Here is a 56,987-nt window from a genome sequence, read left to right as displayed (position 1 = left end):
CAGCCAACCCATACAACGAGCTGAAGGAGAAGCACCAGGTCGCTTTATACCTTCTGAGCAAATCTCCCAGGATCTGGGCGTCTCGTTTCCAGTCGACATTTAACAGATAGCAGGATCGCTGAATGAAACAAAAGTATCTGTCTGAAATTATCTACCAGATTTTCGCCCTGATCATTGTCGTGATTGTGGTACATGCCGTGTATGTGGCCGTTATCAGGCCTAATGCGGAGATCATTCAGCAACAGCAGACCATGATGCAGGAAGCCGATGAGAATTATGTGCCGGAGCGTTCTATCTATATTGTCATGAAGGACTTTGAGCAGGAAACCTGCATCATTCTGTTCCTCTGGGCGTTGTCCATCGTTGGTATGAAAACACTGCGCACAATGAGGGAGCGTTCGTTGCTTGATCGCGAGCTCTTGCAGGTCTCGGATGGCACCAGTATTTTGCCGGAAGACGCCAGGCAATATGCCAGGCCGGTTCAGGCTCTGCCAGAGAAGGAACGCGCCTACCTGTTACCGCGTGCCTTGCTGGCAGGTTTGCATCGATTCGGTACTACACGCAACGTGCAGGATGTGGCAGCCACTGTCCGTGATGTCTGTGACAGCGAATCGGAGCGGCTGGAAAGCGAGCTGGCAATTGTCCGTTATATCGCGTGGGCGATACCGTCAATCGGCTTCCTGGGCACAGTGCGCGGCATTGGTACGGCCCTGGGTCAGGCACATCAGGCGGTGACCGGCGATATTCTGGGTGTTACGGTCAGTCTTGGTGTGGCGTTTAACTCAACCTTTGTGGCCTTGCTGACCAGTATCATGTTGATGTTTGTTCTGCACCAATTATCATTGATCCAGGACCGTCTGGTGTTGGATACACAAACATACTGCGATAATCATCTGGTGAATTTTCTGCAGGTACCCGGCAAGGCTCCGACGCGCACCTTGCCTGACAACGGAGTTGCGGAGCCAGCATGAGTGCTGTTCTGGAATTGAACGATCAGGCACTGAGTCTGTATCAGGACGGTCAATTGCTGGCCAGCAGTCCGGGTTACGTGCTCAGTATTGGCAAACAGCCCCAATTTGGTGTGCAGGCGGCCAGTCAAAGTCGCCTGCATCCGGTCAGCACCAATAACGAGTTCTGGAACCGTTTGAGCATGTCGCCTCTGTCCAGGCCGGTGGCCAATTTTCGGCATTACGCGGATATGGCGCATGCGCATTTGCTGCAATTGGGCGAACTGGCTGACTATGAGGGGCCAGTGGTGCTGGCGGTGCCCGGTAACTTCAATCGCGAGCAATTAGCCATTCTGAGTGGCATTGTGCGACACAGTCCCTTTACAGTCAGTGCAATGCTGGACAGCGGTATCGCCGCCGCTGCCGGGTCCAACGCTCAGGCTGATTATCTGGTCTATCTTGACCTGCAACTGCATCAGGCTGTGTTCACTGTTATGCGCAAAGAAGGTCAGCGACTGGTGCGACAGCAGGTATTGCAGACCCAGAGTGCCGGCTGGGATGCCATGAGCAATGCGCTGGTGCAGACAGTGAATGATGAGTTCATTTCCCAATGCCGTTTCAACCCGCAGCACAGCGCGCAATGGGAGCAGCAGCTGTTCAACGAACTGCCGCAATGGCTGAGTACTCTTGCCGCGGGCGCGCATGAAATTGTAGTAGAAATAGAGACCGATAAATCGACTCATAAAGCGAGTGTGTCGGCTACCGATTTGCGGGAAAGCATAAGTCCTGCGCTGGATAAATTGAGCCAGCAACTGCTGCAGTTTTCAGATGTCGATGCGAGCGACGTTCCGCTGTTGATTTCCTCACGCTCTGCCTCCATTCCGGGGCTGGTGCAGCACTTCGGACAGCAAAAACAGATAGTCAGTGGTGAGCAGCTGGCACACAGCTGTGTGCAATTGCTTAATGACTTGCCTGGCAATGAAACGGCCGTGCCATATCTGACCAGCGTCAACCTGCGTACAAGGGAGCAGGCGACAAAAAACGAACCTCAGCCTGCGGCGGCAACACATCTGTTGGTAGATGGTTCTGCCTGGCCATTGAATAATCAACCGGTATTCAGCCAGCAGGAGTTGACAGAGCTGCTGCAAAAACATCGGCTTGGTGAGCTTATAAATCACCAGGGCCGGCAATTACAATTGATCAGAGTGCATCATGGCGTCGGCTAAAAAAAAACGCGGTGGATTCAATCCACTGAGCCTGGCATTTCTTGACGTGATGTCCTGCGGCTTTGGTGCCGTGGTGCTGCTGTTTCTTATTCTTGACCATACTGCCACGGAAGCCCGCCAGGAAGCCGACCCCAATATGACTGCTGAAGTGCGTCTGCTGGAAGAAGACATCGCCGAAGGTGAAGAGAACCTGTTTCGAATTCGAAATACGCTCAACGAAGTAAGTCTGGAGGTTGTAGAGGCGCAGGGGCTGGCAGAGCGTATACAAAGTGAGATCGATGATTTTATGTCGCAGCTCGCCGCGCTTGAAGGCAATTCAATGGCAACCGAGGAAAGTCTGGAAGCGCTGCGAGCTGATATCCGCGCCATGGAAGAAGAGTTGTTGCGCCTGCAGGCCAGTGCCGAGGAAGAACGCGGACAGAGTAGCCGACAGTTTCTGGGTGACGGTGACAGACAGTATCTGTCAGGCATGTTATTGGGCGGTAATCGCATCGTCATATTATTGGATAGTTCAGCCAGTATGCTGGACGATACGCTGGTCAACGTCATACGCACACGCAACATGCCGGACCGGGTCAAAAAAGAGGCGCCCAAGTGGCAGCGGGCAGTGCGAATCGTGGAGTGGATAAGCAGTCAATTGCCAGTGATCAGCCAGTATCAGGTGCTGGCGTTTGATGAGACGGTGCGTCCTGTGCTGGAGGGTACTGAGGGAATGTGGCTGGAAGTTGCCGACCAGGATCAATTGAACGAAGTCATTCTGGCGGTGCAGGATGTTGTGCCTGGCGGCGGTAACAACCTGCAGGCTGCGTTTCAGGCGATTGCGGGCATGAACCCGCCGCCGGATAACGTTTACCTGATTACCGACAGCCTGCCCACACAAAGCAACCGACCGAGCAACGCGACGACGATCACGCCGCGCCAGCGCTTGAATCTCTACGCCGAAGCCATTGAAAGTTTGCCCCGCAATATTCCGGTCAATACGATATTGCTGCCAATGGAAGGCGACCCGGCAGCGGCTGCTGCATTCTGGCAGTTGGGACAGATCAGTCGGGGTTCTTTCATCACACCGTCACGGGACTGGCCATGAGCAGACGCAGAAAACGCGAAGAAGACAGCTCCAGTATCGCCTTTCTGGATGTGATTTCCTGTGGTTTCGGGGCCATTATCCTGTTGCTGATGATTACTGAAAATTCGGCGCCGGTCAGTCTCGAGTTTACCGCAGTGCAGCGGGATCAGCCGATCGCCGAGCTGCAACAGACGCTGTTTGAGATCCGGGGCGAAACCGAAATTGCAAACCGCGACCTCAATGCCCGGCGGGAACAGTTGTCTGCTTATCGCGACCGTATTGCCCGCCTTGAGCGCGAGATGTCCAATATTCAGGGGCGTTTCGAAACCTCAAGCCAGCTGGCCGAGGAAGTCAGTGAGGAAGAAAACCGACTGGCCATTGCCCGCCAGTCGCTGACCGCTGAAATGCAGCGCTTGCTGGGCCAGGATTTCACGCGCAGCAACAATGTGATTGGTGGTATTCCGGTGGATAGCGAATATATTATTTTCCTTATCGACACCTCGGGTAGTATGTTTTACAACGCCTGGCCTCGGGTGCTGGACATGATCAGTGAGGTGCTGGATGTTTATCCGGAGGTTCGGGGCATACAGGTCATGAATGATATGGGTGACTATATGTTCCCGGCCTACCGTGGTCAGTGGATCCCGGATACCCCGGCGCGTCGCCAGGCCATTATCTCGACCTTGCGTAATTGGTCTCCATTCAGTAACAGCAGTCCTGTTGAAGGCATTACGCGCGCGATCAGCACTTTCTACCAGCCGGGCCAGAAAGTGAGTATTTATGTCTTTGGCGATGACTTTCAGCCTGGCGGATCGATTACCCGGGTGGTGGAAACGGTGGATAGAATCAATCAGGCCGGCTCAGACGGTAGCCGACTGGTACGTATTCACGCCGTCGGATTTCCGGTATTGTTTGACCTGGACCCGCGTTATCATGAAAGCGTCTATCGCTTTGCTACCCTGATGCGCGAATTGGCAGAGCGAAACGGCGGCAGTTTTGTCGGCCTCAATTCCTATCAGTAACTGCAGGAGTGCGTGGTGATCAACAGCATTAAATCCTTCCGACTACTGGTACTGCTGGCGCTGGTCAGCCTGACGGCCTGCGCGGCAAGCACCGTTGAGGTGCAGGGCAGCTATCCGAGCCCCAATGTGCCACCGCTGCCGCTAACGCTGGGTGTGTACTACAGTGATGACCTGCGCAACTATATCTACACCGAATTGTCTGATACTGGTAAGGAAGAATATCTGGTTGCAGCCGGTAATACTCATATGGAGCTGTTTAACACAGTGTTGCCCGCGATGTTTTCGCAGGTCGTGGTGCTGAATAACCCCACGGAAGCGGGTGCCAGGGGAGTGGATGCTGTGTTTATGCCGCAGATTGATGAGTTTCAGCTGGGCATGCCGCAGAAAACCCGTCTGGATGCTTATGAGGTATGGATAAAGTACAACATGCGTATGACCGGCGCGGATGGATCTTATGTGGCGGACTGGGTAATGACCGCTTATGGTAAATCGACGCAGGGTAATTTTACGTCGGCAGAGCGCGGTATTAATGATGCGGCAGTAGCGGCCTTGCGGGATCTGGCTTCAAATTTTTCAATCAGTTTTCGGGCAGTGCCTGATATCCGGGACTGGTTAAGCAGACAACAACTCCAGCTATCAGGCAATTGAAACAGGAGTCAGCATGAAGATCAAAAACAAGTGTCTGACGCTGGCCAGGCAACGTTTCTGGCCCGGTCTTTGGCTCGTTTTGCTGGCCGCGCTGTCGGCTTGCACCAGCACCACGATTGATGAATTCCGTCAGGCGGAAACCGGCCTGAACACAGGAGAAACGGTTGTTATTCTGGGTCGCCGTCAGGGCGCAGGGTACGAGACAGCCGCCGATTTTGTGCAGTGTGTTGGTGATCGCATGGCACGCGGGCGTGATGGGCTGAACGTGGTGCCGGAGCAGCAGTTCGTGGATGCGCTGTTTCCCTGGTTTGAGCCGCGCACGGCACCGCTGCGAAGTGACGACCTGCAGCAATTGATGGCGCAACCCATGGTCAGTGACAAGATGAATGAGTTCGGGGTGCGATATATCGTTTGGCTGGATGGCCAGACGGAGACATCCAATCGCATGGGTTCAATTTCCTGCACTGTAGGCCCGGGTGGCGGTGGTTGCTTCGGCTTTGGCTCCTGGGAAGATGACTCCAGTTTTGAGGCCCGGGTATGGGATGTTTCGTCCAATCTGGCGGTAGGCACAATCAGCGCCGATGCCAGCGGTCAGTCTTATATGCCCGCCGTATTTGTGCCCATTCCGCTGATAGCCCGTGTTGAGGCCAATGCCTGCAATAGTCTGGCCGATCAGCTCAAGCAGTTTGTGCAAGGCGGTTGATATGATCCTGCAGTGGGGCGGCAACTACATCCGGCTGACAGTGCTGGCGGGCATTCTGTTGGCCACTGGTCTGCAGGCCTGTGCCGTGAATCCTGCCACCGGGCAGAGTAATCTTGTACTGATGAGCGAGCGGCGCGAGCTGGAGATTGGCCAGGAGGAACATGAGAAGGTGCTCGCCTCCATGCGTATCATGGAAGACGAAGCGCTCAATGCCTATGTGAACGAAGTCGGGCAACGCGTGGCGAGGACCAGTCATCGCCCTGATCTGAGTTATACCTTCACCGTTATCGACAGTCCCGAGATTAACGCTTTTGCCCTGCCGGGTGGTTATGTCTACATCAACCGCGGTCTGCTTTTATACCTGAAATCTGAAGATGAGTTGGCGGCGGTGCTTGCGCACGAGGTGGGGCATATTACCGCACGCCATGCAATCCAGCAGCAGGCCCGTGGCCGTCTCGGCAGCGCCGCCGCAACGGTGGGTGGTGTGGTAGCTGCCGTTGCGACGGGCAGCGGTTATATCGGCTCTGAGCTGGCGCAGATTGGCTCTATCTGGGCGGCAGCCGGAGTCAGTGGTTTTGGCCGGGAGAATGAGCTGGAAGCCGACAGTCTGGGTGCTCAGTATTTATACAATGCTGGCTATAACCCGCGAGCCATGATCGATGTGCTGAGCGTGCTGAAAAGTCAGGAGGATTTCAATGTCCGCGTGGCGCAGCGTCAACCGAGCTATCACGGTCTGTTTACCACGCACCCGCGTAACGATGTTCGCTTGCAGCAGGCCGTTTCGCAGGCTGGAAATCTGTCGGCCGACCAGATGCGTGAGACTGATCCGCTGATCTTCCGTCAGCACATCGACGGCTTGCCATTTGGAGAGAATGTCACCAGCACCGGGGACCGTAACCGCTATTATCAGGACCTGCTTAGTTACACCATGGTGTTTCCGGATGCCTGGTCGATCCGTGAGACTCCCACAACTGTGACGGCCAGCGCGCCAGAAGGCAGTGCATCAATTCGCGTCGAAGCGCAGCGGCTACAGGAAAACAAAGAGCCTCGCTTGTATATCCGCGAGAATCTGGGCATCGCTGATTTGCAGCAGTCCGAAGCATTGTCACAGTATCGACTGATCGGGTACACGGGCACCCATACCAATGATGCTGGCAACCATGAGCGCGTAGCAGCCATCTATCTGGGGCCACGTGTCTTTGTATTCCGGGCGGAGATTCCCGACCCTGAAGCCGTGCAGGATCTGGATCGACTGCTGCTGTCGTCCATCCGCACTTTCAGAGCCATCCAGATGAACGAGCGCTCCGGCAGCAGTAGCCTGCGCGTGCGCTACGTGCAGGTCACCGAAGGTTTTGACTGGCGTGCCCTGGCAGCTCGAAGCCCGATCCCCCAGTACCCGGAAGAAACACTGCGCCTGCTGAACGGCTACTACCCGATCGGTAATCCGCAGCCGGGCGAGTGGATCAAAATTCTGCAGTAACGCTGGGGACGGAGGCGGTCTACGTCCCCAGCGCTCTGGGGACGTAGACCGCCTCCGTCCCCAGCGTTACTATCAAGGAGCAACCATGAAGAATAAAAAGAGTCTACTGGCGCTTGTTGCAGCCGCTGCTATCGGTATGTCGCTATTGACCGTGCTCAGTATAAGCTCTGCTCAGAACGTACAGTCCTCGGGTGTGATAGAAACCCGCAGCCACGTCTTTACACCGGTGGCTGATGGCATCTACTTCATCACGGCGACTGGCGCGGTGAACCTCACCAGCCAGTCCATGCTTATCGAAGGCTTGCATGACCTGCTGGTTGTGGATTCCCATGTGTCGCCTAATGCAGGTCTGGCCTTGCTGGACTCGATCAAGGCGGTCAGCAATAAGCCGGTTCGTTACCTGATCAACACGCATTACCACTTTGATCACGCTCACGGTAATCAAGTGTTTCCGCGTGATGTTGAGATAATCGGCTCGCAGTATACCCGCGAGAAATTGAACGGTGAGTTGGGTAATGTGTTGGAAGAATCGACGTTTATCAGCTTCACGCAGGGAGTCCCGGTGCAAATAGAGCGTCTTCGTGCGCAGCTTGAGCAGTCCAATGATGTACACGAGCGGGCGTCAATCCAGGGACAGATTGCCATGCACGAAGCCCACCTGAATTCAGTGGCGCAGATCGAGCCCACTCCGCCAAATATAACCGTCAGTGATACCATGACAATCTACCAGGATGTTGTTGGCGGCGGTCGGGAAATACAACTCATCCATACAGGCAGAGGTCACACCGGAGGTGACGTGGTTGTGTTTCTGCCGCACGAAAAAATCCTCTATGCCGGCGACCTGGTAGGCCAGAATCTGATTTACATGGGTGACGCTTACGCAAACGAATGGGCAGATGTGCTGGAGCGAATCAAAGCCCTGGATTTTGACATCCTGCTGTCAGGCCACGGTCCTCTGGTTGAGAGCCGCGAACGTATAGATGCCTTCCAGGCTTATCTGCGCGACCTGTGGGCCAAAACCGCCGAGCTAAAGCGCAGTGGTCTAAGCGCAGAGGATGCCGCCCAGCAGATCGACATGACCAACCACAGCGCAAACTACCCACAAATCCGTGCAGCAGGTGCCGACGTCAGAGCGATCAGGCGTATCTATAACCTGATCGAGTGAGGCGCTGGGGACGGAGGCGGTTACCCTGGGGACAGAGACCGCCTCCGTCCCCAGGGTAACCGCCTCCGTCCCCAGCGCCTCAGCCGGCCACCGGCTTAACCAGCAGCTCATGACCTTTCAGCATCCCATGCCAGTAAAGTGCCGGCAGCATGCTCTTTTTCATGTGCCAGGCCATCGACGTCGGTTTGGTGCCATCCAGCATCCATACCGGTAATGTTGGCATCAGCTTGCCGCCATAGGCGAACTCTGCAAGAACGATCTTGCCGCGCTCCACGGTCAGCGGGCAGGAACCGTATCCATCATAGTGATATTGCTGCGGCTGACCCTTGATGTCTGCCACGATGTTGGCGGCAACCACAGGCACCTGCTTACGCACCGCGGCGGCCGTTTTAGCGTTGCTGGTATTGGCGGCATCACCCAGCCCCCAGATGTTTGTGAATTTCTTGTGTTGCAACGTGCCGGGATCCACGTCAATCCAGCCCCCTTCATCAGCCAACGGGCTGTTGCGAATAAAATCTGGCGCGGTTTGTGGTGGACAGACGTGCAACATATCAAAGTCTGTCTCTACAGTTTGTACATTGCCGTCAGCATCTGTAGTCTCAAACCAGGCTAATTTTTTATCGCCATCCACTTTTACCAGTTTATGAGAGAAATGCAGTTCAGCTTGATACTTATCCATATAGGATTGCAATGCAGGTACATAGTCCTTGACGCCGAATAACACGGCTCCGGCGTTGTAGAAGGAGATGTCCACATTGTCAATCAGACCATGTCTGAACCAGTGATCACCGGCCAGGTAAAGCGCTTTCTGTGGTGCGCCGGCACATTTGATCGGCATCGGTGGTTGTGTGAATACCGCCTTGCCTGACGTCATCCCGCTAATCAATTTCCATGTATAAGGCGCCAGGTCTGCTCTATAATTTGAAGTGACACCGTTGCGGCCCAGTGTTTCAGGCAGGCCTTCAATTGCATCCCAGTTCAATTTAATACCCGGGCAAACAATCAGGCGTTTGTATGCAACACGCGAGCCGTCGTTCAGAACAACTGCATTGTCTTCCGGTTCGAAAGACTCAACAGCCAGAGATATCCACTTGACGCCTTTGGGAATCAGTGACGCCATTGGGCGTTTGACTTCTTCGGCATCGAAAACACCACCACCAATCATGGTGAAACCTGGTTGGTAGTAGTGTGTTTCTGCAGGATCGATTAGCGCGATACGTAGCCGACGTTCGCGACTGAGAAGGCTTGATGCAACCGAAATTCCGGATGCGCCAGCACCTACTATTACCACATCATACTGGGTTTCCTGATAGCTCATAACCTGTGCCTCATTAATTGGATCTTTTTGCTTTTTTGTCGAATCTGATATGCCAGAAATCTCTGCAATTACATGTGCAAATTTTTCTTTGAAACTACTGAAGTCAAAACCGGCTTTGCTGGCCTCTTCTATGACAGCGTTACTGCTGGCGCCATTGCTGATCCTCATTAGTGACCACAAAGTGCAGGAGCGCAGACCCGAGCGGCAATAGGCGAGCACAGGCTTGGCTGCGCCGCTCCACGCTTTGGTGAATTCGCGCACATCGGCAGAACAGATCGTATCGTGTACAACTGGCACGTATAGGACGTCTATACCATTGGCATTCGCCGCGTTTTCGATCATGTCCAGCGGGTATTGCTGACCTTCCTCCGCATCCGGACGATTGCAGATAATCGTGCGAAATCCTGCGTCAGCCACGTTTGTCAAATCTTCCGGGCTCAACTGTTCAGTTACTGAAAATTCATCCGTCATTTTTTTAATGTTCATGGGTACCTCCGCGGTATAAACAATGATCTTTTAAAGGGCGTTGATTGGCACTTTCAGATAGATCATGTTGTTATCTTCTGCTGGCGGGAAATGCCCGGCCCGCATATTGACCTGCAATGAGGGCAGGATCAGAACCGGCATATCGAGTGTGGCGTCGCGTGCTTCACGCATGGCAACAAACTCATCTTCAGTAATGCCGTCATGCACATGAATATTCTGCGCACGCTCATCTTCGACGGTCGTTTCATACTCAACTTCGCGACCGTCAGGCTGATAGTCGTGGCACATGAAAAGACGGGTATCACCCGGCAGACTCAACACTTTTTTGATAGAGCGATACAACGTGCGGGCATCGCCGCCGGGGAAGTCAGCGCGCGCCGTACCACCGTCAGGCATAAACAGAGTGTCGCCAACAAATGCGGCATCACCAATTACATGAGTCATGCAGGCCGGTGTGTGACCGGGCGTGTGAATAGCTTTGCATTGCAGGGCGCCGACCTGATAAGCCTCACCGTCCTCAAAAAGGTGGTCAAACTGAGAGCCATCACGGGCGAACTCAGTGCCGGCATTGAACACCTTGCCAAACACATTCTGCACAGTGGTGATATGCGCACCGATGGCCAATTTTCCGCCCAGCTTCTCCTGGATATAAGGAGCTGCTGAAAGGTGATCGGCATGAACATGAGTCTCGATCAGCCAAACCAGATTCAGCTTGTGTTTCTGGATATGTTCGATGATCTCATTGGCCGAGGTATAGCTGATCCTGCCCGAGTTGTAGTCCAGATTCAGTACCGAATCAATGACGGCGCAGTCATTGGAAGTGGGGTCCTTGACCACGTACGAGAAAGTGAATGTTTGCTGGTCGTAGAATGTAAAAACTTCTGGTTTGAGCGTACTGTTCATAGCGATATCCCCTCTGTATTATTCGTAAGTGAGTGTTGTGGTTTTGCCAGAAAAAATACGGTACACAAAAAACGTGTAGGCAATGATCGCTGGCAGGACGATAGCTGTTCCCCAGAAGGTAAACAGCAGTGAATCAGTGCTGGAAGCGGATTCCCAGATAGTCATCTTGCCGATAATGATGTCCGGCAAAATACTGTATGCCAGTCCCAGCCCGGCCAGCAGGCATAGCGCGATCAGGCCACCAAACAGCAGCCACTCTTTACCGGGTTGGCGCAGCGCACGCTGATCAAACAGCAGCCACAGCAGGCTGGTATAAAGCGCAGTGCTGAGCAATGGAATAGGCAGTAATTTAAGCCCGTCAGGAAAGGTAAACCATTTGGCAGCAATAGCCTGGCTGACCAGGGGAGTTGCTATGGAGACCAGCAGTAACGCAAAGCCCATTGGTAGAATTGCTCTCTGTGCCCAGACCAATGCTCTGTCAAACAGTGCGCCTTCGGTTTTGATCAGTAGCCAGGCCGCACCCAGCAGTATGTATAACGCGGGCAAGGTGACTGCGATCAACACCGAAAACAGGTAGTTCAGTCCACCATGCCCCAGGCCGGTGATGTAGGTACCGAGCATCCAGCCCTGAGCTGACGCGGTGATCAGCGAACCGGTCGAAAAAATCGCGTTCCACATACGCTTGCGATGGGACACCGCCTTGGCACGAAAATCAAAGGCGATTCCGCGAAGTATCAATCCCATCAACATTAGCGTGACGGGAATATACATTGTTGTGAGTATCTGGCCGTGCGCCTGCGGAAAGGCAATCAGCAAAATGCCTATGCCAAGCACAATCCAGGTTTCGTTGGCGTCCCAGAATGGACCGATGGAGGCTATCATCAGATCTTTGTCGTGCTCATTGGCCAGCGGCAGTAACAAGCCAATGCCCAGGTCATATCCGTCCAGAATCACGTAGATCAACAAGGCCAGCCCCATGGCGCTGGCAAAAAATAAAGGTAACCAGAAATCCAGGTCCATATGCTTATCCTCGTGCCGCCGCGATCGGTTGAGTGGATTGACCCGGCACTTGATTCATTGCCATCAGTGACGCAGCCGGTTTGGTAGCCATGTATCGAAGTGTGGCGATGTAAGAAATCAGGATGAATACATACAGTGCCATGTAACCCGTGAACGTGCTTAGCATGATGCCACTGGAATGATCCGCCACCACTTCGGCGCTGGTCAGCAGGCCCTGAACTATCCAGGGCTGCCGGCCGATTTCGGTGACATACCAGCCTGCCAGTACGGCAACCCATCCCGAGAAAGTCATCCAGGATGCGGCACGCAACAGCCAGACACCCGGCTTTTGTTTGCGGCGGAACAATTGCCATCCGGACCACCAGGCGACCAGGATCATCAACATGCCGATGCCGACCATGACACGGAAGGACCAGAATACGATGGCAACCGGAGGGTGTTCGCCTTCGAACTCATTTAAGCCGCGGATTTCGCCGTTGATGTCATGCGTCAGTATCAGACTGGCAGCATATGGGATTTCAAGCGCGAATCGCGTCGTGCGGGTTTCTTCATCAGGGAAGCCAAAGAGAGTGAAGCCAACTCCGCTGTGCGTTTCCCAGACGCCTTCGATAGCTGCCACTTTTGCTGGCTGATGCTCAAAGGTATTAAGTCCGTGAAGATCGCCAACAAAAACCTGCAGTGGCGCGAATATCATGGCGATCACCGTCATGGCCTTGAATACTTTGGCAGTTGCCGGACCGTCAACCTTCATGCGCATGCGCCAGGCGCTGATGCCCAACACCAGAAAGGCGGCGGTTAGCATGGAAGCGATTAACATGTGTGCCAGGCGATAGGGGAATGAAGGATTGAAGATGATTGCCAGCCAGCTGTCGACATAAAAGACACCGTCTTCGATTACGTAACCAGTAGGTGTCTGCATCCAGGAATTCAGGCTCAGAATCCAGAATGCCGACAGCGTGGTGCCTATTGCGACCAGCGAGCAGGCGAGCAGATGAACTTTATTGGAAACGCGATTTTTTCCAAACAGCATGACGCCCAGAAACGTGGCTTCCAGGAAAAACGCGGTGAGCACTTCATAGCCGAGCAGCGGGCCGGATATGTTCCCGGTTCTTTCCATGAACCCTGGCCAATTGGTGCCAAACTGAAAGCTCATGGTGATGCCTGATACAACGCCGATGGCAAAGGACAGAGCAAAAATTTTTACCCAGAAGTGATAGGCGTTTTCCCAGTGTGTGTCGCCCGTCATGGTGTAGCGCAGGCGGAAAAACAACAAGATCCAGCCCAGTCCGATAGTGATGGACGGGAACAGGATATGAAAGCTGATATTGGCAGCAAACTGAGCGCGGGCAAGAATGAAGGGATCAATGTCAAACATACGGCTCACCTGTTGATTAGCATGATCCCTGCATATGGTTGCCGGAAAAAAGGGGCAGTCAGTGTACCTGCCCCATGAGGGCTTCCTTACAGGGACTACGTGTGCAAACCACGACTACAGACAAGCAGGTGCTGGTGGATAAGTCTGTAATCACAATTCTCTGTCCTGGCTATTGCAGCAGCCGTGCCAAGACTTGAGGCGCTTTTGATGAAAATCGGGAAGTGATTGGTTTTATTGGCATTAATTGGATTTTTCCGGTCTTGTCAGGATGGCTGGCTTACTTATGACTGGCGAATAATTGCCATAAGTGACAGAATTAATGCCAATCTTGGCATTGGATGATATCAATGACTCTCATTGCAACGGACGTACAAACAGACCTGGCTGCCATGCTGGATGGTTTCGATGTGCCCGCCATCCTGGTCAGCGCGGATTATCAGATTCTGGCGACTAACCACCACTATCGCGACAGTTTCGGTGAAATCGATTATCGGCAGGCGCCGCGCTGCTACAGGGTTTCTCATGGATACGATGTTCCCTGCGACCAGGCTGGCGAGAGTTGCCCCTTGAATGCAGCCCGTGTATCCGGGGCCAAAGAACGCGTACTGCACATCCATCAGACGCCTCGCGGTCGCGAGCATGTTGATGTGGAGATGCTGCCTATCAAAGCAGCTGACGGCAGCCTAAAATATTTCGTCGAATTACTGAAACCGGTTCCCGTCGCCAGCGCAGAAATAAGCACAGCTGATATGGTGGGTAGCAGTCCGGCCTTTAATGCCATGTTGGAAAATATCACGCGGGTAGGACCGACTGACGCGTCTGTGCTGCTGCTGGGTGAGTCCGGGACAGGCAAGGAGCTGGCGGCCATGGCTATTCATCGCGCCAGCGCCCGCAGCCAGTCGGCCATGGTGACGCTGGAGTGCTCTGGTTTAACTGAAACCCTGTTCGAGAGTGAATTGTTCGGCCATGTGAAGGGTGCTTTTACAGGCGCCACGTTTAATTCGCCCGGCCTGGTTGAGGCGGCTGACGGTGGCACGCTGTTTCTGGATGAGATAGGAGATGTGCCGCTGGATATGCAGGTCAAACTGTTGCGCCTGATCGAAACCGGCACCTATCGTCCGGTTGGTAGTCGCGAAATAAAGCGGGCTGATTTCCGGTTGGTTTGTGCGACTCACAAAGATATTTTTCAGATGGTGTGCGACGGACGGTTCCGTCAGGATCTGTACTACCGGATCAATGTATTTCCCATCCACATGCCATCATTACATGAGCGCAGTGCCGATATACCGGTGCTGGCCAATTCCATACTGCGTAAGCTGGATGGAACTGGCCGATGTTTACTCACTGACTCGGCCATTAAAGTGCTGCAAAAGCATCGCTACGTCGGCAATATCCGCGAGCTGCGCAACATTCTGGCGCGCGCTCTGGTGCTGGCCAACACGCATGTGATTGATGGCAAAGTTGTTCGCAGCTGTCTGGCAGTTGATCGCCGCTCGGTTCCGGAGTCTGACGACCTTCCGGACCTGAAAACCAATGAGTCGCTATACCTGGATCGTGTGCTCACGGCCTGCCAGGGAGACAAAGAAAAAGCAGCGGCAATTGCCGGAATCAGCGTCCGTTCCCTGTATCGAAAGCTGGAAATGAATTGATGGACAATTTTATGGTTCAAAAGTCCGATAGACGCAATGTCTGCCCTGGTCGTGACGATTGAATCCGGGCAGGCTGCCAAACGTACCATCGTTGGTTGAGGTTTCAAAAACCCCGCACAAGCTGTACACATCAGCTCGTATTAACTGATACTCAAACGGTAAATCGGTTTGCGGGTCACGCCACTGAAGGCGTGGCAGGTGGTTACTGAGCTCCTGTAGTGAAACAGGCAGCCGTCCTTGCTGGTTGCGAAATGAGTGCAGGTGTTCGATGATGGCATTCAGGTGTTCAATGCGCTGCTGATCGTGGCGCGTCTTTACGTCTTCCGGGTCAGGCTCTGGCCAGACAGAAAGAGCCAGCAGGCTCATCACGCCAGCCAGCAGCAGGAATACAATGCCTGTCAGAATGCGTGAGATCATTAGCTTGCCTCGTTGATACAGGACAACTATAACATGAGCAGGTTCAGCAAAGTGCGTTATACGAGTCGACTTCGCGAGTTGCAGATTGAGCTGGTCAAGCTGCAGCGGCATTTTATCGAAAGCGATGACAAAATTCTGATTATTTTTGAGGGCCGTGATGCGGCAGGCAAAGACGGCGTCATCAAACGGATTACAGAGCATCTTAGTCCGCGTGAAACGCGTGTGGTGGCGCTGGGAAAACCCTCTAACCGTGAACAGAGCGCGTGGTACTTTCAGCGGTATACTGCGCATTTGCCGGTCGCCGGGGAGCTGGTGCTGTTCAATCGCAGTTGGTACAACCGGGCCGGCGTCGAGCGTGTCATGGGGTTCTGTACCGATGCTGAGTACGAAGAGTTTATGGGGTCAGTGGTCGAGTTTGAGGACATGCTGGTGCGATCAGGCCTGAAGATGCTGAAGTACTATCTGGATATCAGTCGTGATGAGCAGGAAATACGGCTTGCTGCGCGAAAAACAAACCCGCTCAAACAATGGAAGATCAGCCCCATTGATGCCCAGGCGCTTAAATACTGGGAGGCGTATTCTCAAGCGCGGGATGAGATGCTGAGTCGAACGCACACCGTGGCGTCACCATGGGCCATAGTGCATGCCAACGACAAGCGCCATACTCGAATCAATATCATCAATGATATTCTTACTCGACTGCGTTACCGGGGTAAAAGCGAATCGCTGCCGATACCGGACACCCGCTATATCATGCCCTATCAACTTGATGAGCCCGCCAGCAACCGGCTGGCACCCTGACCGAACGGGAAGTCATGCACTTCAGAGAAGCTCCGAGATTCGCCCCGCCAGTTCAATATCTTTATGGGTCACGCCGCCCGCGTCATGCGTTTGCAACTGTATTCGCACGGTGTTGTAGACGTTGGACCACTCAGGATGGTGATTCAATTTCTTCTGGATCAAGAATCTTGCTCATGTCCGCCTCCTGTTTGTTGGCAGGCTTGGGTCATTCATTGGAATAGCACCACCCGGCGCTGTGTTCGACTGTAATCCGCCCATTAACTTTAATCCATCTTTATTAATGTCAAAAAAATCAGCAATAGACAAAACCGTCAACTATACTTTTTCTACCTGAACGCAAACATACAAGGAGTCGTGAAGTGCGTGTTTTATCTGATAGTGAAGTTGATTTTGTTTCTGGAGGAATCACTGTGCCTTCGAATGTGGCACTGCGGTCAAATCCGGATTATCCGGCACCGACCATTGATATTGGATGCGCTGAGGTCGCGTTTGCCGCATCCATGGTTGTGTCGGCAGCCAGTCTTTTTGGAGGCGCCCCCGGCAGGATAGCTGGCGGAGTATTCGGCATGGTGGCTGCACGGGCTTCCTACTGTGCAAGTCAGGGTTCATAGAAGTATGGTTGTGCTGCAAAGATATTTTCAGCTTTCCGGCTTAGGCCGGAAAGTTGCCGTGTCTGAGAGCCACCACATTGTGTTTTTGATAGCGGCCCTTAGCTGTTTGATACTGAGTTTTCTGAGCGCTATGGTGATCAGTCAGTCCGATTCGGCCGCAACCATCCTATACTTACGTATATCAATTCTGGCGTTATTGTTGACGCCACAATTCTACGTGGATTTCGTCGGAACGAGCGATGATGTCCCTGATACGGTTCGTCTATCCAAAGCAGGGTGGTTACTGGATCTGATGCAGGCAGGTGTACTTTTACTTGCGATATCTATGGTGTTTCCATGAGCAGACGGAAACCCACGTCAACCGCTGGTTTGGTGCTTTCCTGAGCGGAACGCACCCAGAAAGTGATGTTTTGCTGATGGCTGCGCCAGGATCCGCCCCTTACCACACCGATGCGGCAGGTCGTCAGTTGCCGACCGCCGCGATTACGTTGTAGCACCTCGTCCTGACCGTGGTAACAGCCAATGGTCCATTCGGCCACATTGCCGTGCATGTCGTAGAGTCCGAAGGCATTGGGCGCAAATTGACCGCTGGGTAAGCTGGCGTCACTGTCTGAATGAGTGCTGCAATCCAGGCAGTGTGCGGCGTCAGGGTCCGGCTGGTTGCCCCAGCTGTATTGCGCGCCAAAACCCATGCCGGCGCGAGCGGCATATTCCCATTCCTCTTCGGTGGGCAGGCGGAAGGTGCGACCGGTTTTATTACTTAGCCAGATGGCATATTCCATCGCCTCAAACCAGCTGATTTCGGTGACAGGGAACATGGCCAGGTCGCCGGTATTCTTGAATAACACGCTGCTCATGGCGGCAGGGCTGGCCCGGTCAGCCAGGAAATGCTCGAACTCAGCGTAACGAATCTCATACTGCGTCATGGCAAAGCCCTCAACGCATACTTCACCGGGCAGAATGCCGCGGTCATTCATCAGCATGGTGCCGGTTTCAACGCATCCGGCTGGTATTTCAACCAGGGGAGGTATCAGCTCGGGATTGTCGACATAAACACCGGGTAATTGATCTGCAATGGCGATGCCGAACACAGACACGGAGAGTGCGCAGGTCAGAATCCGGTTATATGTCTTGAATGTTTTAAGCATCGACTTCAAGGTGGCCAGGCGCTAGTGTCATGAACGTGAGTGTGCAGTTTAAACACCTATCCCCGAACAGGCCAGCAAGTTAGCCCCAGCAGACAGGCAATCAGTCGATATATGGAAGCGGTGCTTGTTGCGGTGACTTGACTGGGTTACTGTTTACACCACCCCGATGAGCCAGATGGACTCCGCTATGAAAACTGATTTCCGTTGTCTGATGACCCTGCTGACTTTGTCAGCCATGCTGATTGCCTGTTCGGACGCCCCCGGCGAACCTGATACCGCCAATACGGCAGACTCCGCGATTCGCGTAGATCTGGCAGAACAGCCGGCCAGCCAGGCTGCACAGCGGTCTCAAGACGCATCGGAAGCGGCTTCTACTCTGGAGACGGAGATACTGCTGGGTAGTGCAGTGAAGCGCCTTTGCTCCTCAGTTCTGGTAAGCGGGCGCACGCAACAGCATGTTATGGAAAACGAACTGAATAATCCGGCACTGGCGCAGGTGACGTTTACCTTTGACAATGACCTGGTGACCGCTATCGGTGGCGACCAGAGTGTCAGTGCCCTTTACCGCGACCAGATTGGCTGTACTCTGCTGAAGAATACCTCAGCAGATGTTCTGCGTGCGCAATTCAACCCGGATTTATTCCCTGCAAGGCCGGTTCTGCCCGATGCGGAGTGGCCGCTGGGTAATCAGGTCACATTGCCTGACAGTATTCCCGGCGTTGACCTGCAGGCCATCAATCAAGCGGTGGATCTGGCTTTTGAGGACATGGAGCCTGACCAGAACATCGACACCCGCGCGGTGTTGGTTATTCACAAAGGTCGCATCATCGCCGAAAAGTATGCGGAACCTTTTCACGCGGATATGCCGCAGCTCGGCTGGTCAATGACTAAAACAGTCACAGCTGCGCTAACAGGCATTCTTGCCGGCGATGGCCTGGCGCATATTGATATGCCCGCCAACGTGGCGGAATGGCGGGCAAACGGGGATGAGCGGCGCGCTATTACCCTGGAACAGTTGCTACGCATGTCCAGTGGTCTGCAATATTCTGAGGTATACACCGCGGGTTCCATGTCCGATGTCATTTTGATGCTCTATACAACCGGGGACACGGCAGGCTTCAGTATTGACAAGCCTCTGGAGTACGACCCAGGTAGCACGTTTTATTATTCCAGTGGTACAACCAACATAATCTCCCGTCTTAACAGACAATTGTTCAATAACTTCCAGTCTTATTTTAATTTTCCACAAGAGCGACTGTTTGGCAAACTTGGAATGAATTCCGCTGTTATGGAAGCGGATGCAAGCGGCACATTTGTTGGTTCGTCTTACATGTATGCGACACCGCGCGACTGGGCGAAGATTGGATTATTGTTCATGCAGGATGGAGTCTGGAACGGTGAGCGTATTCTGCCTGAGGGTTGGGTCGAGTACAGTTTGACGCCTGCCGGCTCGGCGACGCGCGGACAGTATGGCATGCAGATCTGGCTGAATGCTGGTGCAGCCGGCAACTCCCAGGACAGACCGCTGCCCAATCTGCCGACCAACGCATACTACCTGTCGGGGTTCGAAGGGCAGAATATCGTGATGCTGCCAGATCAGGAGTTAATCGTATTGCGAATGGGTGTTACCACGCGCGGACCCCGACCGATCTGGGCTTTGACTGAAGCGGTCATGAATGCGGTGTCAGATTAGTGTTTGCGCTGGCAGCGTGCAGCATAAAAGTCTGCCGGAAATAGTCAGGGTCTTTGATCAACACACCGGCCTTGTTCTGATGTTGGCTGGCGTATTGCTGGCGTGAGACCCAAAAGCGAAGAGCGGCCAGTTGTAACACATAAGGCCAGGCTGATTTTTCTTCCTCGGTGAATGGGCGTAATGTCGCGTATGCCTGCAGCAGTGCGTCAATCCTTTGAGGATCCAGTGAGAGTTTGTCCTCTCCGGGTAATGAAACACACCAGTCATTCACACAGATCGCCAGGTCCATTAGCATCCAGCCGGTGGCGGCGTTGTAAAAATCGATCACGCCAGTGACCTTATCCTCCGTCATCATGGCATTATCCCTGAACAAATCTCCGTGAATGATGGCTTCTGGTAACCGGGGCGTTGTTTTGTACCAGTCACACAGTTGCTTCAGGGCAGGGATCAACCACACGGCATCATCTTGCCACTGCTTATTCAACATGAGCTGTGCGCTTTTTAATACCCAATCAGGTCCGCGGTCATTGTGGCGTTGCAGTCTGCCGGTGCAGCTTGCCTTGTGAAGAGCGGCCAGAAATTCGCCTAATGCGGCACATTGTCCGATTGTGGGTTGGTCCGGGTGCTTTCCACTCAGTCGAGGTTGCAATAGCGCTGGCCGGTCTTTCAGAGTGTGAAGAGCCAGGCCGGTTCGGTCTGCGATTGAGTAAGGCACTGGCAGGTCCGACTTGTGCAGACAGGCAAGTAGCTCGATGAAAAATGGCAGCTCATTGACCGGGCCGCGCTCAACCAGAGTCAAAACCAGCGAGTGATGCTGGCCTTCTGAGTCGCGGGTATCAACAAAGTAATTGGTGTTCTCGCTGCCACCATCAATGCCCGAATAACGTATCAGCTCTCCCACATTAAACGGGATAAGGAATTCTTTGATATCACTTTCGTGCAGGGGTGTAAAAACTGACATTTAAACATCGGCTGAGACGGGATTCATGCACTATCGTACACAAACGCGCCAGCCAATGGCAGTATGCACAGACAAAAAAAACCCGGCACCAGGGCCGGGTTTCAAGGAGATGCCTTACCTTACATCAGAAGCCGTAGCGGAAACCCACTTCCACCGAGCGCTCAGGTCCTGCATAGATACCCTGACGCAGCCCGGCAATATAATCTTTGTCAGTCAGATTCTTTACGGCGCCAAAGACCGAGAAATCGTCCTGTACACGATACTGAGCCGTCAGATCCAGGACTGTATAGGATGGCAGCAGGCCTCCCCAGATACCGCCACCTGCACCAGTTGGCAGATCACGCTGATTGCTTGGGTCACCGTATTGCTCGCCACGGTGGTGTGCGCTTAGTGCCGCCTGCAGCCGGTCGGTGCTGTAGTTAAGCGATACATTTGCCATAAACTCAGGGGCGTAGGGCAGGCGGTTGCCGTCAAAAGCGCCGGTTGTGAATTTAGACGTCGGTACCCAGGTGGCGTTGCTGTCTACGCTGAAACCTGCACCAAAATCATAGGCCAGAGCGAACTCCATACCGCGATGTTCAGTTTTTCCGGCGTTGGACTGTGACAGGTTCGGATCGCTGTTGCCAGTGACTACCTGATTGCTGAAATCCATGATGAATGCGGCGACTTCGTAAGACAGGGGGCCTTCACTGCCACGAATCCCGGCTTCGTAATTGGTAGAGCGTTCGCCGTCCAGATTCTGGTCGGTCAGCCCGTCCAGTGCTACGCCATTGGATGCCGGCGAGAACGCGCGATACACACCGCCGTAAATCTGCGCGGATTCGGTGACTTCATAAGTGATACCTACGCCGGGCAAGTACTCAGTGTTGCTGGTTTTCGCCGTGGCATTGTTCTGCGTCAGGATGAGCTGTTTTTGCTCATAGTCTTCGACACGCAGGCCGGGAGTGACGGCTAATTGATCGCTAAACTCAATGCGCGTCTGCACATAGGCGGCCACACTGTCGGCTGAGTCGATACGGTGACGGTCGTTAACACCGGTACGATCCTGTTGACGCGTCGCCCGGATACGGGTGTCGTTGGATTCTTCGCTCATTACGCGGAATCCGACTTCGGTATTCGCCATCATGCCGCCGAGTTCGTGAGACAAAGACAATCGTGTCTCCGCGCCAACGCGTTCAAAGCTCCGGTTGTTGCCTGTCAACGCGTCAGTGTATACCCAGCGACCAGCAGCGTTGGAGGCGGTGGTATTGGTGTTGTAACGCCAGTAGTCACGGCTCACATCACTCCAGTAAACCAGTGTTTTTAGCGTGGCTGAGTCATTGATGATCCATTCGTGATTCAGATCTGCCGCTACACGATCCTGAAGATACCAATCATCGGGTGCCGGGTTATATCGCTCACCGGCGCGGTAGTCGTCCAGCAACAGGCCGCGGTAAGAGATATTGGCATCGTTCTGATAGTAGGAGAATTTCACGCCCAACAGTTGGTTGTTGCCAATGGCTGTGCCGGCTTTGAACATGACATCCGACATCTCATAGCCTTTGTCCATAAAACCGTCACTTTCAGCATAGCTGGCCACGACGCCCGCATACGCTTCGCCGGAGGTACTGCGGCCACCTGCTTCGACATTGACCTCGCGCATATTAAATGAGCCAACACGGCCGGACAGCTTCACGCCGTCATCCGGTGTCTTGGTAATGTAGTTCACCACGCCACCGATAGTTGACGGGCCGTAACGCAGAGAGGCAGATCCTTTCAGAACTTCAACGGTGTCGACGCGCTGAATGCGTGGATTGAAGTATCGGTCATTGCCAATAAACAGTCCCGGCGCAACCGGCACGCCGTCTTCCAGCAGCAGTGACTTGGACTCGCTGGCCGACAGTCCGCGCAAGCCGAAGTTGGCGACAATGGAAGTCTCCTCCTCACCTTTGATATTGATACCAGGAATGCGACGCAAAACATCTTCAGTCGACAGAGGCTGCACGGCTTCGATCTGAGCGCGGCTGATCAGATTAACCGTGCCGGTCTCAATGTAGGAGTGGCCTTGCTGATTGCCCGTAATACGGATGACTTCAATGCCCGGGGCGGCCTGGCGGCGCTCGGCGTCCGGGTTGCTGGCTTGACCCTGCTGGCCAAAAGCCGTCAGTGGCAGCGCAGATAAAGCAACGGCCATGGCGAGTCTGGTAATTGTGAAAGGTGTTCTGACTGACATTCTCGTCCCCTGATAAAACAATAAAAAATGGATCTTTCTCGATGGGGCGAGATATTAGATGCAAATGATAACGATTGTCAATTGTGTTATCACTTTTTATAACGATTGAGTAGACATTGATTAACGCCTGCCCGCATGCCTGCCTGGCAGGGATTAGTTACTCATACTGAGCCTCGTGAGCCATCAGAACCTCCCGGATACTGGAAGCCCAGATGTCATATCCTTTTTCATTCAGATGCAGATCGTCAGCCACAAAAATGTCAGTCATGACCTTGCCGTTAGCATCCAGAAACGGAGTGGCCACGTCTATCAGATGAATACGTGGGTCGCTGGCCGCCAGGGCACGGTAGCGCTGGTTCAGTTCAGAGGCCACTTGCCAGTGGGCGACACGCGCAACACTGGGTTTTACTGTGAGCAGATAAATACGCGCTTGCGGCAGTCGCGCGTGAATGCGCTCTATGCCTTGGCGAACGTGCGTCATGATGGTGTCATTGGGTATGAAGTTGCGCCCGGTGTCATTATCGCCTTCGTAAATCAGCACGGCACGTGGTTCATACTTCAGCACAATCCGATCCAGATAATGCAGCAGGTCATTCATCACGCTGCCACCGAAGCCGCGGGGTATGACGGTCAGCGGTGCCAGATCCGCCGGGGCGTCCTCATTCCAGAACATGATGCTGGAGCTGCCGGTAAGCACAATGGCACCTTTGGGTGGCGGGTTGTTGCGGTCAGCTTCTTCAAAGCGTTCAATGGCTGCCTCGAAACGAGTCGGATCTGGCAAGTCCTGTGCCGTGATGGGCAAGGCAATAAACAGGGTTAAAGACAGGCTGGAAAGCAAAGCGGTGAGTTGTCGCACGGTGATGTCCTCTCATGGAGTTATTGTTATGTCGCCGAGATTAACAGAAGCCCGGCCTGTTTGATAAGTTGTTGATGGTCAGGCTGGTTTGCTATGCAGTCGGCCACGTGCCAGAGAAAATGCAATGCCCGGCAGGCAGATCAGCCCGGCAATCGCAAAGCTCAGATCAATCGCCCGCGCCAGTTGCGGAATGCTGTCTGCACTGATCAGCGTGTTGCCCATGACCAGGCCCACTACCAGGGTCACCAGCACCATGCTGTTAAGCTGGCCGATCAGGCGTGTAGTGGCTACAGCTCCTGAAGCGCTGCCAAAGTGTTTCGCTTCAACCGAACCCATAATGGCATTCACGTTAGGTGAGGAAAACAGTGCAAAACCGCCGCCGGTCATCAGCAGAGCAATAGCAACATACATGAGGCTGCTGTCCGGATGCAGGTTTGCCAGCACAAACAGCCCGCCTGCCGTCACCGCCATGCCTGCTGAGGCCAGCCAGCGCGGTTCCAGCCGATCAGACAGACGCCCCATGATGGGTGAGCCCAGGGCCATGACCGCAGGCTGAATCATCATGATCATGCCCGCGCTGCTGGCGCTGAGACCTTTAACGGACTGCAGGTACAGGCTCAACAACACCACATTGGCATAGGTGGCGCTATACATCATTAACGATGCAGCGGCAGAGAGCGTGAAGGTCCGGTTGCCAAAGAATAATTTAACGTCCCAAAGCGGGTGCAGGGTTGTTCGTGCATGACGAATAAACAGGGTAATGCTGACGGCACTGGCGAGCAGCAGCAAGTAACTGTCCGTGTTTGGCAGCCGGGACACGCCCAGGCAGAACAGCAATATGCTGATGATCCAGCCAACGGCGCCGCGCAGATCAAAGGGAATACTTTTCTCACCGCGCCACTCATCGTGCACAAAGAATACGCCCATGATCAATACCATCGCCGCCAGAGGCACATGCATAAGAAAGGCTGCCCGCCAGCCGACACTGTCTATCACCAGGCCGCCCAGCAGCGGGCCCGCGGACAGTCCTATGTAGATGGAGCCGGTTACCAGGCCAATATATTTGCCGCGCTGATTGGCGGGAAACACCGAGCTGATAATGGCCATCTGTGTGGCATGCAGCATGGCCGCGCTGGCGCCCTGCAGAAAGCGGGCGGTCAACAGCATGACATCGCTTTGGGACAGCGACGCGATCAGCGACGTGACTATTACAGCGGCCGTGCCGACCAGAAAGACTCGCTTGCGCCCTATGTTGTCTGCCAGCCGTCCGAAAATCAGCACAAACATGGTACTGGCCATCAGGAAGGCCATGGGCACCCAGCTCAGGGCAATGGCAGTCAGTGACAATTCATTGGCAATTGTGGGCAGAGCCACATTGGCGGAGGATAGCATCAGCGGCACTGCAAAACTGTTCAGCAGCAGCATGGCCAGAATGATACGGGGATGTGTTTGTGCAGACAAAACGTGAATAGCCCTTGGGCGAATGTTGGGTGATTGTGCGCTGCAGGCTATGATAGCACCTTTAGTCAGTTGAAATCGGGATGAGGGAAGGCGAGATGAATACAACGAAATCCCACAAGAACGATGTGTTAAGGACCCCGGACGTCTGTTTCGACAAGCTGCCGGATTTCCCGTTTGCGCCGAATTATGGTGAGCTGCCAGGGTTTGAAGGGATCCGTGTGCACTACCTTGATGAAGGCAGTGTTGATAGTGATGACGTTGTATTGTGCCTGCACGGCCAGCCGACCTGGAGCTATCTGTACCGCAAGATGATCCCTGTGTTTGTGCAGCGCGGGCACCGAGTCCTGGTCCCGGACCTGATTGGTTTCGGACGTTCAGACAAGCCGGTGGACGAGTCTTTTTATACGTTCAGCCGTCATCGGGACATGCTGCTCAGCTTCATTCAGCATATCGTCCTTGCACAGCGTCCTCATGCCAGTATCACACTGGTGGTGCAGGATTGGGGCGGACTTCTGGGCCTCACCCTGCCGATGGCGTTCCCCGATTCCATTAATCGTCTGCTTATCATGAACACGGCGCTCGGCACCGGCGATGTGCCTCTGGGCCAAGGTTTTCTGGACTGGCGGGCCTATTCCAACAGTCGCCCGGATCTGGATATCGCTGCCCTGATGAAACGGGGAGAACCGACGCTGTCAGATTCGGAAGCCGCGGCTTATGCTGCCCCCTTTCCTGATCAGCGCTACAAAGCCGGGGTGCGGCGCTTTCCCAATCTGGTACCGGATCATCCGGATGCTGATGGAGCAGCCTTGTCCCGGCAGGCAAGGGAGTTTTTTGCCAATAAATGGCAGGGCGAAAGCTTCATGGCTATCGGTATGCGCGATCCGGTGCTGGGTGCTCCTGTCATGCAGCATTTGCGCAAATTGATCCGTGGTTGCCCTCCACCAATGGAAATCGCCGAGGCCGGACACTTTGTCCAGGAGCATGGCGAGCAGATTGCTCGCCAGGCGTTCAAGACCTCAGACATCTAAAAGGGCAGGAGAAAACATTGCAGATATATTCACTCAAGGATAAGCCAGAGCACCTGATGCAACTGGCAAAGTGGCACCACGCGGAATGGTCCTACCTGAACCCGGCACGCAGCTTTGAAGAACGGGTGACGGAGATGAAGGAGGATCTGCAAGGTAAGCCAATTCCGACAACCTATGTGGCTGAGGTAGATGGTCGGTTGCTGGGCTCTGCCACAATTCTGGCTGATGATATGAGTTCGCATCCGGAGCTGACGCCATGGCTGGCCAGTGTGTATGTAGATGACGCGCAGCGCGGCAAGGGCATCGGTTCGACGCTGGTGCGGCGGGTCATGCAGCACGCGCGGGAACACGGGGTAAAACGCCTGTATCTCTACACACCCGATCAGGAGCAGCTCTATGCCCGACTGGGCTGGTCGCTGCTCAGTCGGGAAAGCTACAATGGCACCATGGTGACAATTATGTCGATTGATTTTGATTGAGCTTTTTCAGCATCAGTTAATCCTCAAACAGCGGGAAGCCTGAAAGGTTTTCCCTTGAGAATGCAACTTCCTCAAACAGCAAAGGATAAAAGAAATGTCGGATTTCGGCATGATAATCGCGAATTTTTTGCTCATATGCCAGCGCTGATTGAGTATCGGTCCCTGCAATTTTCTGCAGCGATCGCATGACCGCAACCGGTGGAGAAAAGATGGCTGTATAAGCGGTCAGCCGGTCCCGCGCAATAATTGATTCCCGGTGAGCTGCCGAAAGGGGTGCCGCTGTTTCGTCACCGACCTGTTGAAATGCGTAATACCATTTCCAGTGGAATGGCGCAGCGACGGGCGCTGAGTGCGACCATTCGGGATGGCTGGCGTAGAATCGATCCATCGTCGCGGCTTTGGGCAGATCCCATGCGCCGTTGACAGTTTCACGCTGCAGCAGGCTGATCCGGGCACCGTCAATACCGGGTACGGCCCGGTCAATCAGAAGTTTTCCCGACAGCGGCACCAGCAAAGCCAGAATCAGCCAGCAGCTTGTCGCCAGTGCTGCCGAAACAGATGCTGACCATGTGCGGAATGCAACGACTGACACCAGCAGGCTCCAGAATATGACGGCAGCAATCACGATGGCACTGACAGCCAGCAATGCCGCCGCGTTGCCTCCGAAAGAGAGCCCCAGCAACCAGAGCGGCAGCAGGCATGCCAGGGCGGCCCCACCGCTCAGCGCCAGAATTCTCGGTGCCCACAGGCGACCAGCTCTGCGTGCTGTGGCGGTTAGCATTGCGACTCGCCCTGAATCGCGTTCGCCAGCATAAACATCGTAGAGCAACGCAATAATAAACAGAGGCAGCACAAAAGCGATGACAAACGCATAATCGAATCGACCGGCCAGACTCAGTTCAGGATTGAAATTATCTGACTCATGAATTTGCCCCTCCAGTGCCAGCGCCCGTATTCGAAGCATCCATGGTGCGATATCGCGTTGCCCGATCGCCAGGAAGGCGACATCGTCAGGTGGGTTCCAGGTCAGTGAGAACGCATCATAGGCAGCGCCACCGTAGTCGGCGGCACCGTCGAGTGCCTGTGCCAGCTCGATCCGGTCCTGGGCGCGGGTACGTTCTATAGTATCTGTCTGACGATTGATTTCTGCTTGTCCCAGCACCAGGGCGGCCGCGCAGATAACGCTCAATATGAGCCAGGTCAGTCGGGTTACCCGATTGCCAAGAACGAACCTTGATTCTCTCAAAATATCCTTGAGTATTGTCATGCTTCACCCGCCCTGCCAGCTGCGCGCCGGACCAGCACGAGAGCAGCGATCAGCCACAGGAACAGTGCCAACAGGAGCGGCGTTGCGGCTGACAAACGCTCCGGCACGGGTGCCGGTGAGAAGCTGAAACTCTGAAGCCGTTGCCAGAATTCGGGGCTGACACGCGTCCGTTGTTCCGCTTCAAAGTCGATGCTGCGCGCCGCATCATCTTCAAAACTCAATTCGTGAGCGTGGATCGTGTTGAGTTCCTGAATCAATGCAAAACGGTGCGCTTCTGCCGCATCAAGAAATCGCTGATGATTGATCAGATCGGTGCCTGCCGCCCTCATCGACAGATTCCTGATGGCAATATAGGGGCTGAGCAGGGAAAAGGCATTTACAACAGTTGCCTGCTGGCGCTGAGTGTCATGCAGTTGCGCTGCATACTGATTCTTCACGGCGCTCCCCTCAGCCTCTCCCTGCAGTGACACCAGGCCACGATAGTTTACAGGAAGGTCTTCAATTCGATCGACGCCGTATTGCGCGAGTACCTGCGCCTGAAAATTCTGAAACCCGGCATCATTGATGTTGTGGCTGTCACCGACTACCCGCATGTCTCGCTGAATCAGGATGTCCATTTCTGTCTGGGTCTGGGATGGCACTGCCGTTGCGGCGACATCAGCGGCAATGCGCGGCAGCAGAATCGTGCTGACTGCCCAGATGATCATCAGGCTGATCAACGCACTACGTGCTGTTCGGGACATAGCTGATACTGCCACAATCGTGATGACCCAGAAGGCAATGTAGATGGCATGACCTGAAAACAGTATCACGCCCGGTATGAGCTCTTCAGGGTAGCGGACAGTTAACCACAGTGCACTGATCAGTAAGGGGACTGTCGCCAGAACGGCAATACCGGCAATGGCGAAGGCTTTACCGTAAATAAGCGTGGCAGGTCTCACTCCCTGCGCAAGCAGCTGCAGCAATGTGCCGCGCTCGCGTTCTCGGACAACACTGCTGTAGCCGATCAGTATCAGCAATAAAGGTGCAATTACCTGGAGTAAAAATGCAGGTGACACAGCGCCGAAACGGGTCAGAACGGAAGTTTCCCTGGCTTCCGAGAATGTGGCGGTATTGCGTCTATGGCCTTCAAGAAAAATCGATCGGCCGGTGTATGTATCTACGCCGGGATCAATGGCGGCAAGCGGCGCGGGATTACGGAATACATAGTGGCCGTAGTGAACAACCCGATGCGGATGCCGTGCGGGTTGATTACGAAAAGACTCTTCTGCTTCGCGTTGGTAGGCCTCCCGCACTTGTGCTTCACTGGATAACTGATAGGCGGAAGTTGCCGCAGCGATGGCGATCAGTGTCAGCATCATGACGATAACTGTCAGCGCCAGCCTTGTCCGCAACAGATGCTGCCATTCGCCACCTGCGACGCGGGCCGTCAGACTCATGCTGCCTCCTTGCCGGCAAAGGCGCGCTTGACTGTCTCGACGTCAATGTGTACGCGTTCTCCCTTGTCGTCAATACCGGCCTCAAACTGCGTGACCAGCTGTCCATTGCGAAGCAGCCCGATGCGAGCAGAGACTTCGCAGGCTCCAAACAGGTCATGGGTGACCATCAGAACGGCAACGCCGCGCTGACACAGTGTTGTGAGCAGTTGATTGAACTCTTCAACGGCTATCGGATCCAGTCCCGAGGTTGGTTCGTCAAGCAGCAGCACCGGTGTTTGACGAAGCAATGCCAGCGCAATGGCGACCTTCTGTCGCATGCCTTTGGAGAACCCCGCACTGCGTCTGTCGCGTGCTTCACTTTGCAGAGACACTGTGTCCAGAGCTTGCTCAATGGCCTGCGGATCTGGCGTCATGCCAGCCAGCTCCAGAAAGTAGTGCAGATTCTCACGGGCGCTAAGGTGCTCGTACAGGCTGGCTGTCTCCGACAGGTAGGCCAGCGAACCTCGCACAAGCTCAGGTTCATTTGATGCGGACCTGCCACATATCATCACATCTCCCTTAGCGGGTTTAAGCATGCCGATACAGGTAAGCAGGGTAGTGGACTTCCCGGCCCCATTGCCGCCCAGCAACGCGAATACTTCGCCGGGAGCGACCTGAAAATTCAGGTCGCGGAGCACCTCGGCACCCTGGCGGTTGACATGCAGACCGACTACCTCAATTGCTGCGCTCATCATTAAAACCTCAATTCAGCTGAAATCCGGGCACGCCTCGGTGTGCCCGGCTGGATCCACAGGGGGGAGAACGAATTGGAATAGTAGGTCTTGTCGAACACGTTATCCAGCTCAGCCTTTATGTTGAAGTTGTTGATCAGCTCAACAGCCGTGTAAGCGCGCCAGACCGCGTAGCCAGGCAGCATGAATGATGTGGCGGTCTCGCCTGCACGCTCGCCAACGTAAATGACACCGCCCCCAAAGGTGACTGCCCTGCCATCCAGAGTCAGGTCTCGACTGATCATTGCGCTGAGTGAGTGACGCGGCACGTTAATCAACTTGTCGCCTGCTGAAATCTGGCGGCCGAAATTGAAATCCAGCACACCTTTGGTGGCTTCTGCATCGACATAAGCGTAGGAAAAGTGCAGGTCATAACCCTCATGGCTGCCTGCCAGATCAAACTCAAGTCCGCGACTGCGTGCTTCACCAACAGCCACAGAGAAACCTGGATTCTGAGCATCGCCACTGAGCATGTTTTCCTGATTCTGCCGGAAAAGCGCTACATTGCCCTGTAATCCACCGTTCAGCAGTTCGAACTTGACGCCGACCTCCGTGGAGCTGCTTTCATTGGCTGCGAATGAGTTGCCGGACACGTCAGTGCCAGAGTTCGCCCGAAAGCCTTGTCCGTAGGTGCCATAAAGACTTACCTGATTGCCAAGCATGTAGACGGCTCCCAGTTGCGGGCTGAAGCGGCTGTCTGACTGTCGCGATGACCTGCCGTTCAGGCGATTGTCTGTTCGCTGGCTGAAATCGTCAAAACGCAGCCCGACACGAATCTGCAGGGCATCGGTCAGATTGATCTGATCCTGAACGTAAATGCCAGTAGCTTTGAGGACTTCCAGGCGATCGGTCAGTGGTGTCGGGGCGGGTAGCGCAAACTGGCCATACACAGGGTTGAATATGTCGATGGCAAGCGATTGTTCCAGTGTCGTACCGGACCCGAGGACCGGTGCGCGATAGCGACGAAATATCTGATCGTTGTCAAAGCGATCCGAATCAATACCGACAATCAAGCGGTGTGACAGGCCGCCCAGCTCAATCTGGCCATTCAGTTCAGCCCGGATGACCTGATATTCAGCGTCATAATTTCGCAGGCGTCGCTGGCGGGTCAGGTTGCGGCCGTCTCGATCAAGGCGTTGCCGACTGCCTGTCAATTCCGGTTCCGTTGAGAAGCCTGTCAGCGAGGTATCGCGATAGTTGTAACCCAGCAACAGATTCCAGCTGGTGTTGAGCTCTTGATTCAGCTCAATCTGATGCCCGGTGACCTGGGCGTCCATTGGGCCATCGCCGGGCTCGCCCAGAAAGCGTGATGGGGGTATCAGGCCGAGCTCACCATTGACCGCGACAACGCCCCGGTCGAAAGGTACTTTATTGCGCGATGTTTCCAGCTCATAAACCAGTGTTGTGGATTCGGCCAACTGAACGATGACCGATGGAGTGAATCCATATGCTTGCCAGTCCACAGTATCCCGAAAGCTCTCACCGTTCTCACGGAACCCCACCAGACGGAAGGCGGCCCGGTCACCAATGACATTGGAGCTGTAATCGAGATCAGTGCGCACTGTGCCGAACTCATCCAGACCTGCCCGTAATTGTCCCGCAGATACGCCAGTCGGGCGCTTGGTTACCAGATTGATGGCACCGCCCGGTTCACCGCGGCCGAACAGCGCAGCCATCGGCCCCTTGAGCACTTCAACAGCCTGAATGCCGGAAATGTCGCGCGAGCCGCCAAAGCCTCTGCCGGCATTAAACCCATTGACCAGGTAATTGCTGGGCAGGTTCTCATCGCCGGCAAAACCACGCACCGCAAAGCTGTTCCACAGACCACCAAAATTGTTCTGGCGTGCCACAGCCGCTGAAAGATCCAGTGCCTGATTCAGGTCAGTGACGCCGGCCTGCTCCATCAGCTCTACGTTGAGAACCTGGATTGACTGTGGTGTTTCCAGTGCAGTGAAATCGCCACGGTAAGCCTGGCGCTGGGTGGACACAATAATTTCTTCTATTTCTGCGGCGCTTTGTGCGATAAGCGCGGGGCTGGCAAGTGTGAGACCGGTGACGGCCAGGGAGGCACTCAGCAGCCTGACGGGAAGAGGTGATGTCATGAATCGCCACACAATTATTGCTCCATGGTTTTGTTGGAAATGAATGAGTAGTGATATGTTATAGTGTAACAATAAATATTAATAGTGATGCTGGCAAAATAATTTTGGCGGTAGCAGAGTTGGTGCCGGATGCCTGATAGCGCCAGCACCGGCAGGAAAAAATACCCACGGCTTTCAATAATCGTTATAGTCTAGGTCACGAAAAAAACAGAAAGGTGAAATAATAATGAAACCCCTGCGATTCAAGAGCCTTCCCATGCTGGCCGTGTTGGCAACCCTCGCTGCCTGCGGTCAGGAACAGAGTCAGGAACCTGTTCAGACGCGTGCGCCAGCTGCGGCTTTGCCGCAGCTGGCAATCTCCGACATGATGATCTGTGCTGAGGAGCTGGCGCCACTGATTGACAATACGGGCAGTTTCAGTCGGCCGATCGGAACCGGGGCGGAGATTGCCCAGGCCTATTTTGATCAGGGTTTGAGGCTGACTTATGGCTATTATTTTCCCGAAGCAATTGCGTCATTCGACGCGGCACTGTGTTTTGAGCCCAATAATCCCATGATTCATTGGGGCAAGGCCCTGGCCATAGGCCCCAATCCCAATAGCCGTTATGGCGGTGCGCCGGATGATCCGCAAGGCGCAGGCAAGGCTGCTATTGAGAGGGCAAGGTCGCTCAGCGACACTCTGCCGCCAGCAGAGCGGGGTCTGATAGACGCCTTGGCCGCCCTGTATGATGTTGAAAACTACCCTGATCAGATGGCTCGCACTGAGGCTTTTATTGAAGCCGCCGAGCGAAACTACAGTTCTCACAGCGCTGATCTGGAAGCCGCCTTTCTGGTTGCTCATGGCATCATGATGTCCACGCCGTGGACCTATTATTCCTATATAGATGGTAGCCCGCTGCCCAGGGTCGAGCGTGCCAGGCAGGTGCTGGAGCAGGGCATGGCACAAAGCCCGGAGCACCCGGGACTGACGCACCTGCATATCCACCTGCTGGAGGCATCGTTTGAGCCGCAGAGCGCAGAGGCCTCTGCAGATCGCCTGGAGTCGTTAATGCCGATGGCCGGCCATATGGTGCACATGCCTGGCCATATTTACATGCGACTGGGCCGTTATGATGATGCCATCACAACCAACGAACGTTCTTTGGCGGCTGACGATGTGGTTCGACAGGCGTGGGGGAATCGTGAGTTGCCCCGCACTGGAACTTACTTTGTGTCGGCGACCAATCACGGTGGCCATGCGCGTATGTTTATTCACTGGGGTGGCCTGCTGCAAGGCAATTTTGAGCGTGCTGCCAGCGTCTCCGGCCCGATGGTGCAAATGGCCAATGCCGAAGCACTGGGTCGAGGGTCGGGCTTGCGCACGCCGGTCGCGCACTGGATGACACTTAAAGCCTTCGGTCGCTTCGACGATCTGCTGGCAATCGAGAATCCGGCACCCGATCAGCCCTATTTGAAGGGTATGCTGCATTGGTTACAGGGTGCGGCTCATGCCAGCAAAGGTCATATTCCCATGGCAGAATCTGAGCTGCAGTCTTTGCGAGAGATCCGTCAAGACACACCGGCACTGAGCACCATGCGCGCTAGCACCAACACCGCAGCCGACCTGCTGGAAATTGCCGATCACATGCTGGCTGGTGAAATTGATAACGCTAAACAGGAGTACGACAGCGCCATTAACCACTTTACTCAAGCGGTAGCGCTGCAGGATCAGTTACGTTACATGGAGCCACCGGATTGGCTGCAATCGACGCGTCTATTCCTGGGTCAGGCACTGATCAATGCAGGCCGAGCCGAAGAGGCGATTGCCGTGTTTGAGCGCGATCTGCTGCTGCTGAATGAAAATGGCTGGGCGTTGCATGGATTGGCACAGGCCCTGGAAGCTGTTGGCGATGCAGCGCAAGCTGCGGAGGTGCGTGCACGCCAGGCCCAGGCATGGGCTGATGCAGATGTTGAGCTCAATGCTGCACATTTTTAATAATCAATGATCGTATTGCGACCGGCAGATTTTGCGCGATAAAGCGCCTGGTCTGCCTGTCGCACAATCAATTCAGCATCCGAGTCCGATGATGGTTTGGCAGCGGCAGCACCAATACTGACAGTCACCACCCCGTAGTCTGAACCCTTGTGGGGTATGTGCATGGCCTCCACGGCTTGCCTGATTCTGGCTGCTACGTGCAAAGCGCCGTCAATGGTGCAGTCAGTCAATACAACAGTGAACTCTTCACCACCGTAGCGGGATGCCAGGTCGGTAGGCCGTTTCAGTTCATCCATCATCGCCGATGCAATCATTTTCAGGCAAACGTCACCTTTTTGATGCCCGTAAAGATCGTTATAGGCCTTGAACCAGTCAACATCAATCATCAGGACAGCAATCGATTTGCCAGCTCGTGCCGCACGTGCCCATTCATTAGGCAATACCTGATCAAAGCGACGTCTGTTCGGCATCCCGGTGAGTGGGTCTGAAATAGAGAGTTGTTCCAGTCTTTTGTTGAGCCGTTGTAATTCTGCTTCCCGGCGACTGGCCTCCAGAGTCACTTTATGAAACTGATGGACCGCACGTCCGAGGCGACCCAGTTCATCGGATCTCTGAGACGGGAGCGCAATATCATAGCGGCCTGTTGCAATCATTTGCATACCCTCGCTAAGCTCTCCCAGTCTTCTGACAAGATGTCTCTGCACATGCAAATAGAAGAAAACGATCAAACCACTAAGCCCCAGTGCAGCGACGGAAATCAGAAAAATCAACGACAATCGACCGCTGGCGGCCAGACTCGCGCCTTGCTGATCTATGGTGAGCAACTCGTGATTGACCAATGCTGCAGTTGCCTGATCCAGTCTGCCAATGAGTGCCAGATTCTGTTGGTTCAGATGTTCTGCCCGGATAACCAGTAACAACTCGTCTCTTCGCAGGTTCAGTAAGCCGCCAGCTTCAGTTACCTGATCATGCAAACCTGTAAAGCCAGGTAACAGTTGCGCGGCTATATCAGCCCTTGTTCGTCATCACGCCCGATCATCCTGAAAATAGTGGTGATGCCCATCTCTGTAATGCCGGAACCGGTTGATGCCGGTGAGATCTGCAGAATGTTACTGGCAGCGTAAATAGGAGCTGATACCTGCGTTGTTGCAGAGCAGGAATGACCGATAACAATGTCTGGCGGTGATTTCACCAAATCTCGTGACAAGGACTCAGCGACCGCTTCAGCGCATCGGTCATCGTATTCCGTTATGCGGATGTGGCGGCCCAATAAGGATCCTTCAGCCATATTGTTTATGGCTGCATGAACGCCTGCCTTGAATTGCATACCAACCGCAAAACTGGTGCCTGCCATTGGGCCGACAATTGCTACATTCACGGGGTCCTGGCGCTCCAATGACTCATTGCTTTGTGCATGAGTGAAACAACCGACAAAAGTGGCCACCGTGATCATCAGCGCGGTAAGATAAGGATGGACTGACCTGGATTTCAGGCATTTGGTCGGCATGTGACCCTCGCTCCTGTGACGTATCGCTGTCAGGCGTTACCTCCGGAGATCCAGAATGACTCAGGATGTATGCTACTGGAATGAAAAATACCACGAACCACACTGTATTGTCAGATCTGTTACGGAATTCTCGTCGGTCAATACAACTTATCAGGCTGCCACTCATTCTGGCTGTCGGATTTCTCGTCGCCTGTGTACCAGTCAGCTTGGAGGTCCGTGACAATGACGCACTGCTGCTCAGCTACTTTCGCCATGGTGTTTACGCGGGAATCCAGGAAACTCGCGTCGGATTGCATTGCAGGGTTTTCCACCCGGTTAATATGACGGACGGGCGTCATCCACTGGTGGTCTGGGGTAACGGCACTCATGCCAGCCCGGCATCGTATCGGGATCTTCTGGAGCACTGGGCGAGCCATGGATTTGTGGTGGCTGCGGCAATGGCGCCAAATGCAGGGCGAGGTGTAGAAATGCGCCAATGTATGACAGCATTGCTCGATGAAAATATACGCAGTGGCAGTGTGTTTCTGAATAAAATCGACCCATCCCGTATTGGAGTTGCCGGTCACTCGCAGGGTGGCGGTGGCGCATTGATGCTGGGGCGTGACCTGCGCGTAACAACCACGATCGCCATTCAGCCCTACATTCTGGGGCTGGGTCACAATCTGTCTGCATCGGCGCACCAGAACGGTCCGGTATTATTGCTTTCCGGTGCAGATGATCTGACATCGAGTCCGGAAACCAATCAGCAACCGGTGTTCGAGCAGGCTAATGTGCCGGTGACCTGGCTGACATTGCGCGGCGCAACCCATATGGCTCCAATGAGTACCGGGGGCAGTTACCGCGGTCCTATGACAGCCTGGTTACGCTGGCACTTGCTGGGCGATAAGCAGGCCGCCCGATTGTTTGAAGGTGATAATTGCGTACTCTGTCTCGATGAGCGCTGGACTGTCAGACGCAAAAATTCAGATTGAACGTACAGTCAGCTTCGGGCATGATACGCCATCTTTTTCACCTCTTCGGGCCATCATGAATCTGGTCTCTTTTGATGTGTTTCGTACTCTGGGTTTTCCCAATACCACTGTGCTGAAGTCCTCTCAGATATTCGCCAGCAAAGATCTTCTGCGTGAGGCTGACTGGGTGCTGTTTCCAGAATATTGGCAGTTAAACGCGCTGGTATACGGCTTGAACTGTCGGGTCTTTCCAAGTGAGGCCAGTTATCGCATCGGACACGATAAAGTTGAAATGACTCGTGCCTTTGAGATGGTTGCGCCGGAAGCGGTGCCACTGACGCTGATAGAAGCGAACTCGCCCGAAACTCAGCAGCGACTGTGGGAGCAAATGTCCTTGCCATTCGTGGCTAAACTCCCCAGGGCAAGTATGGGCAATGGTGTGTGGCTGATCGAATCGAGGCAGGACTGGCAGGCATATTGTCAGCAGTCACCGGTGCTCTACGTTCAGGAATATCTGCCGATCACGCGCGATGCCAGGATTGTGGTGGTGGGTGAGCGCGTAGTTGCTGCGTATTGGCGGCTGCAGGCCGAGCAGGGTTTCTACAATAATCTTTCGAAAGGCGGCCAGCTTGACGATAGCCCAGTGCCACCGATAATGACAGATCTGGCATTGCGCCTGGCTAAATCTCTGGGCGTCGATCATGCGGGATTCGACATCGCGCTGGTCGATGGCCACCCCTATGTACTTGAGTTTAACCGCCTGTTTGGTAATCAAGGGCTGGCTCAGGGTTCGGTGCTCAAGGACGCGATTCTGGACTACCTGAGCAGCCAGACTGAACCTGAAGACCCTGATGGCCCGGCACCCGTCTGGCCGCTTGCGGTCTGACGGCATCGATCAGTCACGCATTGTTTTTCAGGCTGTGGCACAATTCAGTCATGAAGAGAGTTTTTGCTGCCCTGTTAATGTTGTGTACAACACTGGTTGACGCCGACGACTGGCAAGACAGTCCGGCCGTTGCGGCGTTGTTTCGTGCGCAAAATATAAGCGGGACGTTTGTTGTTTATGATGTGAGTGCTAATCAGATGATTGGCTTTGATCACCACCGCGCAAACCTGCGCTATCCTCCGGCCGCCACGTTCAACCTGCCACACACACTGATCGGCTTATCCACCGGTTCAGTATCTGACCTGGACGATTCGCGCTCACTGGATATCTCTTTACGAGAAGCCCTTATCTCTCATGACCCTGATGCCTACCAGACACTGGCCCGCCTGATCGGGCCTATTCAGATGCAATGGCACTTGTCTGCATTAATTTACGGGAACCGTGAATTCGGCTCAGTGCTGGACACTTTCTGGCATGACGGACCTTTACAGATCAGTGCCATTGAGCAGGTCAGATTTTTGTCGCTGCTTTCTCGGGACGCCCTGCCGTTTTCGCGGGAAATACTCAGCGATGTACGAGAGCTGGTGCTTCAGGAACAAGGTGATGATTGGCGACTGTATGCGATTTCGGGCATTGACGAAGCGTCCGGTACGGGAGTTGGCTGGTGGGTTGGTTGGCTCACGAGGGGAGAGCAGCTCTATACCTTTGCACTGAACCTGGATGTTAATAACGAGTCAGATATCACACAACAGGTACAACTGGGTCGTAAGAGTCTGACAGCGATGGGTCTACTGGAACTAAAATAAAAGAAGTTCGGGAGGTTCTAAAGATGAGCAGCAACAAAGAAGTAATAAGGAGTTTTATCCATGCATGGAGCCGACTGGATGCCAATGAGTTGGCAGATTTCTTTTCTGACGACGGAACCTACCACAATATGCCATCAAAGCCGGTTGTGGGGAAGCGCAACATCAAGCTGTTTATTGAAAAGTTTATTGCCAACTGGAATTCCACGTCATGGGATATTCTGACGATTGTTGAAGATGGCGATACAGTAATTTGCGAGCGCCTTGACATAACCAGGACCAGCACTGGCGATGTTCATCTGCCCTGCTGTGGCGTGTTTGAAATGCAGGACGGAAAGATTCATATCTGGCGAGACTATTTTGACCTCAACACTTATATGAAGGGAATCACACCATGAAAATTGTGCCTGTTGTGTTGTTTTTTGTTTTTGCATGCAGTTCAGTCGTTGCCCAGGATTGGGTGCCATCACAATTCGGCGCTGATGATCGTATTGGTGCTGCGAACCACCTCAGTCCAGAGCTGGTATTGCAGGCTGCGGGATTGATAACAACTGGCAAAGTCTATTCGCTGGGCATCGAAACAGCCGAAGACTCTCCCGCATACGGTACGCGCACTTTCGACATGCAAATCATCGCGTCCGGGACCCAGGTTCCGGTTGGTGCCGACGTGGTCACCTCAAACGATGAGCGGGTGACGACCAGTTTTGGTATCGGTTCGCAGATTGACGGGCTGGGACACCTCGGCATCGGCAACCAGTATTACAATGGCCTGACCGCGGCGGAGATTGTCCGCCCGGATGGTCTGGCTGAGCTGGGCACTCATACGATACCTCCTATTGTGACACGTGGCGTCTTGCTGGATATGACCCGACACTACGGAGTGGATATGGTGCCCGAGGGCACGGCTTTTAATCGCGCCGAAATACAGGCGGTGGCTCAGGCTCAGGGTGTACAGTTACAGCAGGGCGATGTTGTACTTTTTCACACGGGCTGGATGCAGCTTCTGGGCCGTGACAATGAGCGGTTCATTTCCAGTCAACCCGGCCCGGGTGTGGAAGGTGCTGAATACCTGGCAGACCTGGGAGTGGTTGCCATCGGCGCCGATACACCGGCTCTGGAAGTGATACCCTTTGAGAACCCTCAGCGAGTGTTTGCTGTCCACCAGACGCTGCTGGCGAAAAAAGGCGTTTACATACTTGAGAGTATGAATACAGCCGAACTCGCGGCTGATGGTGTTCAGGAGTTTATGTTCGTGCTGGGCCAGCCGAAGTTCAAAGGTGCCGTGCAGGTAGTCATTAACCCGATTGCAATCCGATAGGTGAACAACCATGGCAGAACGTTTTCCCGACCTGAACCAGCAGCACATGGATTTTATTGCTGATCAGCATCTCTATTTTGTTGGCACTGCGGCGGCTGAAGGGCATGTGAATGTCTCGCCGAAGGGAACTGACACCTTCAGAATAATCGACGCCAATACCGTTGCCTGGATGAATCTGACGGGTAGTGGCAATGAAACAGCGGCGCACTTGCTTGAAAATTCGCGTATGACAGTCATGTTTTGTTCATTTGAACGTCAGCCACTGATTCTGCGGTTGTACGGGCAGGCGCGGACCATACACGCGCGAGATGCAGAGTGGCCAGGCTTGTCTGCATTGTTTCCGGATTACACCGGTGCACGGCAGATTTTTGTCTTGAATATTACGCTGGTCCAAACGTCCTGTGGTTATGCTGTGCCGTTTTATGACTACACAGGAGAGCGACCAACCTTGACCAAATGGGCCGACAAGCGCGGCCGAGATGGCATCAGACAATACTGGCAGGAAAAAAATACACTCAGTCTGGATGGCAGGGATACAGGTATCAATGAGTAATGAAAGCGCAGGCTGATGTTCTGGAAATAGGCAGCGACGGCTTGCTCCGGCTGCGAGGCGAGTGGACGCTGGCAGATTATTCGCTGCTCAGAACATTGCGGCTGGATGGGTCCACTGATACTACTTCTATTGATGCATCAGAACTGATTGCTCTGGATACAGCCGGCGCTACCGCACTGATTAATTTATTGGGAGCAGAACGTTTACTGGCGCTGTTGCCGCAAAGTCGCGGTCTGTCGGATGAGCGCCTGGCTTTGCTGAATACGGTCGCGCAAGCACTTGTTGATCAGTCCGGCAATCTGCCGTCAAAACGATGGCGCTTTGGTGACGGCCTTGAGCACTTCGGCCGTCAGGTGATGAGTGGTTGGCGCCAGGTATTACAATTTCTGAGCTTTCTGGGTGAAGCACTGCTGTCGTTTTTCTCATTATTACCGCGTCCGTGGCGCTGGCGGGTCACGGCCCTGGTTGCGCAGATACATCAGGCCGGACTGAATGCAGTGCCAATTGTATTGTTGCTGAACTTTTTGGTCGGCGCCGTGGTGGCTTTTTTGGGGGCAACCGTATTAAGGGATTTTGGCGCCACGATCTATACGGTTGACCTGGTGGCTTACGCCTTTATGCGAGAGTTGGGCGTGTTGTTGGCGGCAATTCTGCTGGCCGGCCGAACGGCCAGCGCGTTCACGGCACAGATCGGTTCCATGAAAATCAATGAGGAGCTGGATGCCTTGCACGTTCAGGGCTTCAGTACCATGGAGCTGTTGGTGTTGCCACGCATGCTGGCCCTGGTGATTGTGTTGCCCCTGCTGACCTTTCTCGCCATTCTGGCTGGCATGTTGGGCGGTGCGGTCGTCTCGCTGCTGACTCTGGATATTTCTCTGGCGCGCTATATCGCGATTGTGCAGGAGATTCCCATTCGCCATATCCTGCTGGGTTTAAGCAAGTCACCGATATTTGCGGTGTTGATTGCGCTGATAGGCTGCCTTGAGGGGCTCAAAGTGGCGGGCAGCGCTCAGTCAGTCGGTGAGCACACCACCTCGGCGGTCGTTCAGTCAATATTTGCGGTAATTCTGCTGGATGCCGTAGCCGCTTTATTTTTTATGCAGATGGGGTGGTAGAGGTGAATCGTCGGACTGAACCCATCATACAGATCCGGGGCCTGGAGAACCGCTTTGGCTCACATATCGTGCATAAGGATCTTGATCTGGATGTGTACAAGGGTGAAATTCTGGGTATGGTCGGCGGTTCGGGATCCGGCAAGTCGGTATTGCTGCGCTCAATAGTCGGCCTGCGGAAACCCGACGCGGGTGAAGTTCGCTTGTTGGGGCGCGATGCTGATACCGTGCATCGGATTGGTGTCTTGTTTCAGCGGGGTGCCTTGTATTCCTCGCTCACCGTGCTGGAGAATGTGGCATTGCCACTTATCGAAAAAGCAGGTCTGGCGCGCAGGCAGGCCAACGAAATTGCTCGAGTAAAAATCGCTTTAACCGGATTGCCGGCGCATGCGCCTGATCTTTATCCCGCCGATCTGTCAGGCGGTATGGTCAAGCGGGCTGCATTAGCGCGATCATTGGCACTCGATCCCGATATTCTGTTTCTGGACGAACCCACAGCGGGGCTTGATCCGATTGGTGCCGCTGCATTTGATCAGCTATTGATGACTGTCCGTGATGCTTTTGGGCTGACAGTGTTCCTGATTACCCACGATCTTGATACGCTGTACACAGCTTGCGACAGAGTGGCGGTGTTGTCGCAGAAGAAAGTGCTGGTCAACGATACCCTGGACAAGGTGGCTGCTACAGACGACCCCTGGATTCAGGCGTATTTTCACGGTCCGCGGGGGCGTGCGGCCCAATTGGCCGCTACACGGCTGAAGGAAGATTAAAGCATTATGGAAACCCGGGCGCATTACATATTGGTTGGGCTCTTTACTCTGGGTACGGGGATCGGTGCGTTGTTGTTTGCCTTGTGGGTGACCGGTGCGGGTTCTGAGCGCGAGGTCAATTACTACGAGGTGATGTTCCACGAGCCGGTATCTGGCTTGTCGGTGGGCAGCCCGGTGCAATACAGCGGAATCCGGGTCGGGGAAGTTGAACAGTTGAGGCTGGATCCTGTTGATCCTCGGGTGGTAAGAGCCCGGGTTCGGGTGCTGGCCAGCGCGCCGATTAAAGTTGACACCGTTGCCAGGCAGACACTTCTGAATATTACCGGTGCCGCTGCAATTGAATTGGGGGAAGGCTTGCCTGAAAGTCCGCTGCTGCGATCAGATAATGGGATTCCGGTAATAGAGGCCTCGCCTTCGTCACTGGCGCAATTACGTCTGACCAGCGAAGAAATACTGTTGAGCGCTTCCAATCTGCTGGAGCGGGCAAATACACTGTTATCTGAGGAAAACGCCGCCCGAGTTTCGCGGGTGCTGGACAATGTGGTGGTCTTGACCGATGCGCTGGCCGGGCAGGAGCAAAGTCTGCAAGATGGCATCCAGAGCCTGGCTGCCAGCGGCGAGTCACTCAACGCCCTGTTGTCCCGGATCAATGATCAGATGTCACGCTATGAAGATACTGTCTATGAAGGGGTCACAGGTACGCTGGATGAACTGCAACAGGCAACGGCGCAGTTGAATAGTCTGCTCACTGAGAATTCGCCGGCTGTCACGGCAGGCATGCAAAGCCTGAACGAGCTGGGGCCGGCGGTCCGGGATTTGAGAAGTATTTTGACTACAATCGACTCAATCACTCGTCGACTGGCCGACGATCCGGCCAATTTTGTGTTGGGCAACGACCAGATCAGGGAGTATCAACCATGAGCAGATTGATTTGCATACTGTTAGTTCTGGCCGCATCTGCCTGTACCGTGCTGCCTGAGCGGGTGCCTTTCGACCTTTACCAATTGCCGCCGCCGGCCATTACAACCGCTACGGAAGGGCAGGCTTTATCGGCTTTGCGTGTGGATCGCCCGTCGACCAGTGAGGCGCTGGGCGGCAATCGCCTGCTGATCATGCGCGAAGACCAGCAATTGCAGGCCTACGCCGATGTGCGCTGGGTGGCTGCCACCCCTCTGCTGTGGCGCGACTGGTTGCTGGATGCATTCTGGCGCGATGGCAGGGTCGGCAGCCTGAGTGCTGCCAGTGATGGATTACAGGCTCAGTTTGAGCTGGGTGGCATGCTCAGGGCTTTCAATATTGATCAGTCGGGCTCGCAGCCGCAGGCGGTGATTCAGTTTGATGCCCGTCTGGTTAATGTATCAGACCGCCGGATAGTGGCCAGTCGTCGCTTTAGCGCGTATGAGCCCGTCGGTGCTACGCACGCCGGGGCAGCCGTGGTTGCACTTGGCGCAGCGGCTAATACCCTGGCTGCAGAATTGATTGACTGGGCCATCAACAGCGGTCAACCAGGAGCTGTTGGAGAGTCAACGGCCGAACGCAGGGTCAGTTTTAGTTGCGATGATAATCGTGACATTGAGCTGAGATTCTTTCCAATGCAGGGTGTTGCCGTCCTGGTTCGTAATGGCAACACCATAGAGTTACAGCAAGAGCCCAGCGCCTCAGGTTTTCGTTATTCCAATGGTCCCAACACGGTAGTCGGTAAAGGTGATGAGCTGACACTGGAAATAGGCAGAATGGCACCCATCCATTGTCACGCTGAAAAAGGGTAAATAACATGAGTCACCAGCAACGATTAGACGACCTGCTCGATCGCTTGAAAAAGACCAGGGACGAGCTGGAAGCCGAGATTGATCGTCTGCTGGAGGGCAAACGCAAGCAGTTCAGTTATACCCTGCAACGTGGCAAGGTTATTTTTGATCGTAATGTCAGTAAGCTGCAGAAAAAGCAACGCGTCGGTAGCCTGCGCTACATATTTTCAGCTCCCTGGCTGACAATTCTGACTTCGCCGATCATCTACGGCATGCTAATCCCTCTGGCTTTGCTGGATCTGACAATCACCATTTACCAACATATATGCTTTCGTGTCTATAAGGTGCCACGTGTCGTGCGTAGTGAATATGTGGTGATCGACCGTCATAAATTGCCCTATTTAAATACTATCCAGAAGATCAACTGTGTGTATTGTGGTTATGGAAACGGCTTGATTGCTTACGCGCGTGAAGTGATTGCCCGCACCGAACAATTCTGGTGTCCTATCAAACATGCTGTAAGGGTAAAGGGTTTGCACGACCGGGAACAAAAGTTTCTTGATTACGGCGATGCCGAGGCATGGCGTAACGAGCTTCAGAAGGTGCGCTGTGACTGGGAAGACCCAATTAATGAAAAACCAAAAGGAGAACAACAATGATAATGCGACGTTATGTATTGCCAATGATATTTGCACTGGGACTGATGAGTCAGGCCAGTGCCCAGAACTTTGTGCTGACCGTGGATGGTTTTGAGGACGGCGGCGACATTCCCGTGCGATTCTCTCAGGCAGCGCCCGGTGCCGCTCCGGGCGGTGGCACGTCACCAGCACTGAGCTGGGTGAACGCACCTGCCGGCACACAGAGTTTTGTAGTCAATATGGAAGATCTGGACTTTGCACCCAATCGCGGCACGCGCACGCAGGTGCACTGGGTCGTCTGGAATATTCCGGGCAGTGCAACGGGTCTGGCAGAGGATCAACCGGCTGGCGATAGATTGCCCAATGGCGCCTGGCAGATCAGTGCAACCGGGCGCGTGTATCGTGGTCCCGGCGCGCCCGCGGTGCGCCCGAAGCACCATTATATGTTTGAGGTCTATGCACTGGATACGCAACTGAATGTCGAGCCCAGCGATGACCCGCTGGAAACGCGGGATCGCGTAATGGCGGCAATGGAAGGCCACGTGCTGGGCAAGTCAGTCTATATTGGTCGGTTCCACCGTCCTCAGTAACTCGTCATTGCTGGCGGACTTTAGGGGTAGTCCGCCATCTCGACCAGAAATTTGAAATCTCCGAGATGTTTCAGTGTCACTGAATAATTCAGACCGTCACCATAGACTTTCGGAATGCTGACAGACTCGGTCTGCTCGTCATAAACGTTATAGGCAACCGTTATACTGTTTGTTGAATTAAGCACGCTGGTTTCCGGCACGTGCTGTTGAATAAATCCATAAAGTTCGGACACGGATGCATAGACCCCCGGAGATCCTGGCGTACCGCAATTCGAAGTTTCACTGCCGCCAAAGCTGGTAATGCCAAGCTGAAGCGCCTCCTGTCCCATCATTGCAAATAGAGGCCCGCCGCTGTCACCCTGGCAAGTGTCAGATGTGTCAGTTGGTGTGTAGCCACCGGCACAGAACATATTAGCGGTAATCGATCCCTCGTGTGCTGTTTCACAGCGGCTGCTGTTAATCGTCTGTAATTGAGTATGCAGAAGCTCTTCAGACGCTGCTGAGCCGTCGCCGACTGTTGCCCCCCATCCAGCAGCGATGACAGGAAGGTTGGCCGGGACAGTGCCCGTGTACAGCCGGATCGTGGGCGCTGACACAGCGCTGCTCAACTCAATCAATGCGATATCATAATCGTGGGTATTCGAACTGGACTCAGGGTCCGGGTTGTAATCCGGGTGCACAATGACACGTACAGCGTCCACAATACTCGCATTGTCAGACAGTGAGTTTATGTTGGTTGACCCCATAGGAGGGTGAATCGGCGGCCGCCCATGATAAACTTCTCAAATCAACCGCCTAGTCGATGAGTTCAAGATGAGTACAGTCGTGTTAAGTCTTAAAGTCATTCCGGGAGCATCCCGAAACCAGATAACCGGTTGGTTGGGCGAAGAATTGAAAGTAAAGGTTGCAACTGCACCTGAGGCGGGCAAGGCGAATCGGGCTGTCGAAAAGCTTCTTGCGACATACCTCAAGTTGCCGCAGGCAGCCGTGGTAATTGTCGCTGGACATGCTAATCAGCATAAACGTGTTCAAATTCAAGGGGCTACGTTCGACGATATCGTCAGAAAGTTACCGCTGAAACCGCACCAATAGACTATAGATGGCTAAGCTCAGGACAGTTAAATGATTTCACTACAAGATAAACGAGTGCTGTTGACGCACGCTGACGCCTTTATGGGGCCAGTGTTGATTGAATCGCTCGGCAAGTTGGGGGCAAAAGTTATCCCCAGTTATGAGCGTTTGAGCGATAAGCAGGAAGTCAGGGAGGTCGTCTCTGCAGCCGGGCAGATTGATGTCTTGATCGCCAATCTGGCGATACCAGCCCCATCAACGGCGGCCGTTGATGTAGATGAGGAGGAATGGACTGCGGTTTTTGAGGCACTTGTGCACCCATTGCCTCGACTGCTTGCTGCGGTCGGACCTCAAATGATAGAGAGGCAGAGTGGGAAAATTCTGATCATGGGCAGCGCGTCAGCGCAGCGAGGCATGAAACGGGCGTCAACCTACAGCGCAGCTCGCGGGGCGCAACTTTCCTACACGCGGGCCGTCGGAGTCGAGCTGGCCCGACATGGTATCCAGGTAAATGCTATTGCCCAGAATTTTGTTGATAATCCGACGTATTTCCCCGATACAGTGCAGGCCGATCCGCGTTTTCAGGCGCGGTTGCAGCGCGAGGTACCGCTGGGCAGACTGGTTACTGCGGAAGAAGACGCGGCGTTGGTAGCCTATTTGTGCAGCGATGCCGCAAATTGCCACGTTGGGCAGGTATTTCCATTGTCCGGAGGCTGGGCGTGATCGGAGGTGTTGCCTACAACCAGGTGCCTGATTCTGATAACCGAATCCATTCAGATGAACTGGCGCGGGAATACGGATTTTCAGGCGCTCTGGTGCCAGGTGTGACAGTATCGGCTTATCTGATGCAGCCGGCTATAGAGCAGTGGGGCATTGACTGGCTTAATCATGGTCATGCACATGTTGTTGTCACCTCGCCGCTCTACGATGAAGCTGAATTCGAAGTTCATTCTGAATGGAACGGTGATAGCTACAGCGCAGAACTGAACAGTGATGGTAAAAAAAACGCAAACGCCATTGTCAGTCTCAAGGTAGACGCCGTTCCGGCCGATACTGCTCGCCGTGGTGATCCGGTCATGCCTGATCATTATCTGGGCCCGCAAGCCAGTTATGAAACCATGTTGTCGCTGCAAGACAGGGGATGTATGGCAAAAGCCTTTTTGTGGTCTGCAGATCATGAAATGGCGCGATACTTCCGCTCGCAGGCAGACATGCCTGCTTTGCTGCGCACTGATGACGCAGTCAGTAGCGGTGGTTTCGCAAACATGTCGTTTATTCTTGGGTGTGCCAACCGGCACTTTGCTGCCGTGGCCAGTATGAACCCGTGGGTACACCTTGAGACTCGTTCGCAAAATTTCGAAGCAGTGCCGCTTGGTACTCAGCTGATCAGTGAAATGCGAATTCTGGAGCTATTCAGCAGGAAAGGACATGAGTTTGCGGATTGCCAGTTCAATCTGTTCCGCGCAGATAACGGACGCTGCGTGTGTGCTATTGAGCAAAGGGCTATTTATAGTCTCAGGCCGCCGGGTGGGCGGGCATGATGGGTCAGCGTATTCTGATTATCTATACCGGCGGTACGATTGGCATGAAGCAGACCCGCGAAGGGCTTGCGCCAGCGGCAGATCTGGCGGAGGAAATCCGCAGTCTCGTGGAGTTGGGCCCGGCGTTTCAGCAGCAGCCGCCGATTCTCGAGACGCTAGCCTATGATCCCTTGATTGACAGTTCGGATATGCGGCCGGCGCTCTGGTTAAAACTGGCTATCGATATCGAAAAACGCTATGACGATTATGATGGTTTTGTGGTGCTGCATGGCACGGATACCCTGGCATATACCAGCTCAGCTTTGAGCTATTTTATTCGTCGCTGGGGCAAGCCGGTGGTCGTCACCGGTGCTCAATTGCCGTTTGGATTTCCGCGCAGTGATGCACGTGCCAATCTGATTTCTGCTATCGAAGTCGCTTGCACGATGCCAGGCTCACTCGCTCAGGTTTGCGTGGTATTCGGTTCGCGTATTATGCGCGGTAATCGGGTGACCAAGATTTCAGCCCGGGCCTATGATGCCTTTGACTCGCCACGTTATCCATTATTGGGCAAAATAGGCATTGATATCGAATTTCAGGGCAGTCGCCGACTGACCCATGGGGAGCGCCTGGCCAGTCGGCCGCTGCAAGCGCCTGCCGACGATTCGGTCGCCATGGTGAGGCTGTTTCCGGGCATCAGTGCGAATCTGTTTAATGCAATCTGTTCTGCGCCATCTTTACGTGGTCTGGTACTGGAAGCCTATGGCTCAGGTAATGCGCCAACACGTGATCCGGCTTTGATGGACGCAATCCGCGCAGCCGTCAAGCGCGGCATTGTGGTGCTGGTAGTTTCCCAGCCGCTGGATGGGGTAGTCAGTTTTGATCGTTATGCGGCAGGCAGCGGATTACCCGGTGCAGGCGCCATCAGTGGCGGTGACCTGACCCCCGAGGCTGCGGTGACAAAATTGTATTACCTGATTGCCTGCGGCCTGGATGCCGCACAGATCACCCGTGAACTGCAGCGACCTGTATCAGGAGAGATGAGCTTATGAAAACAATTGGTCTGCTGGGCGGCATGAGCTGGGAATCGACCGTGACTTATTATCGACTAATCAATGAGGGCATTAAGCAGCGCCTGGGTGGGCTGCATTCCGCAAAAATTGTTCTGGTCAGCGTGGATTTTGCCGAGGTAGAGCAATTGCAACATGTCGGCGACTGGCAGGCAGCCGGCGCGCTGTTGACTGATGCAGCGGCTGGACTGCAAAAGGCGGGCGCCGATTTTATGCTTATCTGCACCAACACCATGCACAAGGTGGCTGCGCAGATCCAGTCGCAAGTTTCTTTGCCACTCCTGCATATAGCCGATGCAACTGCCGATAAACTGCTGGCTGAAGGTGTCAGCACCGTCGGCTTGCTGGGCACACGATTTACCATGGAGCAGGATTTCTACAAGCAGCGCCTGATTGAGCGGGGCCTGACTGTGGTGGTTCCCGATGATGCCGGTCGTTCTGAGGTCAACCGGGTCATTTACGACGAACTTTGCCTGGGACAGATTCGCGAGTCATCACGCCAGCAATATCAGAAGGTGATTCGCGATTTGCAGCATGCAGGCGCCGAGGCGGTGATACTGGGGTGCACCGAAATAGGTTTGCTGGTCAGAGCGCAGGACTCTCCTTTGCCCTTGTATGACACCACTGAGATTCATGCAAAAATAGCCGTTCAGTACGCCCTTGAGTGTGATGAGAATGGATAGCAGTATGTGGGAACAAATCCAGATAACCGTCCGTAATCTTGTTCTGTCAGACTCAATGTTGAGTCTGCTGGCCAGCACCCTGATTCTGATTGTTGCTATTCTGGCGCTTCGCAATCTGATCAACCGTTATCTGGCCAAACATGTGCCGGTGACAGAAGTAAGGCGTCGCTGGATGGTGCAGTCGCGCAGCGCTTTGTTGCTGCTGCTGACGCTGGGACTGATCATCATCTGGGGCGAAGAATTGCGCACGCTGGCGCTGTCCATTGTTGCCATTGCCGTTGCTTTTGTTGTTGCGACCAAGGAGTTGATACTCTGTCTGATTGGCTCTCTGGTAAAAACGGCTGCGCGCTCTTTCGATCTCGGAGACCGCATTCAGATCAAGGACTTCCGGGGTGATGTGATCGATCAGAATCTGCTCGCAACAACCATTATGGAGGTAGGGCCGGGTAAAATCACTCACCAGCGTACCGGTCGAACAACAATCATTCCAAATTCCCTGTTTGTTTCTGAGCCTTTGATCAACGAAAGTTTCACTCACGATTATGTGTTTCATGTATTTACTGTGCCGTTCAAGCGCGAAGAAGATTGGCATGGTGCGCAGCAGGCTTTCCTGGCCTCAGCACAGCGCCACTGCGCATCCTACCTGGAAGAGGTGCGCCGCTACATGAACAAAGTCAGTATCCGTCGTGGTCTGGAGGTGCCCTCAGTCGACCCCCGAGTTACCATCCAGGTCCCGACCGCAGGCGAGGTTCATTTGGTGGTGAGAGTACCTGCCAAATCGGGAGAGCGAGGGTTTATAGAGCAATCCATGCTGACTGAGGTGTTATTGCAGAATGATTTCTCGGTAAAACAAAAAGCAGAAGAAAACCGTGAGGAAGCCGGAAATTAAGCAGACAATTTTACGCGATGCCCGTGCCAGCGATGCGGGTCAGATAGCACATATCTACAATTATTATGTGCTCAACACGGTTGTGACATTCGAAGAGAAAGCTGTACCGGAAATTGAAATGGCCAGCCGCATCAGTGATGTCCAGGGGCTCGGTTTGCCCTGGCTTGTGGCGGAAGATTCTGACGGTGCGATCAGCGGTTACGCCTACGCAGTGCGCTGGAAGACGCGGGCCGCCTATAAGTTTTCGGTAGAGACCACTGTCTACACTGACCCGGAATTGCGTCGCAATGGCCTGGGCACAATGCTCTACAGCGCGCTGTTCGAACGGCTGATGGCGGCCGGTATCCATTCTGCAGTGGGTGGCATTTGTCTGCCTAATGATGCCAGCGTGGCATTACACGAAAAGATGGGCATGAAGCAGATTGCCCGATTCAACGAGATTGGTTTTAAGGCCGGGCAGTGGCTGGATGTCGGCTACTGGCAGAGGATTTTTACACAGGACTAGTTTATGACAGATCAACAGGTGCACAAAGTGGCGCTGGTGACCGGGGCTGCCACGGGCATTGGCAAAGCCTGTGCTGAAGCGCTGGCGGCCAAAGGGTTCATTATTGCTGCCAACTACCGCAGCCGCGAGCAGGAAGCCCACGCGATGCTGGCGGCTTTGCCGGGGAACGGGCATCAGCTTTTCAAGGCGGATGTTGCCGACCCGTCGCAGGCACAGGCAATGGTCACAGAAATTGGCGATAAACTGGGTCGCATTGATGTGCTGGTCAATGCCGCCGGTCAATATACGCAGCAGGATATTCACAGTAATGATTACGTTGCATGGCAACAGGCCTGGCAACACAGTATGGCGCTGAACCTTCAGGCACCCGTCAATCTGGCCTTTCTGGTAGGCAGGTTCATGCAAGATGCGGGCGCCGGGCGTATCATCAATATTACCTCGCGCGGTGCGTTTCGTGGCGAACCGGCGGCACCCGCTTATGGGGCGGCAAAATCTGCGCTGAATTCTGCCACTCAGTCCCTGGCGTTGGCACTGGGTCAGCACGGAATCTGTGTATACGCTGTGGCCCCCGGCTGGACTGAAACACCGGCTGCCTCGCCGCGCATTGCTGCTCAGGGATGGGAGGGTGTCGCAGCCCAGTCACCGTTGGGGCGGGTCGGCAGACCGGATGAAATTGGCAGCATCGTCGCTTTCCTGGCCAGTGATAATGCTGAATACCTCACTGGCGCTATAATCGACGCCAACGGTGCTTCTTACCTAAGGAACTAGGATCGTCGATATGCCACCTCCAATGACCATCCTCGCCATCAACGGCATTATCCTTGTTGTGGCCTATTTTTTGTTGTTCCCGCGACTCGTTGGCGATAATCTGCAAAAGATGGCGCTGAATGATCTGCTGGCATCCATTGTGGCGCTGATTGTTGCTGGTTCTCTTTATATGGGCAGCGGACTGGAGTTTCGGGTTTTTGGCGTACCGCTGAACTGGTTCTGGTTTACCTTGCTCTCTTATCTGGCGCTCGAGTTTCCGCTGGCAATCTGGTATCTGAAAAAGAACGGAATGAGGCTTTCATGAAAAAAAGAATGTTGTGTTTGATGGCGTTATGCATGGCACTGCTCGGTCATTCCCTGTTGCAGGCACAGCAGCCGGATTTGGGGGTGTTTGCTGCTGCGGAAGCGCAGAAACCTGCCTTTATCGATACCCTACAACGTGTGGTTGAAATTGAGTCGGGCAGCCGGGACTATGAGGGCCTGGTTCGGCTCGGTGATCTGATTGCTGAAGAATTACGCTCGTTGGGCGGTGAGGTGGAAATTCTGGATGCCAATCAGGATGTCTATCGCATGTTTGATACGCCGGAACAGATTGGACCGATGGTGCATGCAAGGTTTCGGGGGCGCGGTGACAAGAACATCATGCTGATTGCCCACATGGATACCGTTTATCCGCGTGGCATGATCGCCGATCAGCCGTTTCGCATCGACGGCAATCTGGCCTACGGTCTGGGCATCTCTGATGACAAACAGGGTGTTGCACTGATCATTCATACCCTTGCCATGCTGCAAGATCTGGGCTTTGATGAATACGGTACGCTCACCGTGTTGATCAATGGCGACGAAGAGATCAGTTCGCCAGGCTCACGCTCAACAATTACTCGTATGGCCGCTGAGCATGATGTGGTGTTTTCAGCAGAACCCTCGCGTATCGACAATGACTCCCTCACGCTGGCCACCAGCGGTATCGGTGCAGCCACGCTGACTGTACGCGGTCGCGCATCACATGCCGGCGCTGCACCGGAAATGGGGCGTAACGCGCTTTATGAAATGGCGCACCAGATGCTGCAGTTGCGTGATCTTTCAGAACCGGAAACCGGCTTGAAAGTAAATTGGACGGTAGCGCAGTCAGGCACCACGCGAAATGTGATTCCGGATCTGGCGACCATGACGGCCGATGTGCGTATGCTGAGGCAGGAAGACTTCCAGCGTCTGGAAGACAGAATTCAGGAACGTATTGTCAATAAATTGATTCCGGACACCGAGGTGACTGTTGAGTTTGAAAATCGTCGACCACCGTTAATGCCTGGAGATGGCGCTCGTCAGTTGGCCGGGCATGCACAGCGTATCTATAGTGAAATAGGTATGGAATTGACCGTGAATGAGCAGGCTGAGGGCGGCGGTACTGACGCGGCATTTGCTGCGTTGGGTACGGATACGGCCGTTATTGAGCGTTTTGGCTTACGTGGCTTTGGTGCTCATTCCAACAATGCTGAGTATGTGGATCTGGATTCTGTCATTCCTCGTCTCTATCTTCTCAGCCGCATGATTATTGACGTTTCCCGGGGGACAGCGCCGCTGTGATGCGATGCAATATCCGGTTAATTTTCATGAGCTTGCCTTCGGCCCGGATATTCTTGAAGGATTGACCGGGCGCATCCCACCGGGCCTGACGGGTCTGGTGGGTGCCAATGGCGCCGGAAAATCAGTTTTGCTCAAGTTGCTTGCGGGCAAGCTCCAGCCAATACATGGTAGTGTGACCTGGCATGTTCCTTTTCTTCATGTTGATCAGTTCGCGGCCGATGGCTTCGCGCGACTGGCTGATGCGTTGGGTGTCGCTGAGCTGTTTGACGCATTTGTGAGGGTCGAGCAGGGACATCCACATGAGGATGACATTGAACGGCTGGCCGACCATTGGGACAAACCTGCAATCTGGCAGAGCCTGCTTGAGTCTGCTCATCTGCCCACCGACCTTGGGCTTGCTGTTCAGACCTTGAGCGGTGGTCAACAGACTCGTTTGATGTTGTGCGTGGCGTTCAGTAAACCGGATCATTTTTTGCTTCTGGATGAACCCGGTAATCATCTTGACCGTCGGGGGCGTGACTGGCTGATTGACAAACTTGTGCACCATGCGGCCGGCGCACTGGTTGTGAGCCATGATCGTCATTTATTGCGTCATGTACATCAGATTCTTGAGTTGAGCAGGCAGGGGCTGCAACTTTATGGTGGTGCCTACGATTTTTATCAGCAACAAAAATCCCTGATGGTTGATGCCGTCGAACAGCAGGTACTCGATACTGAAAAACAAGTGCGCAGGCTGAAACAGGAACAGCAACTCAGTCAGCAGCGCGCGGCACGGCGCCGGCAACAGGGAGAACGCCAGCGGCGTGATGGATCGCAGGGCAAGATTTTGCTGGATTTCAAGGCAGAGAAAGCGGCTGGCAGTCAGGCCAGAGAAGTCGCGCGGCAACAGCGCAGCACTCAGGCTTTAAGTGCGGACCTGCAGGCCGCCAGATCCTTGCGTGACAGTTTGCGTGCCCAGCGTCTGGTAGCGCCGGTCTCCGGGAGCAAGCGGGGCATTGTAGTACACGCAGAGCAACTGGTACTGCCCTTTGTTCAGAACAAGGCACTGATCAACCTGACCGTGCACAGTGGTGAGCGATGGCTGATCAGCGGCGCCAATGGCACTGGTAAATCCACCTTGCTCAAAGTGATCGCCGGTAGCTTAAAGCCGATTGGAGGCCGCTGTGAGCTGCGTGGCAGTTGTCTGTATCTGGACCAGCATTTCAGTTTTCTGCAACCGGATCTGTCTGCATTGGATAATCTTGCGGCAATAGATCCGCAAGTAAGTGCAGAGCTGTGGCGTACATGGCTGGGCAGCCTGCGCTTGCGAGCAGACAAGGCACTGCTGCCAATTAGGATGCTGAGCGGCGGCGAACGATTGAAAGTGGCTCTGCTGTCTGTCTCAGGCCGGCATCATCCCCCGGATCTGCTGCTGCTTGATGAACCTGACAATCACCTGGATCTGGAGTCTCTGCAGATGCTGGAGGAGACGCTGCATGACTATCAGGGCACGCTAATGCTGGTCTCGCACGACCCGGATTTTGTGCAGGCCGTGGGTGTTACCCATGAGCTGGCGCTGGATTGAGCCGATGCGCTGATTAGTCTGTTAAACTAGGCGCCTTCGAAACAGGAGAGCGGCATGTCTGAAATAACGATCCGGCCCGCCGTGCCGGATGATGCGGAAACAATCTTCTACTTTATCAAAGAGTTGGCGATCTACGAGAAGGCCGAACACGAGGTGGTCACCACGCCCGATGAGATTCGTACGTCGATCTTTGGTGCCGGATCAACCGTGAGGGCGCTGATCTGCAATATCGGCGAGTCGGTGGTTGGCTTTGCTGTGTATTTTTTTAACTACTCCACCTGGCAGGGTAAAAACGGCCTGTATCTGGAAGACCTTTACGTGTCGCATGAGTATCGGGGAGCAGGTGCTGGCAAGGCTTTGCTAAAATATCTGGCTCGTGAGGCTGTGGCGCTGGAATGTGGTCGATTTGAGTGGAGCGTGCTTGATTGGAACACACCAGCCATCGAGTTTTACGAATCCATTGGCGCCAAACCACAGGCGGAATGGATACGTTATCGTCTGGATGGCGATGCCCTGACGCAATTTGCGGCAGGCGAATAATAACTGAGGACAATTTATGATTATTAAACCCAAATACCGTGGATTTATCTGCACAACCACCCATCCTGGCGGCTGCTACAACAATGTGCGTGAACAGATCGATGTCACACGCCAGGCAATCGGACAGGGCAGCGGGCCCAAAAAGGTGCTGGTCATCGGGGCATCCAGCGGTTACGGGCTAGCTGCGCGAATCACTGCGGCGTTTGGCTATCAGGCCGCTACTCTCGGCGTATTTTTCGAAAAGCCCGGCACCGAGACCAAGCCCGGCACGGCCGGCTGGTATAACTCCTGGGCTTTTGAGCAGCAAGCTAAAGACGCCGGGTTGTATGCCCGTTCCATTAATGGCGATGCCTTCTCTAATGAAGTTCGTGAGCAGGCCATCGATATCATCAAGCAGGATCTGGGTGAGGTCGATCTGGTGGTTTACTCGCTGGCATCCCCGGTACGCAAAATGCCGGACACTGGCGAAGTAAAACGCTCAGTGTTAAAGCCGATTGGGGAGGTTTACCAGTCGACAGCGATTGATACCAACAAGAATCAGATTATTCACGCAGAAGTAGAACCAGCCACTGAGCAGGAAATAGCCGACACCATCGACGTCATGGGCGGGCAGGATTGGGAGCTTTGGATGCAGGCTTTGGATAAAGCGGGTGTCCTGGCACCAGGTGCGCGAACAGTGGCCTTTAGTTATATAGGCACTGAAATGACCTGGCCAATCTACTGGCATGGCGCGCTGGGCAAGGCCAAGGAAGATCTGGATCGTGCGGCGCATGCACTGGATAAACTGTTGGCGCAAAAGTACCAGGGCGGAGCTAACGTCGCTGTACTCAAGTCAGTAGTCACTCAAGCCTCAGCTGCAATCCCCGTGATGCCCCTTTATATCGCACTCGTTTATAAAGTCATGAAAGAAAAGGGTCTGCACGAAGGCACTATCGAACAACTCAATCGCCTGTTCAGCGAGCAGCTCTATCGCACTGACGGCAAGTCCTTCGATCTGGACGATGCCGCGCGCTTCCGCATGGATGACAAAGAGCTGCGTGACGATGTGCAGTCTGAGTGCAAACAATTGTGGGAGCAGGTCAACAACGACAACCTGTTTGATCTTACCGATTACGCCGGCTACAAGCACGAGTTCCTGAAACTGTTTGGGTTCGAGCGCGGTGATGTAGACTACGAAGCCGACGTCGCCACCGAGGTCGACTTCAAGGCCTGATGACGCGGGGGACGTAGACCGCCTCCGTCCCCCGCGTCACAGTTTGAACTGAGAGATATGACGCTGCAGGCTGCTGGCTAACTGTTGCAGGCTATTGATCGCGACAGCGCGACAGCTACCGTCAAGGCAAGGAAAATAGCGAACAGTTCAAACACTATCAGAGCTGTCACGGCATTGCTTTGGCTGATGTCCATGTCCTGCAGGCGGATATCCCGGCCGCCCATTTCAAGCATGTACATGTTGTCCAGAACGTCATGCATGCGATCCATTTTCTCTTTGTCACGCGCCTCGGCTATCCTATGATGGGTTCGATATCATTGGCAAACCAGTCCGTATAAATATTGAAAAACTCACTCAGCTGACTCACCTGCTCCGCATTCAGCGCGTCAGATTCAGACAGCGAGGCATTCACCTCTTTTATTTTAAGTGAGCCTTCATCCAGCCGCTCCAGGTACATATTATTACCCGTTAGTGCAA

60 protein-coding genes (2 of these 60 running past the window's edge) are annotated in these 56,987 nt (G+C 54.1%); 40 read left to right on the top strand and 20 right to left on the bottom strand.

What is annotated here, in order from left to right; all coding sequences use genetic code 11:
* From PS2015_RS14785 to PS2015_RS14745, 9 genes are all read left to right on the top strand, one after another.
* Positions 1-103, top strand: the 3' end of a protein-coding gene (locus tag PS2015_RS14785; protein WP_058022951.1) for a hypothetical protein. It extends 170 nt beyond the left edge of the window; only the last 103 of its 273 coding nucleotides appear in the window; its start codon lies off the left edge, out of view; it ends in the stop codon at positions 101-103.
* A 19-nt stretch (positions 104-122) separates the two neighbouring features.
* The gene (locus PS2015_RS14780) at positions 123-971 is read left to right on the top strand and encodes a MotA/TolQ/ExbB proton channel family protein (RefSeq protein WP_058022950.1); all 849 of its coding nucleotides are present in this window, start codon (positions 123-125) and stop codon (positions 969-971) included.
* Complete coding sequence (locus tag PS2015_RS14775; RefSeq protein WP_058022949.1) at positions 968-2,173, top strand: hypothetical protein; 1,206 nt, start codon at positions 968-970, stop codon at positions 2,171-2,173. The genes PS2015_RS14780 and PS2015_RS14775 overlap by 4 nt, the downstream gene beginning before the upstream one ends.
* Positions 2,160-3,260, top strand: a complete 1,101-nt coding sequence (locus PS2015_RS14770; protein WP_058022948.1) for a vWA domain-containing protein — start codon at positions 2,160-2,162, stop codon at positions 3,258-3,260. The genes PS2015_RS14775 and PS2015_RS14770 overlap by 14 nt, the downstream gene beginning before the upstream one ends.
* Positions 3,257-4,261, top strand: a complete 1,005-nt coding sequence (locus PS2015_RS14765) for a hypothetical protein (RefSeq protein WP_058022947.1) — start codon at positions 3,257-3,259, stop codon at positions 4,259-4,261. The genes PS2015_RS14770 and PS2015_RS14765 overlap by 4 nt, the downstream gene beginning before the upstream one ends.
* A gap of 15 nt (positions 4,262-4,276) precedes the next feature.
* Positions 4,277-4,909: a hypothetical protein gene (locus PS2015_RS14760; RefSeq protein ID WP_058022946.1), complete on the top strand. Its 633-nt coding sequence runs from the start codon at positions 4,277-4,279 to the stop codon at positions 4,907-4,909.
* A gap of 13 nt (positions 4,910-4,922) precedes the next feature.
* A complete protein-coding gene (locus tag PS2015_RS14755; protein ID WP_058022945.1) occupies positions 4,923-5,612 on the top strand; it encodes a hypothetical protein in 690 nt (229 codons plus the stop codon).
* Between the two features lies 1 nt (position 5,613).
* Positions 5,614-7,092 (top strand): M48 family metalloprotease, encoded by a 1,479-nt coding sequence (locus PS2015_RS14750; protein WP_058022944.1) that lies wholly within the window; start codon positions 5,614-5,616, stop codon positions 7,090-7,092.
* A gap of 85 nt (positions 7,093-7,177) precedes the next feature.
* Positions 7,178-8,257 (top strand): MBL fold metallo-hydrolase, encoded by a 1,080-nt coding sequence (locus PS2015_RS14745; protein ID WP_058022943.1) that lies wholly within the window; start codon positions 7,178-7,180, stop codon positions 8,255-8,257.
* Positions 8,258-8,336: 79 nt separating this feature from the next.
* Here the strand turns inward: PS2015_RS14745 and PS2015_RS14740 are convergent, their stop codons facing one another.
* Genes PS2015_RS14740 through PS2015_RS14725 form a run of 4 tightly spaced genes read right to left on the bottom strand, consistent with a single transcriptional unit; the run spans position 8,337 to position 13,359 of the window.
* Positions 8,337-10,061 (bottom strand): bifunctional protein tyrosine phosphatase family protein/NAD(P)/FAD-dependent oxidoreductase, encoded by a 1,725-nt coding sequence (locus PS2015_RS14740; RefSeq protein ID WP_058022942.1) that lies wholly within the window; start codon positions 10,059-10,061, stop codon positions 8,337-8,339.
* 30 nt (positions 10,062-10,091) lie between these two features.
* On the bottom strand, positions 10,092-10,964 hold the full coding sequence (locus tag PS2015_RS14735) for an MBL fold metallo-hydrolase (RefSeq protein ID WP_058022941.1): 873 nt from the start codon (positions 10,962-10,964) through the stop codon (positions 10,092-10,094).
* An 18-nt stretch (positions 10,965-10,982) separates the two neighbouring features.
* Complete coding sequence (locus PS2015_RS14730; protein ID WP_058022940.1) at positions 10,983-11,984, bottom strand: cytochrome d ubiquinol oxidase subunit II; 1,002 nt, start codon at positions 11,982-11,984, stop codon at positions 10,983-10,985.
* A 4-nt stretch (positions 11,985-11,988) separates the two neighbouring features.
* Positions 11,989-13,359, bottom strand: coding sequence for a cytochrome ubiquinol oxidase subunit I (locus PS2015_RS14725; RefSeq protein WP_058022939.1), 1,371 nt, complete (start codon positions 13,357-13,359; stop codon positions 11,989-11,991).
* Between the two features lie 347 nt (positions 13,360-13,706).
* Here PS2015_RS14725 and PS2015_RS14720 point away from each other — a divergent pair, with 347 nt between their 5' ends.
* Entirely contained in the window at positions 13,707-15,008 is a 1,302-nt protein-coding gene (locus tag PS2015_RS14720; RefSeq protein ID WP_058022938.1) for a sigma-54 interaction domain-containing protein, read from the top strand.
* A gap of 9 nt (positions 15,009-15,017) precedes the next feature.
* Here PS2015_RS14720 and PS2015_RS14715 read toward each other — a convergent pair whose 3' ends face one another.
* A complete protein-coding gene (locus tag PS2015_RS14715; protein WP_058022937.1) occupies positions 15,018-15,425 on the bottom strand; it encodes a hypothetical protein in 408 nt (135 codons plus the stop codon).
* Between the two features lie 33 nt (positions 15,426-15,458).
* Between PS2015_RS14715 and ppk2 the strand changes: the two genes are divergently transcribed.
* Positions 15,459-16,226: a polyphosphate kinase 2 gene (gene ppk2 / locus PS2015_RS14710; protein WP_058022936.1), complete on the top strand. Its 768-nt coding sequence runs from the start codon at positions 15,459-15,461 to the stop codon at positions 16,224-16,226.
* Between the two features lie 21 nt (positions 16,227-16,247).
* Here the strand turns inward: ppk2 and PS2015_RS15855 are convergent, their stop codons facing one another.
* Both PS2015_RS15855 and PS2015_RS14695 read right to left on the bottom strand, forming a co-directional pair.
* Complete coding sequence (locus PS2015_RS15855; protein ID WP_257721219.1) at positions 16,248-16,373, bottom strand: 4a-hydroxytetrahydrobiopterin dehydratase; 126 nt, start codon at positions 16,371-16,373, stop codon at positions 16,248-16,250.
* 787 nt (positions 16,374-17,160) lie between these two features.
* Entirely contained in the window at positions 17,161-17,985 is an 825-nt protein-coding gene (locus PS2015_RS14695) for a formylglycine-generating enzyme family protein (protein ID WP_058022933.1), read from the bottom strand.
* A gap of 187 nt (positions 17,986-18,172) precedes the next feature.
* Between PS2015_RS14695 and PS2015_RS14690 the strand changes: the two genes are divergently transcribed.
* On the top strand, positions 18,173-19,678 hold the full coding sequence (locus tag PS2015_RS14690; protein ID WP_058022932.1) for a serine hydrolase domain-containing protein: 1,506 nt from the start codon (positions 18,173-18,175) through the stop codon (positions 19,676-19,678).
* Here PS2015_RS14690 and PS2015_RS14685 read toward each other — a convergent pair.
* From PS2015_RS14685 to PS2015_RS14670, 4 genes are all read right to left on the bottom strand, one after another.
* Positions 19,656-20,639, bottom strand: a complete 984-nt coding sequence (locus PS2015_RS14685) for a homoserine kinase (protein WP_058022931.1) — start codon at positions 20,637-20,639, stop codon at positions 19,656-19,658. The genes PS2015_RS14690 and PS2015_RS14685 overlap by 23 nt on opposite strands.
* 124 nt (positions 20,640-20,763) lie before the next feature.
* Positions 20,764-22,851, bottom strand: coding sequence for a TonB-dependent receptor family protein (locus PS2015_RS14680; protein ID WP_058022930.1), 2,088 nt, complete (start codon positions 22,849-22,851; stop codon positions 20,764-20,766).
* Positions 22,852-23,008: 157 nt separating this feature from the next.
* Positions 23,009-23,707: a GDSL-type esterase/lipase family protein gene (locus PS2015_RS14675; protein ID WP_058022929.1), complete on the bottom strand. Its 699-nt coding sequence runs from the start codon at positions 23,705-23,707 to the stop codon at positions 23,009-23,011.
* A 78-nt stretch (positions 23,708-23,785) separates the two neighbouring features.
* Positions 23,786-25,168, bottom strand: a complete 1,383-nt coding sequence (locus PS2015_RS14670) for an MFS transporter (protein WP_058022928.1) — start codon at positions 25,166-25,168, stop codon at positions 23,786-23,788.
* Positions 25,169-25,263: 95 nt separating this feature from the next.
* Between PS2015_RS14670 and PS2015_RS14665 the strand changes: the two genes are divergently transcribed.
* Together PS2015_RS14665 and PS2015_RS14660 are read left to right on the top strand one after the other, a co-directional pair.
* On the top strand, positions 25,264-26,196 hold the full coding sequence (locus PS2015_RS14665) for a haloalkane dehalogenase (RefSeq protein WP_058023421.1): 933 nt from the start codon (positions 25,264-25,266) through the stop codon (positions 26,194-26,196).
* A gap of 17 nt (positions 26,197-26,213) precedes the next feature.
* The gene (locus PS2015_RS14660) at positions 26,214-26,675 is read left to right on the top strand and encodes a GNAT family N-acetyltransferase (RefSeq protein ID WP_237113344.1); all 462 of its coding nucleotides are present in this window, start codon (positions 26,214-26,216) and stop codon (positions 26,673-26,675) included.
* Positions 26,676-26,691: 16 nt separating this feature from the next.
* Here the strand turns inward: PS2015_RS14660 and PS2015_RS14655 are convergent, their stop codons facing one another.
* The 4 genes from PS2015_RS14655 to PS2015_RS14640 are packed head-to-tail and all read right to left on the bottom strand — an operon-like array spanning position 26,692 to position 32,253.
* A complete protein-coding gene (locus PS2015_RS14655) occupies positions 26,692-27,942 on the bottom strand; it encodes a DUF3526 domain-containing protein (RefSeq protein WP_058022927.1) in 1,251 nt (416 codons plus the stop codon).
* Positions 27,939-29,381, bottom strand: coding sequence for an ABC transporter permease (locus PS2015_RS14650; RefSeq protein WP_058022926.1), 1,443 nt, complete (start codon positions 29,379-29,381; stop codon positions 27,939-27,941). The genes PS2015_RS14655 and PS2015_RS14650 overlap by 4 nt, the downstream gene beginning before the upstream one ends.
* A complete protein-coding gene (locus PS2015_RS14645; RefSeq protein WP_156412800.1) occupies positions 29,378-30,112 on the bottom strand; it encodes an ABC transporter ATP-binding protein in 735 nt (244 codons plus the stop codon). Before PS2015_RS14645 ends, PS2015_RS14650 begins: the two co-directional genes overlap by 4 nt.
* Before the next feature lie 2 nt (positions 30,113-30,114).
* A complete protein-coding gene (locus PS2015_RS14640) occupies positions 30,115-32,253 on the bottom strand; it encodes a TonB-dependent siderophore receptor (protein WP_058022924.1) in 2,139 nt (712 codons plus the stop codon).
* A 226-nt stretch (positions 32,254-32,479) separates the two neighbouring features.
* On the opposite strand from PS2015_RS14640, the gene PS2015_RS14635 reads away from it, so the two are divergent.
* Positions 32,480-34,228 (top strand): tetratricopeptide repeat protein, encoded by a 1,749-nt coding sequence (locus PS2015_RS14635; RefSeq protein ID WP_058022923.1) that lies wholly within the window; start codon positions 32,480-32,482, stop codon positions 34,226-34,228.
* On the opposite strand, the gene PS2015_RS14630 is transcribed toward PS2015_RS14635, so the two are convergent.
* On the bottom strand, positions 34,225-35,202 hold the full coding sequence (locus PS2015_RS14630; RefSeq protein ID WP_058022922.1) for a GGDEF domain-containing protein: 978 nt from the start codon (positions 35,200-35,202) through the stop codon (positions 34,225-34,227). The genes PS2015_RS14635 and PS2015_RS14630 overlap by 4 nt on opposite strands.
* A 29-nt stretch (positions 35,203-35,231) precedes the next feature.
* A complete protein-coding gene (locus PS2015_RS14625; RefSeq protein ID WP_058022921.1) occupies positions 35,232-35,735 on the bottom strand; it encodes an ABC transporter substrate-binding protein in 504 nt (167 codons plus the stop codon).
* 206 nt (positions 35,736-35,941) lie between these two features.
* Here PS2015_RS14625 and PS2015_RS14620 point away from each other — a divergent pair, with 206 nt between their 5' ends.
* From PS2015_RS14620 to PS2015_RS14565, 12 genes are read left to right on the top strand one after another with little or no spacing between them, the layout of a single operon-like run.
* Complete coding sequence (locus PS2015_RS14620; RefSeq protein WP_169792332.1) at positions 35,942-36,706, top strand: alpha/beta hydrolase family protein; 765 nt, start codon at positions 35,942-35,944, stop codon at positions 36,704-36,706.
* 55 nt (positions 36,707-36,761) lie between these two features.
* Entirely contained in the window at positions 36,762-37,571 is an 810-nt protein-coding gene (locus tag PS2015_RS14615) for an ATP-grasp domain-containing protein (protein WP_058023417.1), read from the top strand.
* A gap of 50 nt (positions 37,572-37,621) precedes the next feature.
* Entirely contained in the window at positions 37,622-38,377 is a 756-nt protein-coding gene (locus PS2015_RS14610; protein WP_058022919.1) for a penicillin-binding transpeptidase domain-containing protein, read from the top strand.
* 23 nt (positions 38,378-38,400) lie between these two features.
* On the top strand, positions 38,401-38,772 hold the full coding sequence (locus PS2015_RS14605) for a limonene-1,2-epoxide hydrolase family protein (protein ID WP_058022918.1): 372 nt from the start codon (positions 38,401-38,403) through the stop codon (positions 38,770-38,772).
* Complete coding sequence (locus tag PS2015_RS14600; protein WP_058022917.1) at positions 38,769-39,692, top strand: cyclase family protein; 924 nt, start codon at positions 38,769-38,771, stop codon at positions 39,690-39,692. Before PS2015_RS14605 ends, PS2015_RS14600 begins: the two co-directional genes overlap by 4 nt.
* A gap of 10 nt (positions 39,693-39,702) precedes the next feature.
* Positions 39,703-40,245: a pyridoxamine 5'-phosphate oxidase family protein gene (locus PS2015_RS14595; RefSeq protein ID WP_058022916.1), complete on the top strand. Its 543-nt coding sequence runs from the start codon at positions 39,703-39,705 to the stop codon at positions 40,243-40,245.
* The gene (locus tag PS2015_RS14590; RefSeq protein ID WP_058022915.1) at positions 40,245-41,360 is read left to right on the top strand and encodes an MlaE family ABC transporter permease; all 1,116 of its coding nucleotides are present in this window, start codon (positions 40,245-40,247) and stop codon (positions 41,358-41,360) included. The genes PS2015_RS14595 and PS2015_RS14590 overlap by 1 nt, the downstream gene beginning before the upstream one ends.
* A gap of 2 nt (positions 41,361-41,362) precedes the next feature.
* Entirely contained in the window at positions 41,363-42,127 is a 765-nt protein-coding gene (locus PS2015_RS14585; RefSeq protein WP_058023415.1) for an ABC transporter ATP-binding protein, read from the top strand.
* A 6-nt stretch (positions 42,128-42,133) separates the two neighbouring features.
* Positions 42,134-43,048 carry an MlaD family protein gene (locus tag PS2015_RS14580; protein ID WP_058022914.1) on the top strand — a complete coding sequence of 305 codons (915 nt, stop codon included), beginning with the start codon at positions 42,134-42,136 and terminating at the stop codon, positions 43,046-43,048.
* Entirely contained in the window at positions 43,045-43,896 is an 852-nt protein-coding gene (locus PS2015_RS14575) for an ABC-type transport auxiliary lipoprotein family protein (protein ID WP_058022913.1), read from the top strand. Before PS2015_RS14580 ends, PS2015_RS14575 begins: the two co-directional genes overlap by 4 nt.
* Before the next feature lie 5 nt (positions 43,897-43,901).
* Positions 43,902-44,534: a hypothetical protein gene (locus PS2015_RS14570; RefSeq protein ID WP_058022912.1), complete on the top strand. Its 633-nt coding sequence runs from the start codon at positions 43,902-43,904 to the stop codon at positions 44,532-44,534.
* Complete coding sequence (locus PS2015_RS14565) at positions 44,531-45,103, top strand: YbhB/YbcL family Raf kinase inhibitor-like protein (protein ID WP_058022911.1); 573 nt, start codon at positions 44,531-44,533, stop codon at positions 45,101-45,103. The genes PS2015_RS14570 and PS2015_RS14565 overlap by 4 nt, the downstream gene beginning before the upstream one ends.
* 20 nt (positions 45,104-45,123) lie before the next feature.
* Here PS2015_RS14565 and PS2015_RS14560 read toward each other — a convergent pair whose 3' ends face one another.
* Complete coding sequence (locus tag PS2015_RS14560; RefSeq protein ID WP_058022910.1) at positions 45,124-45,849, bottom strand: serine protease; 726 nt, start codon at positions 45,847-45,849, stop codon at positions 45,124-45,126.
* A 67-nt stretch (positions 45,850-45,916) separates the two neighbouring features.
* Between PS2015_RS14560 and PS2015_RS14555 the strand changes: the two genes are divergently transcribed.
* From PS2015_RS14555 to fabV, 13 genes are read left to right on the top strand one after another with little or no spacing between them, the layout of a single operon-like run.
* Positions 45,917-46,195: a DUF167 domain-containing protein gene (locus PS2015_RS14555; protein WP_058022909.1), complete on the top strand. Its 279-nt coding sequence runs from the start codon at positions 45,917-45,919 to the stop codon at positions 46,193-46,195.
* A 30-nt stretch (positions 46,196-46,225) separates the two neighbouring features.
* Positions 46,226-46,897 carry an SDR family oxidoreductase gene (locus tag PS2015_RS14550; RefSeq protein ID WP_058022908.1) on the top strand — a complete coding sequence of 224 codons (672 nt, stop codon included), beginning with the start codon at positions 46,226-46,228 and terminating at the stop codon, positions 46,895-46,897.
* On the top strand, positions 46,894-47,715 hold the full coding sequence (locus PS2015_RS14545) for a hypothetical protein (RefSeq protein WP_058022907.1): 822 nt from the start codon (positions 46,894-46,896) through the stop codon (positions 47,713-47,715). The genes PS2015_RS14550 and PS2015_RS14545 overlap by 4 nt, the downstream gene beginning before the upstream one ends.
* A complete protein-coding gene (locus PS2015_RS14540) occupies positions 47,712-48,746 on the top strand; it encodes an asparaginase (RefSeq protein ID WP_058022906.1) in 1,035 nt (344 codons plus the stop codon). The genes PS2015_RS14545 and PS2015_RS14540 overlap by 4 nt, the downstream gene beginning before the upstream one ends.
* Complete coding sequence (locus PS2015_RS14535) at positions 48,743-49,447, top strand: aspartate/glutamate racemase family protein (RefSeq protein ID WP_058022905.1); 705 nt, start codon at positions 48,743-48,745, stop codon at positions 49,445-49,447. The genes PS2015_RS14540 and PS2015_RS14535 overlap by 4 nt, the downstream gene beginning before the upstream one ends.
* Positions 49,448-49,451: 4 nt before the next feature.
* Entirely contained in the window at positions 49,452-50,336 is an 885-nt protein-coding gene (locus tag PS2015_RS14530; RefSeq protein ID WP_058022904.1) for a mechanosensitive ion channel domain-containing protein, read from the top strand.
* On the top strand, positions 50,317-50,841 hold the full coding sequence (locus PS2015_RS14525) for a GNAT family N-acetyltransferase (protein ID WP_335338244.1): 525 nt from the start codon (positions 50,317-50,319) through the stop codon (positions 50,839-50,841). The genes PS2015_RS14530 and PS2015_RS14525 overlap by 20 nt, the downstream gene beginning before the upstream one ends.
* A gap of 3 nt (positions 50,842-50,844) precedes the next feature.
* Positions 50,845-51,609, top strand: coding sequence for an SDR family NAD(P)-dependent oxidoreductase (locus tag PS2015_RS14520; protein WP_058022903.1), 765 nt, complete (start codon positions 50,845-50,847; stop codon positions 51,607-51,609).
* Positions 51,610-51,619: 10 nt separating this feature from the next.
* On the top strand, positions 51,620-51,913 hold the full coding sequence (locus tag PS2015_RS14515) for a hypothetical protein (protein WP_156412760.1): 294 nt from the start codon (positions 51,620-51,622) through the stop codon (positions 51,911-51,913).
* Positions 51,910-53,193 (top strand): M20/M25/M40 family metallo-hydrolase, encoded by a 1,284-nt coding sequence (locus tag PS2015_RS14510; protein WP_058022901.1) that lies wholly within the window; start codon positions 51,910-51,912, stop codon positions 53,191-53,193. The genes PS2015_RS14515 and PS2015_RS14510 overlap by 4 nt, the downstream gene beginning before the upstream one ends.
* 4 nt (positions 53,194-53,197) lie before the next feature.
* Positions 53,198-54,757, top strand: a complete 1,560-nt coding sequence (locus PS2015_RS14505; protein WP_058022900.1) for an ABC-F family ATP-binding cassette domain-containing protein — start codon at positions 53,198-53,200, stop codon at positions 54,755-54,757.
* Positions 54,758-54,811: 54 nt separating this feature from the next.
* Entirely contained in the window at positions 54,812-55,297 is a 486-nt protein-coding gene (locus tag PS2015_RS14500; RefSeq protein ID WP_058022899.1) for a GNAT family N-acetyltransferase, read from the top strand.
* A gap of 16 nt (positions 55,298-55,313) precedes the next feature.
* The gene (gene fabV, locus PS2015_RS14495) at positions 55,314-56,510 is read left to right on the top strand and encodes an enoyl-ACP reductase FabV (RefSeq protein WP_058022898.1); all 1,197 of its coding nucleotides are present in this window, start codon (positions 55,314-55,316) and stop codon (positions 56,508-56,510) included.
* Between the two features lie 77 nt (positions 56,511-56,587).
* On the opposite strand, the gene PS2015_RS14490 is transcribed toward fabV, so the two are convergent.
* Positions 56,588-56,770, bottom strand: a complete 183-nt coding sequence (locus tag PS2015_RS14490; RefSeq protein ID WP_156412759.1) for a hypothetical protein — start codon at positions 56,768-56,770, stop codon at positions 56,588-56,590.
* 32 nt (positions 56,771-56,802) lie between these two features.
* Positions 56,803-56,987, bottom strand: partial view of a CHASE3 domain-containing protein gene (locus PS2015_RS14485; protein ID WP_169792331.1) — the end only. Its footprint extends 226 nt past the window's final position; 185 of the gene's 411 nt are visible here — the last part of the coding sequence; the start codon falls outside the window, past its right edge — the gene reads right to left on this strand; it ends in the stop codon at positions 56,803-56,805.

It is taken from the genome of Pseudohongiella spirulinae, assembly GCF_001444425.1.
Classification (GTDB): Bacteria; Pseudomonadota; Gammaproteobacteria; order Pseudomonadales; family Pseudohongiellaceae; genus Pseudohongiella; species Pseudohongiella spirulinae.
The sequence above is the reverse complement of the archived record's forward strand: the minus strand, read 5'-3'. Positions and strand labels throughout refer to the sequence as shown.

Coding starts and splice junctions, on each gene's coding strand:
- PS2015_RS14560 (WP_058022910.1), bottom strand. CDS start 45,849: ATGGGGTCAACCAACATAAACTCACTGTCTGACAATGCGAGTATTGTG.
- PS2015_RS14490 (WP_156412759.1), bottom strand. CDS start 56,770: ATGCATGACGTTCTGGACAACATGTACATGCTTGAAATGGGCGGCCGG.
- PS2015_RS14685 (WP_058022931.1), bottom strand. CDS start 20,639: ATGTCAGTTTTTACACCCCTGCACGAAAGTGATATCAAAGAATTCCTT.
- ppk2 (WP_058022936.1), top strand. CDS start 15,459: ATGAGCAGGTTCAGCAAAGTGCGTTATACGAGTCGACTTCGCGAGTTG.
- PS2015_RS14765 (WP_058022947.1), top strand. CDS start 3,257: ATGAGCAGACGCAGAAAACGCGAAGAAGACAGCTCCAGTATCGCCTTT.
- PS2015_RS14590 (WP_058022915.1), top strand. CDS start 40,245: ATGAAAGCGCAGGCTGATGTTCTGGAAATAGGCAGCGACGGCTTGCTC.
- PS2015_RS14580 (WP_058022914.1), top strand. CDS start 42,134: ATGGAAACCCGGGCGCATTACATATTGGTTGGGCTCTTTACTCTGGGT.
- PS2015_RS14500 (WP_058022899.1), top strand. CDS start 54,812: ATGTCTGAAATAACGATCCGGCCCGCCGTGCCGGATGATGCGGAAACA.
- PS2015_RS14635 (WP_058022923.1), top strand. CDS start 32,480: ATGAAACCCCTGCGATTCAAGAGCCTTCCCATGCTGGCCGTGTTGGCA.
- PS2015_RS14605 (WP_058022918.1), top strand. CDS start 38,401: ATGAGCAGCAACAAAGAAGTAATAAGGAGTTTTATCCATGCATGGAGC.
- PS2015_RS14645 (WP_156412800.1), bottom strand. CDS start 30,112: ATGAGCGCAGCAATTGAGGTAGTCGGTCTGCATGTCAACCGCCAGGGT.
- PS2015_RS14720 (WP_058022938.1), top strand. CDS start 13,707: ATGACTCTCATTGCAACGGACGTACAAACAGACCTGGCTGCCATGCTG.
- PS2015_RS14555 (WP_058022909.1), top strand. CDS start 45,917: ATGAGTACAGTCGTGTTAAGTCTTAAAGTCATTCCGGGAGCATCCCGA.
- PS2015_RS14680 (WP_058022930.1), bottom strand. CDS start 22,851: ATGTCAGTCAGAACACCTTTCACAATTACCAGACTCGCCATGGCCGTT.
- PS2015_RS14535 (WP_058022905.1), top strand. CDS start 48,743: ATGAAAACAATTGGTCTGCTGGGCGGCATGAGCTGGGAATCGACCGTG.
- PS2015_RS14565 (WP_058022911.1), top strand. CDS start 44,531: ATGATAATGCGACGTTATGTATTGCCAATGATATTTGCACTGGGACTG.
- PS2015_RS14780 (WP_058022950.1), top strand. CDS start 123: ATGAAACAAAAGTATCTGTCTGAAATTATCTACCAGATTTTCGCCCTG.
- PS2015_RS14595 (WP_058022916.1), top strand. CDS start 39,703: ATGGCAGAACGTTTTCCCGACCTGAACCAGCAGCACATGGATTTTATT.
- PS2015_RS14625 (WP_058022921.1), bottom strand. CDS start 35,735: ATGCCGACCAAATGCCTGAAATCCAGGTCAGTCCATCCTTATCTTACC.
- PS2015_RS14725 (WP_058022939.1), bottom strand. CDS start 13,359: ATGTTTGACATTGATCCCTTCATTCTTGCCCGCGCTCAGTTTGCTGCC.
- PS2015_RS14540 (WP_058022906.1), top strand. CDS start 47,712: ATGATGGGTCAGCGTATTCTGATTATCTATACCGGCGGTACGATTGGC.
- PS2015_RS14610 (WP_058022919.1), top strand. CDS start 37,622: ATGAAGAGAGTTTTTGCTGCCCTGTTAATGTTGTGTACAACACTGGTT.
- PS2015_RS14665 (WP_058023421.1), top strand. CDS start 25,264: ATGAATACAACGAAATCCCACAAGAACGATGTGTTAAGGACCCCGGAC.
- PS2015_RS14755 (WP_058022945.1), top strand. CDS start 4,923: ATGAAGATCAAAAACAAGTGTCTGACGCTGGCCAGGCAACGTTTCTGG.
- PS2015_RS14575 (WP_058022913.1), top strand. CDS start 43,045: ATGAGCAGATTGATTTGCATACTGTTAGTTCTGGCCGCATCTGCCTGT.
- PS2015_RS14745 (WP_058022943.1), top strand. CDS start 7,178: ATGAAGAATAAAAAGAGTCTACTGGCGCTTGTTGCAGCCGCTGCTATC.
- PS2015_RS14600 (WP_058022917.1), top strand. CDS start 38,769: ATGAAAATTGTGCCTGTTGTGTTGTTTTTTGTTTTTGCATGCAGTTCA.
- PS2015_RS14730 (WP_058022940.1), bottom strand. CDS start 11,984: ATGGACCTGGATTTCTGGTTACCTTTATTTTTTGCCAGCGCCATGGGG.
- PS2015_RS14770 (WP_058022948.1), top strand. CDS start 2,160: ATGGCGTCGGCTAAAAAAAAACGCGGTGGATTCAATCCACTGAGCCTG.
- PS2015_RS14550 (WP_058022908.1), top strand. CDS start 46,226: ATGATTTCACTACAAGATAAACGAGTGCTGTTGACGCACGCTGACGCC.
- PS2015_RS14530 (WP_058022904.1), top strand. CDS start 49,452: ATGTGGGAACAAATCCAGATAACCGTCCGTAATCTTGTTCTGTCAGAC.
- PS2015_RS14735 (WP_058022941.1), bottom strand. CDS start 10,964: ATGAACAGTACGCTCAAACCAGAAGTTTTTACATTCTACGACCAGCAA.
- PS2015_RS14650 (WP_058022926.1), bottom strand. CDS start 29,381: ATGAGTCTGACGGCCCGCGTCGCAGGTGGCGAATGGCAGCATCTGTTG.
- PS2015_RS14640 (WP_058022924.1), bottom strand. CDS start 32,253: ATGACATCACCTCTTCCCGTCAGGCTGCTGAGTGCCTCCCTGGCCGTC.
- PS2015_RS14695 (WP_058022933.1), bottom strand. CDS start 17,985: ATGCTTAAAACATTCAAGACATATAACCGGATTCTGACCTGCGCACTC.
- PS2015_RS14510 (WP_058022901.1), top strand. CDS start 51,910: ATGAAAAAAAGAATGTTGTGTTTGATGGCGTTATGCATGGCACTGCTC.
- fabV (WP_058022898.1), top strand. CDS start 55,314: ATGATTATTAAACCCAAATACCGTGGATTTATCTGCACAACCACCCAT.
- PS2015_RS14615 (WP_058023417.1), top strand. CDS start 36,762: ATGAATCTGGTCTCTTTTGATGTGTTTCGTACTCTGGGTTTTCCCAAT.
- PS2015_RS14655 (WP_058022927.1), bottom strand. CDS start 27,942: ATGACAATACTCAAGGATATTTTGAGAGAATCAAGGTTCGTTCTTGGC.
- PS2015_RS14570 (WP_058022912.1), top strand. CDS start 43,902: ATGAGTCACCAGCAACGATTAGACGACCTGCTCGATCGCTTGAAAAAG.
- PS2015_RS14515 (WP_156412760.1), top strand. CDS start 51,620: ATGCCACCTCCAATGACCATCCTCGCCATCAACGGCATTATCCTTGTT.
- PS2015_RS14775 (WP_058022949.1), top strand. CDS start 968: ATGAGTGCTGTTCTGGAATTGAACGATCAGGCACTGAGTCTGTATCAG.
- PS2015_RS14690 (WP_058022932.1), top strand. CDS start 18,173: ATGAAAACTGATTTCCGTTGTCTGATGACCCTGCTGACTTTGTCAGCC.
- PS2015_RS14520 (WP_058022903.1), top strand. CDS start 50,845: ATGACAGATCAACAGGTGCACAAAGTGGCGCTGGTGACCGGGGCTGCC.
- PS2015_RS14715 (WP_058022937.1), bottom strand. CDS start 15,425: ATGATCTCACGCATTCTGACAGGCATTGTATTCCTGCTGCTGGCTGGC.
- PS2015_RS14740 (WP_058022942.1), bottom strand. CDS start 10,061: ATGAACATTAAAAAAATGACGGATGAATTTTCAGTAACTGAACAGTTG.
- PS2015_RS14505 (WP_058022900.1), top strand. CDS start 53,198: ATGCAATATCCGGTTAATTTTCATGAGCTTGCCTTCGGCCCGGATATT.
- PS2015_RS14750 (WP_058022944.1), top strand. CDS start 5,614: ATGATCCTGCAGTGGGGCGGCAACTACATCCGGCTGACAGTGCTGGCG.